Origin of the sequence: Micromonospora sp. NPDC005710 (assembly GCF_040630995.1) — a bacterium.
In the GTDB taxonomy this organism is placed as follows: domain Bacteria; phylum Actinomycetota; class Actinomycetes; order Mycobacteriales; family Micromonosporaceae; genus Micromonospora.
On record NZ_JBEXYP010000026.1, the window covers coordinates 1 to 57,671 of the forward strand.

The 57,671-nt window shown below is 69.1% G+C and carries 47 protein-coding genes and 3 tRNA genes (1 of these 50 running past the window's edge); 21 read left to right on the forward strand and 29 right to left on the reverse strand.

Features of this window, described 5'->3' with window-relative positions; translation table 11 throughout:
- Positions 1-651: 651 nt before the first annotated feature.
- Positions 652-906, reverse strand: coding sequence for a hypothetical protein (locus tag ABZ406_RS26815; protein ID WP_357767140.1), 255 nt, complete (start codon positions 904-906; stop codon positions 652-654).
- Positions 907-1,322: 416 nt separating this feature from the next.
- On the opposite strand from ABZ406_RS26815, the gene trpS reads away from it, so the two are divergent.
- The 4 genes from trpS to ABZ406_RS26835 all read left to right on the forward strand — a co-directional run bounded on the left by trpS (position 1,323) and on the right by ABZ406_RS26835 (position 4,711).
- Entirely contained in the window at positions 1,323-2,369 is a 1,047-nt protein-coding gene (trpS, locus tag ABZ406_RS26820) for a tryptophan--tRNA ligase (RefSeq protein ID WP_357767143.1), read from the forward strand.
- A 127-nt stretch (positions 2,370-2,496) separates the two neighbouring features.
- Complete coding sequence (locus tag ABZ406_RS26825) at positions 2,497-2,844, forward strand: YciI family protein (RefSeq protein WP_357767358.1); 348 nt, start codon at positions 2,497-2,499, stop codon at positions 2,842-2,844.
- Positions 2,845-2,846: 2 nt separating this feature from the next.
- Positions 2,847-4,103 carry a DUF6596 domain-containing protein gene (locus ABZ406_RS26830; RefSeq protein WP_357767146.1) on the forward strand — a complete coding sequence of 419 codons (1,257 nt, stop codon included), beginning with the start codon at positions 2,847-2,849 and terminating at the stop codon, positions 4,101-4,103.
- Between the two features lie 17 nt (positions 4,104-4,120).
- Complete coding sequence (locus ABZ406_RS26835) at positions 4,121-4,711, forward strand: HAD-IA family hydrolase (RefSeq protein ID WP_357767149.1); 591 nt, start codon at positions 4,121-4,123, stop codon at positions 4,709-4,711.
- Between the two features lie 4 nt (positions 4,712-4,715).
- On the opposite strand, the gene ABZ406_RS26840 is transcribed toward ABZ406_RS26835, so the two are convergent.
- The 4 genes from ABZ406_RS26840 to ABZ406_RS26855 form a co-directional block, all read right to left on the reverse strand.
- Positions 4,716-5,687, reverse strand: coding sequence for an NADP-dependent oxidoreductase (locus ABZ406_RS26840; protein WP_357767152.1), 972 nt, complete (start codon positions 5,685-5,687; stop codon positions 4,716-4,718).
- Positions 5,688-5,840: 153 nt separating this feature from the next.
- Positions 5,841-6,908 carry a DUF916 domain-containing protein gene (locus ABZ406_RS26845; protein WP_357767154.1) on the reverse strand — a complete coding sequence of 356 codons (1,068 nt, stop codon included), beginning with the start codon at positions 6,906-6,908 and terminating at the stop codon, positions 5,841-5,843.
- Positions 6,909-6,999: 91 nt separating this feature from the next.
- The gene (locus ABZ406_RS26850) at positions 7,000-8,979 is read right to left on the reverse strand and encodes a metallophosphoesterase family protein (RefSeq protein WP_357767157.1); all 1,980 of its coding nucleotides are present in this window, start codon (positions 8,977-8,979) and stop codon (positions 7,000-7,002) included.
- Between the two features lie 144 nt (positions 8,980-9,123).
- Positions 9,124-10,182 carry a HupE/UreJ family protein gene (locus tag ABZ406_RS26855; protein ID WP_357767159.1) on the reverse strand — a complete coding sequence of 353 codons (1,059 nt, stop codon included), beginning with the start codon at positions 10,180-10,182 and terminating at the stop codon, positions 9,124-9,126.
- A gap of 340 nt (positions 10,183-10,522) precedes the next feature.
- On the opposite strand from ABZ406_RS26855, the gene ABZ406_RS26860 reads away from it, so the two are divergent.
- The gene (locus ABZ406_RS26860; protein WP_357767162.1) at positions 10,523-11,185 is read left to right on the forward strand and encodes a hypothetical protein; all 663 of its coding nucleotides are present in this window, start codon (positions 10,523-10,525) and stop codon (positions 11,183-11,185) included.
- 147 nt (positions 11,186-11,332) lie between these two features.
- Positions 11,333-13,867: a hypothetical protein gene (locus ABZ406_RS26865; protein ID WP_357767165.1), complete on the forward strand. Its 2,535-nt coding sequence runs from the start codon at positions 11,333-11,335 to the stop codon at positions 13,865-13,867.
- A 33-nt stretch (positions 13,868-13,900) separates the two neighbouring features.
- Here the strand turns inward: ABZ406_RS26865 and ABZ406_RS26870 are convergent, their stop codons facing one another.
- Complete coding sequence (locus tag ABZ406_RS26870; protein WP_357767168.1) at positions 13,901-14,596, reverse strand: RICIN domain-containing protein; 696 nt, start codon at positions 14,594-14,596, stop codon at positions 13,901-13,903.
- Positions 14,589-15,089, reverse strand: coding sequence for a sigma-70 family RNA polymerase sigma factor (locus ABZ406_RS26875; RefSeq protein WP_357767171.1), 501 nt, complete (start codon positions 15,087-15,089; stop codon positions 14,589-14,591). The genes ABZ406_RS26870 and ABZ406_RS26875 overlap by 8 nt, the downstream gene beginning before the upstream one ends.
- A gap of 181 nt (positions 15,090-15,270) precedes the next feature.
- Here ABZ406_RS26875 and ABZ406_RS26880 point away from each other — a divergent pair, with 181 nt between their 5' ends.
- Both ABZ406_RS26880 and ABZ406_RS26885 read left to right on the forward strand, forming a co-directional pair.
- Positions 15,271-18,501, forward strand: a complete 3,231-nt coding sequence (locus ABZ406_RS26880; RefSeq protein WP_357767174.1) for a S8 family serine peptidase — start codon at positions 15,271-15,273, stop codon at positions 18,499-18,501.
- A 256-nt stretch (positions 18,502-18,757) separates the two neighbouring features.
- Positions 18,758-19,279, forward strand: a complete 522-nt coding sequence (locus tag ABZ406_RS26885) for a class I SAM-dependent methyltransferase (protein WP_357767177.1) — start codon at positions 18,758-18,760, stop codon at positions 19,277-19,279.
- A 94-nt stretch (positions 19,280-19,373) separates the two neighbouring features.
- Here ABZ406_RS26885 and ABZ406_RS26890 read toward each other — a convergent pair whose 3' ends face one another.
- The 3 genes from ABZ406_RS26890 to ABZ406_RS26900 form a co-directional block, all read right to left on the reverse strand.
- Positions 19,374-20,915 carry a non-reducing end alpha-L-arabinofuranosidase family hydrolase gene (locus ABZ406_RS26890; RefSeq protein ID WP_357767179.1) on the reverse strand — a complete coding sequence of 514 codons (1,542 nt, stop codon included), beginning with the start codon at positions 20,913-20,915 and terminating at the stop codon, positions 19,374-19,376.
- A 423-nt stretch (positions 20,916-21,338) separates the two neighbouring features.
- Positions 21,339-22,958, reverse strand: a complete 1,620-nt coding sequence (locus ABZ406_RS26895; RefSeq protein WP_357767182.1) for a serine/threonine-protein kinase — start codon at positions 22,956-22,958, stop codon at positions 21,339-21,341.
- Between the two features lie 247 nt (positions 22,959-23,205).
- The gene (locus tag ABZ406_RS26900; protein WP_357767184.1) at positions 23,206-24,318 is read right to left on the reverse strand and encodes a ricin-type beta-trefoil lectin domain protein; all 1,113 of its coding nucleotides are present in this window, start codon (positions 24,316-24,318) and stop codon (positions 23,206-23,208) included.
- 384 nt (positions 24,319-24,702) lie between these two features.
- Here ABZ406_RS26900 and ABZ406_RS26905 point away from each other — a divergent pair, with 384 nt between their 5' ends.
- The gene (locus ABZ406_RS26905; RefSeq protein WP_357767187.1) at positions 24,703-26,244 is read left to right on the forward strand and encodes a hypothetical protein; all 1,542 of its coding nucleotides are present in this window, start codon (positions 24,703-24,705) and stop codon (positions 26,242-26,244) included.
- Between the two features lie 116 nt (positions 26,245-26,360).
- Here ABZ406_RS26905 and ABZ406_RS26910 read toward each other — a convergent pair whose 3' ends face one another.
- Together ABZ406_RS26910 and ABZ406_RS26915 are read right to left on the reverse strand one after the other, a co-directional pair.
- The gene (locus ABZ406_RS26910) at positions 26,361-26,651 is read right to left on the reverse strand and encodes a hypothetical protein (protein ID WP_357767189.1); all 291 of its coding nucleotides are present in this window, start codon (positions 26,649-26,651) and stop codon (positions 26,361-26,363) included.
- Positions 26,652-26,913: 262 nt separating this feature from the next.
- Entirely contained in the window at positions 26,914-27,882 is a 969-nt protein-coding gene (locus tag ABZ406_RS26915) for an oxidoreductase (protein ID WP_357767192.1), read from the reverse strand.
- 72 nt (positions 27,883-27,954) lie between these two features.
- Here ABZ406_RS26915 and ABZ406_RS26920 point away from each other — a divergent pair, with 72 nt between their 5' ends.
- Positions 27,955-28,929: a helix-turn-helix domain-containing protein gene (locus ABZ406_RS26920; protein WP_357767196.1), complete on the forward strand. Its 975-nt coding sequence runs from the start codon at positions 27,955-27,957 to the stop codon at positions 28,927-28,929.
- 12 nt (positions 28,930-28,941) lie between these two features.
- Here the strand turns inward: ABZ406_RS26920 and ABZ406_RS26925 are convergent, their stop codons facing one another.
- From ABZ406_RS26925 to ABZ406_RS26955, 7 genes are all read right to left on the reverse strand, one after another.
- Complete coding sequence (locus ABZ406_RS26925; RefSeq protein WP_357767199.1) at positions 28,942-29,559, reverse strand: ATP/GTP-binding protein; 618 nt, start codon at positions 29,557-29,559, stop codon at positions 28,942-28,944.
- The gene (locus tag ABZ406_RS26930) at positions 29,540-29,848 is read right to left on the reverse strand and encodes a DUF742 domain-containing protein (protein WP_357767361.1); all 309 of its coding nucleotides are present in this window, start codon (positions 29,846-29,848) and stop codon (positions 29,540-29,542) included. Before ABZ406_RS26930 ends, ABZ406_RS26925 begins: the two co-directional genes overlap by 20 nt.
- A gap of 77 nt (positions 29,849-29,925) precedes the next feature.
- Complete coding sequence (locus ABZ406_RS26935) at positions 29,926-30,351, reverse strand: roadblock/LC7 domain-containing protein (RefSeq protein WP_357767202.1); 426 nt, start codon at positions 30,349-30,351, stop codon at positions 29,926-29,928.
- Between the two features lie 12 nt (positions 30,352-30,363).
- Entirely contained in the window at positions 30,364-32,784 is a 2,421-nt protein-coding gene (locus ABZ406_RS26940) for a nitrate- and nitrite sensing domain-containing protein (RefSeq protein ID WP_357767205.1), read from the reverse strand.
- A 157-nt stretch (positions 32,785-32,941) separates the two neighbouring features.
- Positions 32,942-34,564: a prenyltransferase/squalene oxidase repeat-containing protein gene (locus ABZ406_RS26945; protein ID WP_357767364.1), complete on the reverse strand. Its 1,623-nt coding sequence runs from the start codon at positions 34,562-34,564 to the stop codon at positions 32,942-32,944.
- The gene (locus ABZ406_RS26950; protein ID WP_357767207.1) at positions 34,530-35,435 is read right to left on the reverse strand and encodes a terpene synthase family protein; all 906 of its coding nucleotides are present in this window, start codon (positions 35,433-35,435) and stop codon (positions 34,530-34,532) included. The genes ABZ406_RS26945 and ABZ406_RS26950 overlap by 35 nt, the downstream gene beginning before the upstream one ends.
- Positions 35,436-35,442: 7 nt before the next feature.
- On the reverse strand, positions 35,443-36,783 hold the full coding sequence (locus ABZ406_RS26955; protein ID WP_357767367.1) for a cytochrome P450: 1,341 nt from the start codon (positions 36,781-36,783) through the stop codon (positions 35,443-35,445).
- 330 nt (positions 36,784-37,113) lie between these two features.
- Between ABZ406_RS26955 and ABZ406_RS26960 the strand changes: the two genes are divergently transcribed.
- Positions 37,114-37,989 carry an alpha/beta hydrolase gene (locus ABZ406_RS26960; RefSeq protein ID WP_357767209.1) on the forward strand — a complete coding sequence of 292 codons (876 nt, stop codon included), beginning with the start codon at positions 37,114-37,116 and terminating at the stop codon, positions 37,987-37,989.
- A gap of 73 nt (positions 37,990-38,062) precedes the next feature.
- Positions 38,063-38,449 (forward strand): tautomerase family protein, encoded by a 387-nt coding sequence (locus ABZ406_RS26965; protein ID WP_357767212.1) that lies wholly within the window; start codon positions 38,063-38,065, stop codon positions 38,447-38,449.
- Positions 38,450-38,517: 68 nt separating this feature from the next.
- Here the strand turns inward: ABZ406_RS26965 and ABZ406_RS26970 are convergent, their stop codons facing one another.
- The gene (locus ABZ406_RS26970) at positions 38,518-38,811 is read right to left on the reverse strand and encodes a hypothetical protein (protein ID WP_357767214.1); all 294 of its coding nucleotides are present in this window, start codon (positions 38,809-38,811) and stop codon (positions 38,518-38,520) included.
- Between the two features lie 468 nt (positions 38,812-39,279).
- On the opposite strand from ABZ406_RS26970, the gene ABZ406_RS26975 reads away from it, so the two are divergent.
- Positions 39,280-39,516 (forward strand): GntR family transcriptional regulator, encoded by a 237-nt coding sequence (locus ABZ406_RS26975; RefSeq protein WP_357767217.1) that lies wholly within the window; start codon positions 39,280-39,282, stop codon positions 39,514-39,516.
- Between the two features lie 388 nt (positions 39,517-39,904).
- Here the strand turns inward: ABZ406_RS26975 and ABZ406_RS26980 are convergent, their stop codons facing one another.
- Entirely contained in the window at positions 39,905-40,999 is a 1,095-nt protein-coding gene (locus ABZ406_RS26980) for a LacI family DNA-binding transcriptional regulator (protein ID WP_357767220.1), read from the reverse strand.
- Between the two features lie 601 nt (positions 41,000-41,600).
- Between ABZ406_RS26980 and ABZ406_RS26985 the strand changes: the two genes are divergently transcribed.
- Positions 41,601-44,309 (forward strand): RICIN domain-containing protein, encoded by a 2,709-nt coding sequence (locus tag ABZ406_RS26985; protein WP_357767224.1) that lies wholly within the window; start codon positions 41,601-41,603, stop codon positions 44,307-44,309.
- 293 nt (positions 44,310-44,602) lie between these two features.
- Here ABZ406_RS26985 and ABZ406_RS26990 read toward each other — a convergent pair.
- Together ABZ406_RS26990 and ABZ406_RS26995 are read right to left on the reverse strand one after the other, a co-directional pair.
- Positions 44,603-44,675: transfer RNA gene (locus ABZ406_RS26990), tRNA-Arg, on the reverse strand.
- 35 nt (positions 44,676-44,710) lie between these two features.
- Positions 44,711-44,801 (reverse strand) — tRNA-Ser (locus ABZ406_RS26995).
- Between the two features lie 240 nt (positions 44,802-45,041).
- On the opposite strand from ABZ406_RS26995, the gene ABZ406_RS27000 reads away from it, so the two are divergent.
- Positions 45,042-46,340, forward strand: coding sequence for a hypothetical protein (locus ABZ406_RS27000; RefSeq protein ID WP_357767227.1), 1,299 nt, complete (start codon positions 45,042-45,044; stop codon positions 46,338-46,340).
- Positions 46,341-46,377: 37 nt separating this feature from the next.
- On the opposite strand, the gene ABZ406_RS27005 is transcribed toward ABZ406_RS27000, so the two are convergent.
- Positions 46,378-47,148 (reverse strand): CPBP family intramembrane glutamic endopeptidase, encoded by a 771-nt coding sequence (locus tag ABZ406_RS27005; RefSeq protein WP_357767230.1) that lies wholly within the window; start codon positions 47,146-47,148, stop codon positions 46,378-46,380.
- Positions 47,149-47,292: 144 nt separating this feature from the next.
- Here ABZ406_RS27005 and ABZ406_RS27010 point away from each other — a divergent pair, with 144 nt between their 5' ends.
- A complete protein-coding gene (locus ABZ406_RS27010; RefSeq protein WP_357767232.1) occupies positions 47,293-48,408 on the forward strand; it encodes a globin domain-containing protein in 1,116 nt (371 codons plus the stop codon).
- Between the two features lie 75 nt (positions 48,409-48,483).
- Here the strand turns inward: ABZ406_RS27010 and ABZ406_RS27015 are convergent, their stop codons facing one another.
- Entirely contained in the window at positions 48,484-50,013 is a 1,530-nt protein-coding gene (locus ABZ406_RS27015) for a peptide deformylase (RefSeq protein ID WP_357767235.1), read from the reverse strand.
- A 324-nt stretch (positions 50,014-50,337) separates the two neighbouring features.
- Here ABZ406_RS27015 and ABZ406_RS27020 point away from each other — a divergent pair, with 324 nt between their 5' ends.
- The gene (locus tag ABZ406_RS27020) at positions 50,338-51,114 is read left to right on the forward strand and encodes a hypothetical protein (RefSeq protein WP_357767238.1); all 777 of its coding nucleotides are present in this window, start codon (positions 50,338-50,340) and stop codon (positions 51,112-51,114) included.
- Positions 51,115-51,136: 22 nt separating this feature from the next.
- On the opposite strand, the gene ABZ406_RS27025 is transcribed toward ABZ406_RS27020, so the two are convergent.
- Entirely contained in the window at positions 51,137-52,972 is a 1,836-nt protein-coding gene (locus ABZ406_RS27025; RefSeq protein ID WP_357767241.1) for a hypothetical protein, read from the reverse strand.
- Between the two features lie 212 nt (positions 52,973-53,184).
- Between ABZ406_RS27025 and ABZ406_RS27030 the strand changes: the two genes are divergently transcribed.
- A complete protein-coding gene (locus ABZ406_RS27030) occupies positions 53,185-53,895 on the forward strand; it encodes a class I SAM-dependent methyltransferase (protein ID WP_357767243.1) in 711 nt (236 codons plus the stop codon).
- Between the two features lie 162 nt (positions 53,896-54,057).
- Here ABZ406_RS27030 and ABZ406_RS27035 read toward each other — a convergent pair whose 3' ends face one another.
- The gene (locus ABZ406_RS27035; protein ID WP_357767246.1) at positions 54,058-54,600 is read right to left on the reverse strand and encodes a YbhB/YbcL family Raf kinase inhibitor-like protein; all 543 of its coding nucleotides are present in this window, start codon (positions 54,598-54,600) and stop codon (positions 54,058-54,060) included.
- Between the two features lie 143 nt (positions 54,601-54,743).
- On the opposite strand from ABZ406_RS27035, the gene ABZ406_RS27040 reads away from it, so the two are divergent.
- Together ABZ406_RS27040 and ABZ406_RS27045 are read left to right on the forward strand one after the other, a co-directional pair.
- Positions 54,744-54,899: a hypothetical protein gene (locus ABZ406_RS27040; protein WP_357767249.1), complete on the forward strand. Its 156-nt coding sequence runs from the start codon at positions 54,744-54,746 to the stop codon at positions 54,897-54,899.
- A 51-nt stretch (positions 54,900-54,950) separates the two neighbouring features.
- Positions 54,951-56,132 (forward strand): low temperature requirement protein A, encoded by a 1,182-nt coding sequence (locus tag ABZ406_RS27045; RefSeq protein WP_357767252.1) that lies wholly within the window; start codon positions 54,951-54,953, stop codon positions 56,130-56,132.
- Between the two features lie 63 nt (positions 56,133-56,195).
- On the opposite strand, the gene ABZ406_RS27050 is transcribed toward ABZ406_RS27045, so the two are convergent.
- Positions 56,196-56,282: transfer RNA gene (locus tag ABZ406_RS27050), tRNA-Ser, on the reverse strand.
- Between the two features lie 161 nt (positions 56,283-56,443).
- Between ABZ406_RS27050 and ABZ406_RS27055 the strand changes: the two genes are divergently transcribed.
- Positions 56,444-57,442: an NAD(P)H-quinone oxidoreductase gene (locus tag ABZ406_RS27055; RefSeq protein ID WP_357767254.1), complete on the forward strand. Its 999-nt coding sequence runs from the start codon at positions 56,444-56,446 to the stop codon at positions 57,440-57,442.
- Here ABZ406_RS27055 and soxR read toward each other — a convergent pair.
- Positions 57,435-57,671, reverse strand: the end of a protein-coding gene (gene soxR, locus ABZ406_RS27060; RefSeq protein ID WP_357767258.1) for a redox-sensitive transcriptional activator SoxR. Its footprint extends 237 nt past the window's final position; only the last 237 of its 474 coding nucleotides appear in the window; its start codon lies off the right edge, out of view; its stop codon occupies positions 57,435-57,437. The two genes, ABZ406_RS27055 and soxR, sit on opposite strands and share 8 nt — an antisense overlap.

Consider the following 57,671-nt stretch of genomic DNA (forward strand, 5'->3'; position numbering starts at 1 on the left):
TGACCAGTCCGGGGTATAAATCATAATTGGCACTGGCTTTACAAGCACCCTGTTGAGTTCTCAAAGAACAACCACACACCAACCAGAAACCCCACAACCGCAGGGCCCCGACCGGGGCTTTTCCGTACCGTGTCCCCGTCGCTCTCGCGCCGGGCACTTTTACTACGTTACCTCACCGTCTTGGCTGTGTCAAACCGTGTGTCCCGGTCTGTCATGCTTCGTACGGGTCAGCGCCGGCGCACTCACGCAGCAGCGAACCGCTGCGTCAGGTCGTCGGATTCGGCAGACCGGCCGCTGCGGTGTCCCGCAGTCTCGCCCGGCTCCCTGCCAGTCGTGAACCTTACCCGGTCGGCTTCGCCGCACCAAATCCGCCTCGCGGCCGATCCGGCAAGCCCCGCCCGGACCGCGTCTCCCAGGAGCGAACCCCTGCGTGACCCGGTGCCATCCCGTACCGGTGCTTCAGGACTTTCGTCCCGTTTGCCCCGTTCCGCGCTGGCAGAGAGAAAGTTACGCGTCTGCGGGTTTGATCGTCAAATCCACTGGCAGCGGCGCGCGTCACATTCGCGCGTCCGAACAGTTCCCGCAGGTCAAGCGCTTGAGGCCGGAACCGGTGAAACCAGCGCCGCCAGCAGGCCGGGCCACCACGTGCCTTCAGGACGCCTGACGGCGCCGAGCGGCGAGCCAGGCCCGGACCCCGAGGACGCCGGCGGTGGTGCCGATCGCCAACGACGCGGCGATCAGCAGCGCATGCACCCACAGGAAGCTGGTGGCCGGGCCGTCCGCCACGGTGCCGGAAGCCCAGGACCGCGGGTCCTGCCAGATGGCCACCGCGAACCTCGGCCAGATCACCCAGGTCCAGACGCCCACTCCGACCAGGAAGAGACTCCACCCTCGCGACAGCACCATGGCAGCCGAGTATGCCAGCGGACCGGCGACGCGACGTCGAACGCATTGCCACCTGGTCAGCGGGCTGAACATGTCGCCAGCGGATGGGCACTGCGAACGGAGGACAGGTGCGGACGCCCCGGAGATGACCGTCTCGCGGGTAATCTGAGGCCGTGGTCCGGACGGGCAACTGCGCATCCGAGGCGGTCGACCTGGTCGACGGCCGTCTCCTCGGTGCCGTGCCCGAGATCCCGATCTGCTCCGGCGACGGCCGTGAGCAACTTTCTGAACGTCCTCCGTGCCGGTGGTCTGCGGTTTCGCGCCGGCGCGCGATGGCGGGCGACTCGCTGAGTCGATCCCGCTGACCGAGCACTGCTGACAGCCCTGCTCGGCGCGCGTCCACGCGTCACCCACCTTCGGTCACGAGAGGCACCACCATGTCCATCGCACGCATGCTCACCGGGGACCGGCCCACCGGCCGCCTGCATCTCGGCCACTACGTCGGCAGCATCGCCAACCGGGTACGGCTGCACCGGCGTTACGAGAGCTTCTTCATCATCGCCGACCTGCACATGCTCACCACCCGCAACCGCCGGGAGGACATCGACCAGGTCTCCGGCAACGCCCGCGAGATGGTGACCGACATCCTCGCCGCCGGTGTCGACCCGGACCGGGCCGTCTTCTACCTCCAGTCGGCGATCCCCGAGGTCGGTGACCTCAACACTCTTCTCCAGAACCTGGTGACAGTGCCCCGGCTGGAACGGGTGCCCTCGCTCAAGGACATGGCCCGCGACGCCGGCAAGGAGGAGATGCCGTACGGGCTGCTGGGTTACCCGGTGCTCCAGGCCGCGGACATCCTCTGCGTCAAGGGGGAGGTGGTTCCGGTCGGCCGGGACAACGCCGCACACGTCGAGGTGACCAGGGAGATCGCCCGGCGGTTCAACCACCTGTACGGGGACGTCTTCCCGGTGCCCGAGCTGATTCCGGCGGACACCCCGAGCCTGGTGGGGACCGACGGGGCCGCCAAGATGAGCAAGAGCCGGGGCAACTCGATAGCGCTCTCCGACGACGCCGCAACCGTGCGTCGGAAGGTCCTCGGCATGTACACCGACCCGAACCGGGTGCGGGCCGACGTGCCGGGCACCGTGGAGGGCAACCCGGTGTTCGCGTACCACGAGGTTTTCAATCCGGACCGCGACGAGGTGGCCGACCTGGCCCGGAGGTACCGGGCCGGGCGGGTGGGTGACGTGGAGGTCAAGGAACGGCTGATCGTCGCGCTGGAAGGGTTCCTGGCGCCGATCCGGCAGCGGCGGACCGAGATCGAAGCCGACCGGGGCCTGGTCGACCGACTGATCGTCGAGGGTACGGAACGCACCCGCCAGGAGGTACGCCGGACAATGGTCGAGGTACGTCGGGCGATGGGGCTGACCGGCGCGTACCAGCAGGTGCGGCGGCGGGCTGAGCGCTCGGCGTCGAGAAAGTGACCGGCCGGCACCCGCCCGGCCTCTCAGGCGAAAAAAGCTGACCCGCCGTGTCGATGACCGCGACCCGCGTTCGTCGTCATGCTGTACGGCGACCTGCCGCACCGAGAGGAGCCGAAACGTGAAGTACATGCTGCTGTTCATGAGTCCCCTGGTCGACGGGGAAGCCGTCGGCAACGGGTGCACCTTCGAGGACTGGATCCGGTACGACAGGGAGATGAAGGACGCCGGGGTCTGGGTCTCCGGGCATCCCCTGCAGGACCTGACCACCTGCACCACGGTGCAGGTCGGTCCGGACGGCGAGCGCACCATCACCGACGGGCCGTTCGCCGAGACCCGGGAACTGCTCGGCGGGTACGACGTCATCGACGTGCCGGACCTCGACGCCGCGCTGGACTGGGCGGCCCGCAGCCCCGGGGCCATCGGCACCGGGTCGGTCCAGGTCCGTCCGATCGCCGAGATCGACGTGCCGGTCTGACCATGCCGGGTGAGGATGCGGCGGTCGGTTCGTCGGTGGAGGCGGTGTTCCGGGAGGAACGCGGCCGACTGCTCGCCTCGCTGGTGCGCCGCTTCGGTGACCTCGACCTGGCCGAGGAGGTCGCCTCGGAGGCCATCGAAGCGGCGCTGACGCACTGGCCGACCGACGGCGTCCCGAGTCGGCCGGGCGCCTGGCTGCTGACCACGGCCCGGCGACGGGCGGTGGACCGGCTGCGTCGCGACCGGGTGCTGGCGACGCGGCTCGCCGTACTCCGGGCGGAGGCCGAGCGGGCCGACCACGCGCCGCCCGCCGACGCGGACCGCGACCTGCCCGACGACCGGTTGGCGCTGTTCTTCACCTGTGCGCACCCGGCCCTGGCCGCGCCGGATCGCGGCGCGCTCACCCTGCGCTTCCTGGCCGGTCTCACCACCGCCGCTGTCGCGCGGGCCTTCCTGGTGCCGCCTGCCACCATGGCCCAGCGGCTCGTCCGGGCGAAGCGGAAGATCCGCGACGCTCGCATCCCGTTCCGGGTGCCCGGCCCCGACGAGCTGCCCGGTCGGCTGCCCACAGTGCTCCAGGCCGTCTACTCGGTCTTCACCGAGGGGTACGCGGCCAGCTCCGGCCCGGAGCTGCAACGGATCGACCTGGCCGAGGAGGCCATCCGGCTGGGCCGGATCCTGCGTCGGCTGCTGCCCGCCGAGCGGGAGGTCGCCGGACTGCTCGCCCTGATGCTGCTGGTTCACGCCCGACGGGACGCGCGTACCGGGCCGGACGGCGCGATGGTCCTCCTCGACGACCAGGACCGCGGACGCTGGGACCGTCAGATGATCGAGGAGGGGCGCGGCCTGGTGGTGGTCGCACTGACCGGCCCGGGACCCGGCCCGTACGGCGTGCAGGCCGCGATCGCCGCGCTGCACGACGAGGCCGCCGACGTGGCCAGCACCGACTGGCCACAGGTGGTGGCGCTCTACGACGTACTGCTCGGCCTGGTGCCCTCACCGATCGTCGCGCTGAACCGGGCCGCCGCGGTGGCCATGCGGGACGGGCCGGCGGCGGGGCTCGCGCTGCTCGACGAGTTGGCCGACGAGCCGCGGCTGCGCGGCCATCATCCCTATCCGGCGGCGCGGGCCGACCTGCTGCGCCGGCTCGGCCGGTGGAACGAGGCCGCCGCCGCGTACCGCATCGCGTTGACGCTCGTCGGCACCGACCCGGAGCGCGAGTACCTGCTCAGACAATTGCGATCCGTTCCCACCGAGTGAGCTGTACCCTTCCCCGGGTGAGTCTGCCTCTGCCTCCAGGGCCGTTCGCCGCGTACCTGTTCGACTGCGACGGCACCATCGTCGACTCGATGCCGCTGCACTACCTGGCCTGGCAGCGGGCCCTTGAGGAGTGGGGCTGCGAGTTCCCGGAGGACCTTTTCTACGCCTGGGGTGGTCGGCCCACCGCCGACATCATCGTCGCCCTGAACGAGCAGCAGGGTCTGGCCATGCCGGTGGCTGCCGTCGTCGAGCGCCGGGAGAGCTACTACCAGGAGTTGCTGCCGCAGCTCGCCGCCGTGCCCGAGGTGCTGGCGCACATCCACGATGCGCACCGGAGGGTTCCGTTCGCCGTCGTGTCCGGCAGCACCCGCGCGTCGGTCACCGCCTCCCTGGACGCGCTCGGCCTGCTGGACCGGTTCGACGTGCTGGTCTGCGCCGACGACTACACGCGGGCCAAGCCCGACCCGGAGGCGTTCCTGCTCGCGGCGCAGCAGCTCGGCGTACCCCCGGAGTCCTGCCTGGTCTTCGAGGACACCGACCTGGGCATCCAGGCCGCGACGGCGGCGGGCATGGCGTCGGTACGCGTGCCGCAGCAGCGCACGTCCTGACGTCTCAGGCGACGGTCAGCAGGAGCTTGCCGGCGTAGGACGTCTGTAGGCGCTGGTGCGCATCCCGCACCTTGCCCAGCGGGAACTTCTCCGCGACGTGCACCACGAACGGCCCGGCCTCGATGAGTTCGTTGAGACGCTGCAACTGTCGGGGGCTGGATTCGCCGTCGTACGCGCGGACCGTGACGCCCGGCCGTTCCTGCGGCTCCGGCCGCACCCCGTGGGCGAACGCGATCACCCCGCCGTCGGCAAGCGCCTCGGCGAGCTGGTCCAGGGTCGGGCCGCCGGCCATCGCCAGGATGGCGTCCACGCCGCCCGGTGCCGCGTCCCGGATTCGGGCCAGTACGTCGGTCATGTCGCCGTGGCCGTCGAGTGACACGTCGGCCCCGAGCCGGGTCACGAGTGTGACGCCGTCCGCCCCGGACGCGATGGCGACCACGTTCAGTCCCTGCCGCTTCGCCAACTGCACGGCCAGGTGACCCTGACCACCGCTCGCACCGAAGATCAACAGCCAGGCGCCGGCCGACAGGCTGAGCGCGTCGAGCCCGGCCAGCGCGGTCAGCGCGTCGGTGGGCATGGCACCGGCGTGCTCCGGCGTCAGACCGTCGGGCACCTTCGCCGCGTACTCCGCCTTGACGCAGGCGTACTCGGCGTAGAAGCCGCCCTTCGGCCGGGTGGTGGCGGCGACGTAGACCAGGTCACCCACGCCCACGTTCGTCACAGTGCTGCCGGCCGCGATCACGGTTCCGGCACCGTCGGAGCCGGGCACGATCGGGAGCGCGGAGCCCTCCGGCACCAGCATGCCCTGCCGCTCGTACGCGTCCCACACCCCGACGCCGGCGCTCCAGACCTTGATCAGCACCTCGTCGTCGGCGACCTGCGGGATCGGCAACTTCCGCAGGGTGATCACCTCCGGCCCGCCGAACTCGTCCAGGGCAGCGGCCTGCATCCGCTCTGGCACATCCCCGTCAACCATGTGGATTCCCTCTCCGTGCCGGCGTCACCGTCGCAGCATGCCGGCTCGTGGCCAGGCGTGACCCGGAGCCGGGCGCCGTTCACCCACAAGGACGAACGCCGGTACTCGGCACTGTGGTGCTGCGAAACCTGCCGAGTTGATCCGGAGCCGCGCTCAGGAGGTCTGTGGCTCGGGACCGCGGAGCGCCTGCGCGACGGCGTCGCGGACCCGGGCGTCCTCGCGGGCCTTGCGCTGCGCCCGGTCGCGGCGTCGGTACAGGTACGCCCCCACCAGGACGGCGACAAGCACGACGAGCAGCAGCACCAGCGTCCAGGGCAGGGCCCAGCCGTGTGCGGTGGCCTGGACCGGCTTGAGCGAGGTGGTGGAGCCCGAGGCGTCGGTGAGAAGCGGTGTCACCGTCGCGGTCGCGGCGAGCGCCACGGCGGGAGCCACCCCGTGCAGGGGAACACTCACGTTCCAGCTCTCACCGGGAAGCAGCTCCGGCGGGGCGGCGACGTCGGTTGCCCGTACCCGCAGCAGGCCGAACGGACCCGAGACGGTGACCGCCTGCTCACCGGACAGGGCGGCGTTGCCGACGTTGTGAACCTGGTAGGTGACAGTGGCGTCACCCTTGCTGAAGGGGTTCGTCGGTCCGTCGTACGTCACGTGCAGGTTCTCGATCGCGAGGTTCGGCTTCAGCTCGCCGCCCACCCGCAGCTTGATCCGGATACCGAGGCGCCTGTCGACGTTGATCCCCTCGGCCTGGTCGGCCTGGGTCAGCGTGGTGAGGATGCCACCGACGTAGTCACCGGGCGTGGCGTTCTCCGGGACGCGCACAGTGAAGGGAACCTGCGCGGTCTTGCCGGGCTGCACCACGACGCTGCTGGCGGTGGCTTTGACCCAGGCGCCGATCGCCACCGATCTCGTGTCCTTGGTGAGCAGGTCGAGCTGGCCGGCGTCGGTGGTGAAGCCGTCGGCCGCGTACACGGCGAGGGTCAGCGGCGCCGGGCCGCGGTTGGCGACGACCATGGCGTCCTCGACGGCACCGCCCGGGTTGACGTTGTAGCTGTAGCTGGACCGGGCCTCGCCGTAGCCGTTGGAGGCCGTCCGAACCGTCCAGGCGACGTTGCCGTCTGCGGCCAGGGCGGGACCGGCACCGACACCGACGGCCGCCACGACGGCGAGCAGGGACAGTGCGGTCGTACGGAGGCGTGTCTTCCAGCGCGTTACGGACGGGTACATGTCGGTTCCTTGAGGTGATCTTGGGAGGGACGCCAATGGGTGGCGGGGTAGGCCCCGAAGGTGCCTACCCCGCCCGGATGGAGCTGTCCGGTCAGCTGCTCAGCGCAGTGATCGTGAGGGTGGTGCGGTAGCTGCCCTTCGCGATGCTGTCCGGGATCTTCAGGTCCAGGTCAGCGCCGAGCTTGGCGCCGCCACGCGGGTGACCCTGCGCCGCCGCGGCGAGCGCACTGGACACCGAGAGGCCCTTGCCCTGGTCGTCGAGGGACGACAGGACCGGGGCACCGGCCTCGGCACCCGCGCCGGCGTCGAGCACGTACGGGTTCCAACCGAGGTAGGAGCCGGAGAACGTCTTGTCGGCGTCGGAGAAGTCGCCGACGTTCGCCGAGATCGACCACGGGGCCAGTGAGCGCCGGCTGTCCGACACCAGGATCGGGTTGATCTTGCCGTTGGCCTGGAAGTAGGTGCCGTTGCGCTCCTGCGCGGTACCCAGGTCGACCAGACCGTTGTAGCCGTCGATCGTCCAGCCGAACTCGCCCGGAGCCGGGTTCGGAACGTTCACCTGGATGGCCTGACCGTCACCGTGGAACGGGTGCACCGTCACGTTGTCGACGATCGAGCCGACCGGCTGGCCGTCCGGGGTGTTGACGCAGGAGAGGCCGGCCTCGACCGACGCGTTCGGCGCCGCGCAGGTGCCGCTGCGCACGTTCGCCAGGACCAGCTTGTCGCCGCGCACCTGCACCTTGACGTAGCTGCGGACGTGCTCCTGGTTCTGCACGGAGTTGTACCAGAACTTGCCCGGGTCGAGCGGGTCCGGACCGTTGCCCCGGATGCCGGTGCCGGTGGCGTCCGGCGCCTTGATGTCGTAGTACTTCGAGCCGGAGGCCGAGTTGGCGGTCACGTAGATGACGCCACCCGGGCCGGGGAACACGTCGGCAGCGCCCGGCTTCTCGGCCGGGTTCTCCTTCTGGCCGTTCTTGATCGAGTAGCTGCGCGAGTAGCTGTGGTCGTGACCCTGGAGCACCATGTCGATGCCGAGGTTCGAGAAGGCGGTGGTGAAGTCTTCCCGACGCTGCTTGTTGTCGGTGTCGGTCGAGTGGCTCGCCGGCGAGTAGATCGAGTGGTGGTAGACGAGCACCTTCCACTTGGCCTCGGAGCCGTGCTTGTTCACCACGTCGGTGATGTACGAGACGTGGGCGGCGTCGCCGGCGTTGCTGCCGTCGGTCGGCAGCTTGTAGCTGTTGCTGTTGATGTCGATGAACAGCACGTCCTTGTAGACGAACCAGTAGTCACCACCGGACTTGGTGCCCGCCGGGTTCCCGTTGTCGTAGTACGGGGCGGTGCGGTCGGTGTTCGGGGTGAAGTGGTGCTGCTCGTAGGACTTGCCGCCGACGTCGTGGTTACCGATGGTGGCGACGACGGGGTACTGCCGCAGCTGGTCGGGAGCCATGAACGAGGTCCACTGACCCTCGTCGTTGGCGGACTCGACGTGGTCGCCGCCGGAGACCAGCAGCTCCGCGTTCGGGTTCGCCGCGGTGGCGACCTTCAGCGTGTCCTCCCATCCGGCCTGGTCCTTCAGCCGGTCGCCGGAGGAGCCGATCTGCGGGTCGCCGAAGAACAGGAAGTCGTAGTCGCCCTCGAAATCCTGCGTCTTGAAGGCGTACGCCGGGGACCAGTTGCCCTCGGCGCCGACCCGGTACGAGTACGCCGTCTTCTCGCGCAGGTTGCTGATCGTGGCGTGCCGGTTGAACCCGGTGGTGGAGGTGTTCGGCGCACCGACGGCGTCGAAGCTGACCGCGCTGGCCGGGAACTCGCCGTTGACGATCTCGGCGGTCGGGGCGAGCTGGATCTTCTGGGCGGTGTCGGCCGAGGAGTACCAGGTCACGATCCGCTGGGTCTCGTTGGCGCCGACGCCGAGGATCACGCTGCTGATCGTGGTGGGCTCGGCCGCGCTCGCGGTGGCCGTCAGGCCACTGCCGAGGGCCGCGCCCAACCCCAGGAAGCCGGCGGCGACCCCGGCGACCAGGCGCCGCCGCACGAGCGCCGAGGCCCGTGTCGAGGTGCTCAATGTCATCGACATTGTTCCCTTTTCAAATAGAGAAATGGATGGTGTCTTCACCCGACACTGGGGAAGCAATTCCACGCTTTCGTCGCCCGATGAACCAACCATGAACGTGATCTTGCGAAAGACTGCACGTCACGAACTACTTAGCCATACTCATGATCCGGAAACGCGCTGCACAAACCAGATCAACCCCATAGTGGACACCGCTGCGGAAACGGCACCGGTCACCCAGAGGCCGGCTTTCGGCGCGCGACGGCGCAGCACGAACAGCAACGGGAAGACGATCGCGATAATCGTCAACTGAACGACCTCGATGCCGACGTTGAACACCAGCAGGGACCACAGGAGAGTCCACGACCACGCCTCGTCGATGCCCAGCGCGCCAGCGAAACCCAGACCGTGCACGAGGCCGAAGCAGAACACCACACCGAGGCGGATCCAGCCGGCCCGATCCAGGCTGAGGTGCCCACGCCCGACCGTTTCCAGCTCGGCCGCGCGCTCACCACGCCGCCAGATCCCCCACAGGTGCCAGCCGGCGACGACGGCGATCGACAACGCGATGATCGGCTCCACCACCACGCCCGGCACCTCGACCAGGCCGAGAGCGGCCAGCATGAACGTCACCGAGTGCGCGAGTGTGAAGCTGGTGGCCGCGAGCACGATCTCCCGGAGCCGCCGCGACCCGGCGATGAGCGCCAGCAGGAACAGAATGTGGTCGATCCCGGTCAACAGATGCTCGGCACCCAGGAGGAAGAACTCGCCGAACCGCTGGTACCAGGTCTGCGCTGTCGAGAAGGACGGGTTCGCGGCGTCCAGCGCCGCACTGCCGGAGCGACCGTCGATCTCGTACGTGACGATCGTCTTCGTGCCCTTGACGTAGCCCTCGTCGTCCGGGAACAGACCGCTGCGCACCACGTGCTCGTCGACCCGCTCCGGGCACGTCCAGTCGAGCAGCAGGTTCGCGTACGGCACACCCTCGCGCTCGCCGATCGTCGCGTCACCCACCTGGGCCGGCCGGCAGTCCGCACCCCGGGAACTCACCGAGAACCGGTCGGAGACGTACCCGAGGACCGCCGACGTGTGACTCTTCAGAGCGGCGGCCTGGGCGGCGCTGTCGCCCGCCTCGAAGGCGGCGGTTCCCGCCCGGAAGAGCGCGTCGTCGTCGCCGGCATCCGCTGCGGATACGACGAGTAGGTCGTATTCGAGTTCCACCCCGGTCCGAATGTGACCCTCATCTCCCGCCGCAATTTTCGTGTACACAGTCGACGAGAAGCCGTGTGCGGACGCCGGTTCGGCGGCCAGAAACGGAACAACCCCTGCGGCGAAACCGACAGCGGCGACGATAACGGTACGGCGGATGCGGCCTGACATTCGACTCCCTCGGTTGGCCAGTGCACGTTGCATGTCGCGGGTGAACACCAACCCGCGCAGCGACGAACCGCCGGAGAACAACGTCGGTGAACGGCGGCCCACTGATCACCGGTGACCAGAATTGAGATAGGAATACGCAGAAGTACGCGAACTTTCCGCCACCACCCGGAGGACGATCACCTTGCGCCCCCCGCTTCGGGCCGTTGCCATGCTGGCCGCGACCGCCGCGCTGGTCACCGCCTGCAACTCCAGCGACGACTGGTCCGAGCCGCGTCCGGCGCCCAGCGCCATCGGCACTCTCGGCCCGGGGTTCGTCGACCCCTCCACGACGCCGGCACCGGAGGCGACGATCACTCCGCGACCCGGTTCGTGGGCAGGTGTCCACCCGCCGAAGGACTACCGGGTCGTCCTGCTCACGAGCGGTACGGACAACCCGACCAAGGCGCTCGTGACGGCTGTCGACGAATGGGCCGACGACGAGCACGTCGACCTCAGGACGATCACGGTCGGCAGTGCGCACGACACCGTTCCCAGCATCGCCAAGGCCATGGAGATGGGCCCGGACCTCATCGTCAGCGCCGGCAACGATCTCGTCGACGGGCTCGCGTTGGTCACCCCGAACCACCTCGACGCGGCGTTCCTCGTGGTCGGCGCGGAGTTGGCCGAGCCCACCCACAACGTCACGGCTGTCGACTGGGATGGCGCGTCGTTCCGTGGTGAGGGGCTCGGGATGTCCTCGAACTACGACCCGAACTCGTTCACCGCCGACCGCTGCGCGGCGGCCATCCGGGCGGGCGTGGCAGCGGTCCTCAACGACCTGACCGGGATCGTGCTCTGGCTCTGACACCGGAGGGCTCCCCCCGCGCGGGTCCCCGGGTCGCCGCATCCGTTCGGCTCATCTTCGGGCCGGAAAGACGGGCTGCCGTGGATCGATCCGGCGTGCGATCCTCTACCGATTGATCATGATCGGGACCGGTAGTGGAGGCAGGGCTTGGGTACCGCTTCGCGCATTCACCGACGGATGGTGTCGCTGGGCGTCGCCGTGACGCTCGTCTGCGGCGCGGCGGTGGGGCTCACCTCCGCCACCGCCACCGCGGCGGCGAGCGCACCGACCGATCTCAAGACCGCCGGTAGTGAGTGCGCCGACGCCGCTCCGGGGCCGTACCTGAACCCGAAACACTTCGGCAGCGCCGAGGCCGTCTCGCTACAGGGCACCCACAGCGGTACGCCGCGGAGCGGACGGCAGGCCGACTTCCAGGTGTGGGACGTCACCGACCCGGCCCGACCGCAGCAGTGGCTCCGCGAGATGGGCGAGGAGGGCACGATCGTCTACGTCCAACTCGAGGACGAGTCGCGGCAGCTCGACGGCGTCACGTACGCCTGGCGGGTGCGTGTCCTTGACGGTGCTGACGCGTCGCCGTGGAGCGACACGTGCCACTTCACCGTCGACCGCACCGGAGGCCCGGCACCAACTGTGACCTCGACCGACTACCCAAGCGGTTCAGCCCGCAGTGGCGCGATCGGTGTCCCCGGCACGTTCACGGTGACCTCGGCCTCAACCGACACCGTCAGCTACCTCTACAGGTTCTACTCGAGCGAGCTGCCTGGCGAGTACAAGGAATCCACAGTCGACGCTGACGGTCTCGGAGGGCCGGGGGTCGTCACGTTCACGCCCAAGGCTGCCACTTCCCACTCACTGACTGTCTATGCCGTCGACCGGGCGGGAAACAGGTCCGAGCGGGCGGTTCACCCGTTCTACGTCAAGGAGACCCGACCGGAGGTCTTCTCCGCCGCCTACCCGGAGTTGACGCCGAACCAGGACTACAACGTCGGCGTACCCGGCGCGTTCGATTTTCGGGCCACTGTCGCGGGCACGGCGTCCTTCGCGTGGCGGATCGACGAGGGCGGGCCGTCCGGCACCGTGGCGGCGGATGGCAGCGGAAAGGCGACGGCGATGATCGCCCCGACCCGTGGCGGCCGGCAGACCCTGTACGTCCACAGCGTCACCCACGACGGCACCGCGCACGTCCCGCGCGCCTACGCGTTCGCGGTCGACGACGCCCCGGTTCTCACCGGTGACACGCGTGGAGAGGTGACGATCGGCTCCTCGCTCACCATCCACCTCGCCCCGCGCGCGCCGCAGGTCGTGGAGTACCTGTACTGGCCGGAGTACTCGGGCCTGGACCAGCGGCCGGTGGTGAAGACCACTGTGCCAGCCCGTCCGGACGGCAGCGCCGACCTCGTCTGGACCGCCACCGATGCCGACGTCGACGGCCTGCGGATCCAGAGCCGGAGCGCAGACGGCACCCTGTCCACCCCTCGTTGGCTGAACGTCTCGGTCGACGGTGCGGCACCAACAGTGACCCGCACCGGCAGCACCGCGGCTGGCACCTCGTCCACCTTCACCGCGCGCAGCTCGATGGCCGACATCGTCGACTACGTGGCGACGCTCAACGACGACGACAGCACGAAACAGGTTCTCCGTCCGTCCGCCAACGGCACTGTCACCTTCAGCTTCCGCACGATGGTGATCGGCCACAACTACGTGAGCGTCGTCGCCCGTAACGCCGCCGGCGTGCAGACGGAGAGGGGCAGCCAGGTCTGGACGACGACGGACGAGCCGCAGGTCAGTTCCGTCGAGTTCCCGGAGAACGGCAGCGGCCGACTGGCCACCGGCGCGTTCACCTTCAGCTCGTACCTGCCCGACACCGTGGGTTACCACTACTCGATGAACAGCGGGTCGTACGTGACCGTCCCGGCCCGCGCCGACGGCACCGCGCAGGTGACCTGGACGCCGACGGCCGAGGGCGCCCACCGTCTGCGGGTCTTCCGGGTCAAAGCCGACAGCCATTGGTCCCGGACGTTCATGGACTACCGGTTCGCGGTCGCCAACGCTGTTACCACTGTCGCATCCGTCGCTCCGGGCACCGTGCCCTCGGGTGACCTGAGGACGATCACCATCCACGGGACCTATCTGCACCAGGACGACAAGGTCGAGGTGAGCCCCTACCGCACGGTGCCGATCCGGGCCTGGGTGAAGACGGTCTCGGCGGACCGCAGGACGCTCACCGTCGAGGTGGATCTCAGCCAGGCAGTGCTCGGTCCGGCCACCCTGACCCTGCACCCGTACGGGACGCTCAAGCCGCTGGTCCTGGCCAACGCGTTCACGATCGGCCCACCGCCGGTACTGCAGTCGGTCAAGCCACCCACCATCAGCGGAACGGTGGCGGCCGGTGGCACTGTCACGGTGAACCCGGGCGAATGGACGCCCAGCGCGGAGCAATACTGGTACCAGTGGTTGGCGAACGGTGTCGAGATCTGGAGGGCGAACGACTCGACGTTCGCGATCCCGGAGGCCATGCTCGGGCAGCGTCTGACTGTCGCTGTCACGGCCAGCCGGGACCGCTACACCTCGACCACTGTCACCTCGGCCGCCGTCGCGGTCGACACCATGGTCTGGCGCCCGCGCCCGCCGAGACTCGACCCGGACGCGCTGCGGTCGAACCCGCGTCGTCCCCCGGCCTGACCGGAACGAATGCCGACCGGGCCGGCCCCGTGCTCAGCGCGGGGCCGGCCCTCGGTCTTCGAACTCGTACGTGGTGGTGAGGCCCTCGGGCAGGTCGGGAACCAGGGCGTTGGTGCCGTCGACCACCTGGACGTAGCGCTTGCCCTGAAAGATCGAGTAGCTGCCGTCCGGCACCCGGTCGATCCGGAAGAGCTGCGTCGAGGCGGCGGCGTCGCACGGCCGACCGCGGACGCTGCCCGGCGCGGTGTCGTGCACGACTGTCATGCAGATCGCGTCACCGCCGGCCGCCCGGAGGATCCGGTACCTGTCGCCCTCGGGGCGCAGCACCCACAGCGCCCGGTCGTCGATGCCCTGTTCGGTGCTGGCCCGCACCTGATCGCCGTCGCTGTCGATCGCCAACGTCGCTCCGGGCATGCCGGGCATCGTGATCTGGACCTGTCGCCGGCCGGCGAGGATCTCCTGTGGTCCCGCCGAGGCGGTCGCGGACGGGGGCACTGGTGATGCGACCTGGGTGGCCGGGTCGACACCAGGCGTCTCGACGTCGTTTCGCGCCTGGCGGAACGTGGTGCCGGCGACGATGGCCACCACTGCCAGCCCCGCCGCACCGACGGCCGTCCGTCGCCGCCGGCGCCTGTCGCTGCGGTGCCGCAACGTCTGTGCCCCCGGCAGTGTGGCGACTCGCCGGACCTCGTCCACGATCGCGGTGAGGTCCTCGCGCGGATCAGCCATGGGAGGTCTCCTCCTGGTGCGCATCGGTCAGCAACCCGGCCATCGCTCGCCGACCTCGGGCGAGGTACGTCTTCACGGTTCCGACGGGGGCCTGCATCTCGGCTGCCACCTCGGCGACGCTGAGATCGTTGAGGTGGTGCAGCACGACGGCCCGCCGCTCGTTGGCACTCAACCGTTGCAGCGCCTGCAACAGTGCGACGTGGTCCTCGTTCAGTCCGGGCACACCCTGATTGACGGCGGCCCGGCGGTGGGCGCGTACCCGGTTGAACGCCTTGCGCCAGCTGCTCACCGCGATCCGGGACGCCACCCGGCGAACCCACGCCTCCGGGCTGTCGGTCTCCCGCACCGTCCGCCACCGCTGCCAGGCCCGCATGAACGCCTCGGCGACGGCGTCCTCCGCCTCGGCGCGGTTGCCGGTGAGCGCGTAGACGTGACCCACGACCCGCCCCGCGCAGGCCGCGTAGAGGGCGTCGAACTCTTCGGCGTCACGCATCCGACCGGTGCCCTCCCGCTCCTCGTCCCCTGGTCACCGCCGCATGGAACTCGCCCCGGTGCAACGGTCAGGTCGGCGCGGGGCGAGATTGTGGCCTCTGTCACACCACTGTGATCAACCTGACGACCCGGCCAGGCGTCATCGTGCCGACCCGGGAGACGCCCGTGGCGGAGAGGACGATGTGCGACGACGGCAACGACGCGCGCTGACAGCCGGAGTACTCGCGACCGCGCTGGTGGCGGCGGGCCTGACCGCCCAACCGGCGAACGCGCAGGAGAGGCCGGCGGCCACCGCTCCCGGCACCCACGGAACCTTCACCCTGATCACCGGGGACCGCGTGTCGCTGGACGCGGCGGGCCGCCCACAGATCCAACGCGGGCCGGGCCGGGCCGCCATGCGGTTCGTGAGCAGCCGCGAGGACGGTCATCAGTACGTCATCCCGGTGGACGCGATGCCGCTGGTGCGGGACGGTCGACTCGACCGACGCCTGTTCGATCTCACCACGCTCGACGACTTCGGCTACGACGACCGGGCCGCCGAGTTGCCGCTGCTTGTCGCGTACCCCGAGAACATGGCGGCGCGGGCGCGGACCGCGACCACCGGTGGCGCCGGGCGGGTGCGGGCCGATCTCCCGGCCGCGCACGCGCTCGCGGTCCGGGCGGACCGGGACGACCGGGTGACGCTCTGGGCGTCGCTCACCCGCGGTACGACGTCCGCGCGCACCCTGACCGCCGGGGTCACCCACATCTGGTTGGACGGCAAGCGGACAGTCTCCCTCGATCGCAGCGTGCCGCAGATCGGTGCACCGGCTGCGTGGCAGGCTGGGTTCGACGGCACCGGCATCACGGTCGGCGTTCTGGACACCGGAATCGACGCCGGTCACCCCGACTTCGCCGGGCACCTCACCGAGGTCCGGGACTTCACCGGCGGCAACGACCCGAGCGACTCGGTCGGTCACGGCACCCACGTGGCGTCGACGATCGTCGGCAGCGGCGCCGCCTCCGGCGGCAGGTATCGCGGGGTGGCACCGGGTGCGAAGCTGCTCGTCGGCAAGGTCTGTGCCACCACCGAGTGCCAGGACTCGGACATCATCACCGGCATGCAGTGGCTCGCGCCGCAGACCCGGGTGGTCAACCTGAGCGTGGGCGGCGACGACGCGCCCGGCCTCGACCCACTGGAGACAGCGGTCCAGGAGCTGAGCCACCGGTACGGCACCCTCTTCGTGGTCGCGGCCGGCAACGAGGGGAAGCCGAAGTCGGTGTCCTCGCCGGCCTCCGCCGACGACGCCCTCGCCGTCGCCGCGGTCGACGCCGACGACCAGCGGGCCTACTTCTCCAGCCGCGGCCCGCGCATCGGCGACAACCACATCAAGCCCGAGATCAGCGCGCCGGGCGTCGACATCGTGGCCGCCGCCCCCGGCGGTGACTACGCCACCATGTCGGGTACGTCGATGGCGACCCCGCACGTCGCCGGCACCGCCGCGATCCTCGCCGGACAGCACCCGAACTGGACCGGCCCGCAACTCAAGGCCGCCTTGATGGACTCGGCCAAGCCGACCGGCGAGGACACCATCTACGAGCAGGGCGCCGGCCGGGTGGACATCGCCCGCGCGGTCGCCCAGCCGGTCGCCAGCGACATCGCCGCCATCGACTTTCCGGTGCAACGCTGGCCGCACGCCGACGACACCCCGGTCACCCAGGTCGTCGGCTACCGCAACACGGGCACCGCGCCGGTCACACTGACGCTGGCCATCGCGCCGGCCCCCGCCGGCATGCTCACCGTCAGCCCGGCCACGCTCGTGGTGCCGGCCGGTGGGCGCGCCGAGGCGACGATCACCGTCGACACCCGGGTTGACGCCCCGGACGGCGTCTACCAGGGGGCGCTGACCGCGACCGGCGCCGGCGACCTGCGGGTACGGACGCCCTTCGTGCTGAACCGGGAGATCGAGAGCTACGACGTACGGCTCAACCACACCGGACGCGACGGCAAGCCGGCCACCGCGTACACGACAGTGGCGGCGAACCTGACCACCGGCGAGTTCAGCACCCTCGCTGCGACACCGGGCGGCGGCGTCCTGCGGCTGCCCAAGGGGCGGTACGCGCTGTACAGCACCATCCACGAGGGTGCCGCGTCGACCCTGCTCGCCCAGCCGGTCCTCGACGTACGCGGCCCGATCACCGAGGCGGTCGACGCCCGTCGCGCCAAGCCGGTCGCGTTGACGGTGCCGCAGCGCGACGCCGCACCGATCTCGATCAACGTGAGCGCCAACTGGGACGACGGCATGCGTTACCCGGGCGTCCAACTCAGCGGAGTGTCATTCGCGGACGTCTTCTTCGGCCGACTCGGACCCGCCGTCGCCGCACCCGAGTTCACTGCCACGCTCGGCGTCGGGCTCGCCCGGCCGGGCACTGACGGCACCTTCCGGAACAGCCCCTACACCTACGACCTGGCGTACGTCGACAAGGGCGACATGTTCACCGGCCTGACCAGGAAACTGTCCCCGAAGAACCTCGCCACGGTCAGGACTACCTACCGCAGCCAGTCCACGACGACGACGGCCACCCGGTTCCACCGCGCGTCGGCGCGCGGAGGCTCCGGCCCGATCGGGTCGAACACGCCTGTCGACCTGCCGTTCACCGGCACCGAGTACTACAACACCGACGGCGGCATCGTCTGGTCGTCCACGTTCGTCGAGGGGGACAACCTCACCACCCAGGATTCCACCTTCAGGTCGGGGCGGACGTACTCCCAGACCTGGAACACGGCACCGTTCGGGCCCACGGTGAGCCAGGCGCCGACGCTGTCGCCACTGGGGTACGCGGGCCGCGACGGCGACACCATCTCGATCGCCGCGGTGCCCCTGTTCGGCGACGCGACAGGTCGCCCCTCGACCCGCGACGACCAGCCGGTGCGGTTCCGGCTGCTGCGCGACGGTAGGGAGGTCGGCACCTCGGACAGCTCGTGGGCCGAGTTCGCGGTGCCTGCCGGGAAGGCCACCTACCGGCTGGAGGCGACAGCCACCCGAGGCGCACCTGACACCCTGTCGACGTCGGTCTCGGTGGCGTGGACCTTCACCTCGGCGCACACCGCGTCGCCGGAGCGGCTGCCCCTGACCACAGCCCGGCCGACGCCGGTGCTCGACGACACCAACACCGCACGAACCGGCCGGATCATGACGATCCCGGTGGCGCTGGACCGGCAGACCGGCTCGACTGCCGCCCCCAACCGCACGCTCGGCGTGTCCGCGTCGTTCGACGACGGCCGCACGTGGGTGACGTTGCCGGTGATCCGGAACGTCGCCCTGATCAGTCATCCACGACAGGCCGGATTCGTCTCGCTGCGACTGACCGCCACCGACACCGCCGGCAACACCGTCACGCAGACGATCAAGCGGGCGTACCGGATCGCCTGACGCACTGCCCGGTCCGGGGCGGCGGCGCAAGCGGCCGTCCCGGACCGGACCTCAGTCGCCCCGGCGGCCGGCGCGTCGGTGACTCAACGGGTGAGGGCGCCCTCGGTGACCGAGGACACGGTGCATCGACTCCGCCGACACTGTGAAATCAGGGGTGTGAGCAGAGAAGGCACTGGCGGGTGACGTCGTGAGGTCTGCTCTTTCGACACGCGATCCGGGTGCGTCACATGCCGAACCGACGAACGAACCGATTCGAGTGACAGCCTCCCATCGGCAGCGCTGGGCGGTGCAGACCATGGCTGTCGCACCCGACGACCAGCTACTGGAGGTCGGTTGCGGTCGGGGAGCCGCCGTCTCCCTGGTCGCCGACCGACTCACCACCGGCCGGATCGTCGCCATCGACCGCGCCGCAACAATGGTGAGGCTCGCTACCCAGCGCAACCTGAGCCACATCGACGCCGGCAGAGTCGAGATCCAGCGGGCCGGGTTCGAGTCGGCGGACCTTCCGATCGGCCACTTCACCAAGATCTTCGCGGTGAACGTCAGCCTCTTCTGGTTGGGCGACGCCGCGCAGCAGATCACCCGGATGCGCAGCCTGCTCGCGCCGGGAGGACGGCTCTACGTCTTCGGCGAGCGACCCACCGAGGCGCACGCCACCGCCAACGTCACGGCGACCGAGCTGCTGCTCCAAACCCACTGCTTCACCACGACCACCTCGAGCGCCACTCGTGGTCGGGGCCGTGTGCTGACCTGTGTCACCGGCACTCCGATCCGGTGAGCTGGGCTGATCGCCCGGGTCGACCTGAGCCGGGCGGGCTCGGCGTGACGCCGAGCCCGCCCGTTCCGGGTCGGTCGAGCTTGATCGGATCGGGTCAGCGTTGCAGGGTGAGCAGACCCGGCCGGTACGGCAGGAGCCCGTAGTCGACGCCGTCGGAGCTGGGGGAACGCCCCTGGTAGAGCAGTTGCAGGTTGCAGGCGTCAACGGTCATCGTCTGGTCGGCGTTGGTGCGCAGCAGCTCACCGTGGCTGATGTCGTTGGTCCAGGTCGCGCCGCTGTTGACCTTGCCGGCGAACGGGTTGCTCTGGGACGCGGCCTGCGGCGTCCACGTACCGTTCAGGCTGGTCGCCGTGAACGAACGGAAGTAGCGGCCCGTCGAGCCGATCGCCTCGACGATCATGAGGTACTTGTTCAGGCCCTGGAGCTTGTAGACCTGAACGGCCTCGAACAGGTTGTTCGTGGTGTCGCTCATGATGGTCGTGTAGCTGCTGCCGAAGTTGCCCGGGAAGTTCCCGATCGGCATGCTGGCCCGGTAGATCTTGCCGTTGTCGCCGGCGAAGAAGAGGTACATGTTCGTACCGTCACCGATGATCGTCTGATCGATCGGACCGGTACCCGAACCCGTGATGCTTCCGGTGAACAGCGGCTGTGCCGCGGACCAGCCGTTCGCGTTGGTGGGGTTGGTCGAGGTCCGGTAGGAGAACGCCGTGCCACCCCACTGGTAGGTGAGCACCCAGATGTTCTTCGGCGCGAAATAGAAGAGCGACGGCGCGACAGTCCCGGAGTTCATACCGGTCTGGGTGGCCGAGGCCATCTGCGAGTAGTTCGAGAAGAGGCTGAAGTTCATCGAGCCCCAACTGCTACCGAAGTCGTGCGTGGTGGCGTAGACCAGTTGCTGGCCGTTGTACGGAGCGACGGTGAAGTCCTTCAGCGACACCCAGCCCGACTTCGGGTTCGCCAACACCCCGGTCGAGGACCAGCGGTACGTCGACGGAAGGTCGCACGTCCCACCCGGCGGCGGGGTCGTCGGCGGCGGAGTGGTGGGGTCGGTCCCACCGCCGACGCGGACGAACTGCCACTGCTGGTTGGTGCCGTTCCAGTCGTCGTACTGCACGATGTTGCCGCCGTCGGCGGTCGAGGCGCCCTGCACCTCCATCACCTTGTTGCTGTTGCGGTTGATGAGCCGGACGTAACCGCTGTCCGAGTCGGCCAACCGGAACTGCTGGTTGGTGCCGTTGGTGTCGCTCCACTGCACGATGCTGCCGCCGTTGGCGGTCGAGAAGCCCGAGACGTCCAGCACCTTGTTGGACAGCCGCGACTTGACCCGGTAGTAACCACCACCGGAGTCGACGAACTGCCACTGCTGCTGGTTGCCGTTGTTGCGGGTCCACTGGGTGATCCGCGCACCGTCGTTCGTCGCCAGGTTGTAGACGTCCAGGGCCTTGCCGCTGTTGCGGTTGACCAACACGTACCACGCGTTGGTGTCGACAGACGCCGCGGCGGCGGGTGACGACACCACAGCTACGGCGGCGCCACCGACCATCAGCGCCGCCGCGCCGGCGGCGACGAGACGGGGCAACCACCAACGCCGCCGCGACGGCGTTGCGATCGATGGAGACCTATCTAGGGCAGACATGATCCTCCTCCAGTGACCAAGAGCCGAACGGCCTGCCCGAGGGTGGGCGCACCGCGACGCGTGGCCGAGCGCACAGGCGTCAGAGAGTTAGCGTTAACACGACGCCGGCGAGCACTAGCGCACGCCAGATTCGAGATCGACGAGGCGGGGCTTGCCCGGAAAGCCACTGCGTCGTCGTCCTTAGGCATCGACTGTGAGCGATAACATGGCGTTCGTCAAGACGTAACGTGCTGGGAACATCAGCCCTTGAGGAGGCACCGCGAGCGCGTTAACATCGACGTTTGCCCATCGCCTACGGTGCCGAGGATCAGCCCTGAACCTCCGCCGACGCCAGCGCCGGTGCGCTGACGGGCCGGCGGAGCGGGCGCGTCGGCGGCCCTCGACCGAACCGGGCCGCCAGGGGCGCCCGACCCTGTCACCGAGTCAGACCGCGCCTCGGTCGACCAGGCTGAACGTGGTGTCGAGGGGCGCGTCACCGAGGAACTCCACGTAGATTTCCTTTTTCGTCGGGCTCCACTGCACCACGCCGTGCTCGTCATTGACGAGGGCATAGGAGGGGCGACCCTTGTCGTCCTCAGCCTCACGGGATATCCCGAACAGGGTTGCCGCGATCGGCCGGCAGTCGGTCCCCACGAGCGACTTGTAGCCCTTCGCATCGATCTTGACCCCGAGGCACGGTCGGTGGGCGATCTCCGGGTTCACCGACTTGATCAGGTAGTCGACCCCGACCGGTTCGAGCACGAAGAGCGCATCCTTGCCGGTGCCGTTGCCGACCCCGAGCTCACCGTGGAACGGCAGCGACAGATCACGGTCGATCTCCACCACGTGCAGCAGCAGTCGCCGCTGACCGGCCAGCATGGCTCGGGTCGGGTCCACGCTCGCCGACGGTGACGCGGTCGGCGTCCCCGATGCGGACGCTGACGCGCTGGCAGCCGGCCCACTCGATGTCGGGCTGCCACTCGTCGGCGAGCCGGACGGGCCCGGTGTGGACTGCCCTCGCAGCAGTTGCGGGCCGAACAGGAACGCGGGCACCAGCACCGCCACCACCGCTGCGGTCGCACCCAACGCGGTGAGCCAGCCACGACGGCCGGAAGCCGCGCGACCGGCAGTGGCCAGACCCGGTGGCATCGACCCGGCACCCTGAGCGCCACCGCCGAAAACGGGCGACACACCCGCCGCCGGCATCGCGCTCAGGAACTGGGCCGGCCCGCCGGCACCGCCCGGATGCGCAGCGGTCAACAACCCGTCGAGCAACTCCCGAGCGGTGGGCCGGTCAGCGGGATCCTTCTGCAACGCCCGGGAGACCAACTCCCGCAACGGCCCGTTGAGCCCGCTGAGATCTGGCGGTTGCGTGAGGATCCGCATCGCGGTCGCGGTGGCCGAGTCGCCCCCGAACGGGCTGCGGCCGGTCGCGGCCTGGGCCACCAGGGCACCCCAGGCGAAGATGTCCGCGGCCGGGCCCACCGGACGGCCGGCCGTCGTGTCGAACCGCTCGGGGGCCATGAAGGAGACAGTCCCGACCATCTGGTTGGTACGGGTGTGCTGGCTCGTCGCCTCGAACGCGCGGGCGATGCCGAAGTCGATGACCTTGATCCCGCCCGGCGCCACCAGGACGTTCGCCGGCTTCAGGTCGCGGTGGATCACCCCGGCACCGTGGATGGCGGTGAGCGCGGTGGCCACCCCGACCGCGATGCTGTGCAACTGCGCCGCCCCGAGCGGCCCCTGTTTCCGGACCACCTCGGCAAGAGTGGGGCCCTCGACGTACTCCACCACCAGGTACGGCGGGTCATGGTCCGGGTCGGCGTCCAGCACTTCGGCGGTGCAGAACGGCGGAACCTGGCGCGCGCGGTTCACCTCACTACGGAACCGACCGCGGAACTCCTCGTCGTGCGAGAGCTCGGAACGGACGACCTTGACCGCCACCCGTCGTCCCTGCGGCGAGCGGGCCAGGAAGACGCTGCCCATGCCCCCGTCGCCGAGGCGATCGAGCACCTCGTACCCGCCGAGGCTGGCCGGGTCACCGAGACGCAATCCCTTGCTCACGCCGGATGCCCGCAGACCGCGACCACCGCGTGAACCGTTCCGCCTGTCACCCGTTCCCCTTCGGTCAGTCCGACGCCGGCCGCAGCCTATCGTCCGCCCACCGAATCCCGTCGATGCCGTCCACCAGTCGGCTCCGCCCGGGCATGTCGCATCGTCCCGGCCCGCGCTACCGAAGCCGCCCGGCCGTCTGACAGGGGCGGCGGCGGTCGGACCACGAGGGATCCGACCGCCGCCGCGACCGTACGAGCTATCGGCGGCTCCACTGCTGGTTGGTCTGGCCGGTGCAGGTCCAGAGGACGAGCTTCGTGCCGTTGCCAGTGCCCACGTTGTAGGGGTCGAGGCAGAGGCCGGACTGGACCCCGGTGATGGTGCCGTTGGCGTTGACGTTCCACTGCTGGTTCGTTCCGCCGTGGCAGTCGTAGATGGTGACCAGGGTGCCCGGGGAGGTGCCGTAGCCGGCGGCGTCCAGGCACTTGTTGCCGTACACGGTCAGCGTCTTGGTGCTCGTGTAGGTCCACTGCTGGTTGGTGCGGCCGTGACAGTCCCACAACTGCACCTGGGTGCCGTTCGTGGTGGAGGAGCCGGGGACGTCGACGCACCGACCGGACAGGGTGCCGACGATGGCGGTGGTCGACCCGCTGCCGCTGCCGGGGTCGCCGATGCTTCCGGGCACCGCCTGCAACGCGCTGTACCAGCGGGCAGCCATCTTGTCGTAGCCGCCGGACGTGGGGTGGACACCGTCGATCAGGTCGGCGGTGGTGAGGGCGCTGTGCATGTCGACGAGGCGTACCCGCTTGCCGGCGTTCACCTTGCTCTGCACGATGCCGGGGATCGCCGCGTTGAAGGTACGCGCGGCCGCGTCCTGGTTGCTGTTGGCGATCGGGATGATCTGCGCGACGAACACTTCCGCGGTGGGAGCCGTGGTGGTGATCCGGTCGATCAGGGTGGAGAGGCGGTTCGGCGCGGTGCTCACGTTGTAGTTCTGCAGGATGTCGTTGGTGCCGATGTGCAGCAGAACGGTCTGCGGCCGTTGCGTGTTCAGCCAGCCGACGATGTTCGCGTCGATCTGGTCGATGCGCCAGCCAGGGTGTCCCTGGTGGTCGTGGTCACCGAGGCTGGCTGGCCCGTTGAACTGCGACCCGACGAAGTCCACAGTGTACCGACCGCTGGCGAGGCGCTGCCAGAGGCCGATGCGGTACCCGCCCGGCACCTGGGTGCCCTCGGTGATGGAGTCACCGAGGGGCATCACCCGCACCCCGCCGTTGGATTCCGCGTTGGCCGGACCGGTCGAGGTCAGCACCCCGGCGAGGACGACGCCGAGTGCGGCGGTCGCCGCGAGCCATCTTGCCCTCGTTCGCATAGATTTCTCCCCTGCGGTGGTAGTGCTGACGGAGGAGTCAGGCCGTCGCGACCGCTGCCACATCGGCATGACGATGCCGTCGCAGCACTGGGACGGATTGTTAACGTTAACAGCGATCCTTGTAAATTCTTGTCGCTGATCTGGCCCCACGTCAAGCCTCGATCGGGGCGAGCGTCGCAGGGTGCCGCCGATACCGAAGGGGCTGACGATGCCACCGGGTCAGCAGTGACGCGTACACCGAATGTAGGCCTTTTTCGCATAAGCCCGTTTGATGCGAGGATCGCTCGACTACCTTCGCTGTGGTGGCGACAACCGATTTGTCGCCTTCTGCACCGACTGTGATGTGCGGAGACATGGTCGTACGGCGAAGGGCTAGGTAGCTCGATGTCCAACTATCTATACCCGAACATGCGTGAAGTAGCGGCAGGTCAGGACCGTTCGTCGAAGAGGCGACAGGCGCGCTGGCTGGTCGCCGGGGTGGCCGGGTTGACCGGAATGCTCAGCCTGGCCGCCTTCACACCGTCAGGGGTGAGCGGCGCGGCCGGCGGAAGTGGCAACCCCTCGAACGCCGGAACGCAGGTCCTCGCCGACGGCAGCCGGGGCAACGGCGACGATCACGGAGGCCAGGACCCGGGCGGCCGCGACGGCAAGGACCACAAGAAGGACAACGACCGTCGGGACGACAGGGGCGACGACTTCCGGTCCGTGCCCTGCAACGCCGACGAGCTGATCGCCGCGATCGTTCGCGCGAACGCCAACTCCGGGGCGAAACTCCGGCTCGCCGAGAGGTGCACCTACACGCTCACCAGGTCAGCACCTCAGCCGCCGGTGCCCTCCGGCGCGGTCGGCCTGCCGATCATCACCCAGCGGGTCGTTATCGACGGAAACGGTTCCACAATCGTCCGCTCAGCCACCGCCACCTCTTTCCGGATCCTCGAAGTCGGCGCCGGCGGTGACCTGACGCTCCGCGACGCCACCATCAAGGGCGGCCTGGCCGACGGTGGGATCGGCGCCGGCGGCGGCGGCATCCGGATCGACGTCGGCGGCAGGGCCAGCATCGAGAACACCAACGTGGTCTACAACCACACGAACGGCCCCGGCGGCGGTATCGCCAACTTCGGCGTCACGAAGATCCTCGGCGGAGGCGACCAGGGCAAGGACAAGGACAGCAGGAAAGACGGCGGCAGCACCATCAGCAACAACAGCGCCGTGTTCGACGGCGGAGGCATCTTCAACAACGGCAACCTCACCGTGCAGAACACCCGGCTGAGCTACAACAACACGATCGGGGTCGTCAACATCCTGCCCATCGGTGGCGCTGGCGGCGGGTTGTCGAACAGCAGCACCGCCGTGCTCGAGAACGTCCACCTGGACAACAACACAGCGGGCTTCCGCGGCGGTGGCATCCGCGGCGGCATCAACTCCACCACCGAGGCCACCAACGTCGAGGTCGACAACAACCGGGCCGGCAGCGAGGGCGGCGGAATCTTCTCCGACGGCGTCTTCCACCTCAGGCACGCGAAGGTCCACCACAACGAAGCCGGCCAACGCGGCGGTGGCGTCTACAACCAGATCGGCCAGTTCGTGGCAGAAGAAAGCTCGATCAGCGAGAACGTCGCGAGCACGAACAGCACCATCGAGCACGGCGGCGGAATCTACAACGGCAGCGGCACCGTCGTCCTGCGCCGTACGCACGTCGAGCGGAACCGGGCCATCGGCTCCAGCTCGCGGGGCGGCGGAATCTACAACGACGCCAGGCTCACCCTCACCGAGAGCACTGTCACCGACAACATCTCCATCCTGGCACCCGGCGGCATCTTCAACGACGGCGGCCAGGTCACCGTGGACCAGAAGACCGTGATCAGCGGCAACCGGCCCACCAACTGCACACCCAGCTCACCGCCGGTGCCCAACTGCTTCGGCTGAACATCCGATTGCCCCGGCACCCCGGTGGCACGAGGTAGGCATCCGGTCCCGCACCGGTTCGATCACGAGGATCGGATCTGCTGCGGGACCGGGTGCCGTCCAGCCGGAGTACGCCGTCAGACGGTTGAAGTTTCGATGATGGTGTTGTTCTCGTCGATGCCGTGACTGCGCCAGTAGACGTCCCACTCGTCGTCGACGTGCTGAGGGACCTTGCCCTCCGGATAGCGGACGTACGGCGGGGTCGGCTCCTGCCCGTCCGGGAAGCAGGCGCTGCCACCCTGGCCGCCGACCGCGATGGCCGGGTACTCACCACCGGCGCAGATGCTCTCCCGGTACGAGCAGGCAGTGGTGGCCATCAGCCCACCCAGGCCCACAGCGGCCAGGGCGATCACGATTCGCGTTCGCATGGGGGCATCCTGCTCGCCCCGGCGGCGCATGGCCACCGATCAGTTGGCTGCCGGGGTCGTGGCCGGTGGCTACGAACACTCCAGTGACGCCACGACCCGTTCGGTGCCGGCGTAAGTGTCTCGGACGCGGACGCCGGTGACGACGCCGTCGCGGCCCATGGGGACGTGAGGACGGCGCTGCTCGCACGGGGGAACGAGCAGCGCCGTCCCATTGACGATACTTCACATCCCCGGTCACCGCTGCCCTCCGACGAGGCCCACTTCACCGCCTGTTCTCGTTCAGGTGCGTGAAGTCGACGCCGGTGCGCGTCGACGAGTGCTCCCACAGTTGCTGTTGGAGAGTCGTGTCGCGTGCCCGACCGCCCGCCTCGACGCGTACTGGCGCGCCGGTGAGTTGGGCGATCCCGCCGGGGCCGTAGAAGTCACCGCCTGACGCGTGGGGGTCCACCGCAGCGCGCAGCGTCGGCAGTGCCGCATCAGTCCCATCCTGCAGCAGCCAGGACGTCGCTCGTCGTAGGCGAGGATGCGCTACGGCCCGCAGCGCTGCGGTGCTGCCTCGACCCATCGTCATCGCGGTGCGCACGAAACCAGGATGGGCGGCGACAGCGATCGTCCTGTGACCGGCGGCGGTGAGTCGGCGTTGCAACTCGTACACGGTCATGAGGTTGAATGCCTTACTCACCGCGTACGCCTGGGTCGGCTGGTATCGCCTACGCCGCCAGTCGAGGTCGTCGAGGCGCACGGCGGCCCAGCGATGTGCGGTGCTGCTGGTGTGGACAATCCGCGAGCCGGGGGTCGCGAGCAGGGCATCGAGCAGCAGGCCGGTGAGCGCAAATGGTCCCAGGTGGTTGATGCCCAGATGAAGTTCGAACCCGTCAGCGCTTTCCTGACGACCGCCGTCGAGCTTCATGACGCCGGCGTTGTTGATGAGCAGGTCGAGGCGATCGAAGCGGGACGTGAACTCCTCGGCTGCCCGCTTGACGGCAGCAAGACTCGCCAGGTCGACCTGCAGAGTTTCCACCGGCCGTCGAGCGATGGCCCTGATTCGCACGGCCGCGGCACTGGCTTTGCTGTCGTCGCGGCACCCGAGGACGACGTGGGCACCCCGGGTGGCCAACGCCTGAGCAACGGCATAGCCGATGCCTGTGTTCGCGCCTGTCACCAACACGGTTCGATCATCCTGACGGGGAATGTCGGCGAATCCCCACCCCGCGTCACCGCCCACCGACACGTTCGCAGCCTAACGGCAGGCACTCCCGATCGTGGCCCGGTAGGTCCTGGAACTCTTCGGTAAGATCGGCCGATGCTCGCCGTCGATGTTGTGGACACTGCGGCGCTGCCGGAGAGCGACAGGTTCGGGTTCTGGCACGACCTGGTTGCGCGGGAATCGGTGCCCGCACGGATCCACAGTGCTCATTCGCGTGACTTTCGGGCTGGCGCCACAGTCGTCAGCCTGGGTGACGTCGTCGTGTCCCGCTGGCGGTACCCGTCGTTGGAGATGCATCGGACGGCACGGCAGATCCGCCGGGGCGACCCCGAGATGTATCAGCTGGCCCTGCCGCTGAGCGGGCGCGGGTGGATGGAGCAGGAGCGCCGAGAGACGATTCTCGCGCCCGGGCATCTCAACTTCGTCGACACGTCGAGGCCGCACGCCTCGATGCACGAGGGAGCAGAGTCGGAGCCGGATCGCCTGCTGACGACACTGACCGTCCTGGTGCCGCACTCCATGATCCCGGTTCACCCGAACAAGATTGCGAAACTGCTCGGTGCCTCGATCCCCACGACGGAGGGAATGGGGGTGCTCCTGACCGACTTCGTGCAACAGGTGGTGGGTCATCCCGAGCAGTACGAGGTGGAGGATGCACCACGCCTCGGCTTCATTGCCCGTGACCTCATCGCGGCAACCGTCGCGCACCGGCTCGACGTCGCCAGCTCGCTCCCCCAGGACTTCAGGGGCCACGCCCAACGTCTGCGGATCGTTGCCTTCATCCAGAGCAACCTGCACGACAGGAACCTCACCCCTGCCGCCGTGGCAGCAGCACATCATCTGTCGCTGCGCACGATGTACCGCCTCTTCGAAGCCGAGCCCGCCTCGGTCGCCGAGCTGATCCGACGAGGGCGACTCGACCGGTGCGCGACGGACCTGCGCGACCCCCGCCTGCGCGACAGGCCGATCTACGCGATCGCCGCTCGCTGGGGCTTCACCGACAAGGCGTACTTCAGCCGAGCTTTCCGTACGGTGTACGGACAATCACCGCGCGGCTACCGCGGCAACTGACCAGATCGGCCGTCAGTGCTCTCCTTCCTGCCCGTCACCTCGCGTGCCCCGCCGTTTCATGGCGTGTTCGACCAGCGCGATCAAAACCTCCTTGCTGGACTCCCGGTCCCGTGCGTCGCACAGCATGACGGGCACACCAGGATCGAGGTTGAGCGCCTGCTGCACCTCGCCGAGGCTGTACTTCCGGGCGTCGGCGAAGCAGTTCACGGCAACGACGAACGGGAGGTGGTGTTCTTCGAAGTAGTCGACGGAGGGAAAGCAATCGGCGAGCCGGCGGGTGTCCGCCAGCACGACCGCGCCAAGAGCACCGAGAGCCAACTCATCCCAGATGAACCAGAACCGGCCCTGCCCGGGAGTGCCGAACAGGTAGAGCACCAGATCCTGGTCGAAGGTGATCCGACCGAAGTCCATGGCCACCGTCGTCGTCGACTTCGACTCGACGCCATCGAGGTCGTCAACTCCGATTCCCCGCTCCGAGAGCAACTCCTCGGTTTGGAGCGGCCGGGTCTCGGAGACCGCGGCGACGAGGGTGGTCTTACCCACCCCGAAGCCGCCCGCGACCAGAATCTTGATCGCGGTGGGAAGGGTGACGGCCCCGTCGCGCCCGTCGTCAGAGTGCGCGTAGTCCATTGATCACTGCCTCGAATACGTCGTCGTCGGGAAGTTGGGTATTCGCCGGCTCCGTCACCTGCACCAACTTCTGCGAAAGCAAGTCGTCGAGGAGCACGCGGATCGTGCCGAGCGGAAGGCCGAGGTGCGCGGCTACCTCCGCCAGCGCGAGAGGCCGTTCCCGGCAGAGTTCAACGATGCGGATGTGTTCCGGCACGATACCGGGCCGTAACGGTGGGGCCGTTCCGGTGGCCCGAATCAGGGATATCACGTTGATGAGGGCCTTCGTCGCCGTGCGGCCTCGCGTCATCGCGTACGGCCGCACGATGGGCCCAGCGGCCTCGTCCACCCATAGGGACTCGGGATGATCGGATGTCACGGCGGCCCCTACTTGTCGGTCGGCTGGTCGGACGTTCGCGACGGAGACGCAAGGTGCTTGCCGGCGCGATCGACGAGGATGGCCATCTCGTAGGCGACAAGCCCGACGTCGGCGTCCTGTGCGGCGAGGACGGCCAGACACGCTCCGGCGCCAGCGGCAGTGACGAACAGGAAGGACGAGTCCATCTCCACGATGATCTGCTGAACGGCCCCTCCGCCGAACCTCTTACCAGCACCTCGCCCGAGGCTCTGAAAGCCAGCGGCGAGCGCCGACAGGTGTTCGGCATCGTCACCACTCAGCCCGGCGGAGGACGCCACCAGCAGCCCGTCAACGGAGAGGACGATGGCATGTTCAGCCCGCTGAACCCGAGACACAAGATCATCGAGCAGCCAGGTTAGTTCGCCAGTGGTTCTGGGCTGTACCCGCTGTGCCACACGTTCCTCTTTCTACAGGTCGGTCTCTGCCGGGTTGGGCGCCTCGACAGGGCCGACGCTGCCCCCGTCATCCTGGCCGCGCGCGGCTGCCTCACGACCGCGGAGGCTCCCTTGCTGGTAGTCGCTCATCCGGCTGCGGATGAGTTCGGGGGTCCGGTTCACATTGCCCTCACTGGGCTCGTCGACGGCGACGTCGCGCAGTGGCGGGACGACTCTCCGCTGGCGCTGACGGACGGGTAGGCCCCCACGGGTGAGAGCGTCTGATGAAGAAGGCTCCTGATTCACGCCGGTTCGCTCCCCGCTGGGAGTGGGTGGTTGGCTTGTGGCTTCCGTCTGGTCGTCCACGCGTGCGCTCCCCTCGGGAGCTGCGGGATCCACCGCAGCGGTGGTCGCCGACTCGATGGCGGTCCGATCCAGGGGATCCGCGAGGGCAACAGCGGCGCCGGCTGGCGTGGCTGCCTGAAGACGGCCACCCTGCGTGTCGCCGACACCGGCGACGGCGAGCGGACCAGCTCTACCCGGGCCGGTTCCGACAGTCGGGGGATCGGCGACGGTGATCAGTGCCATGGGGATGAGCACCACGGCAGTCGTACCGCCGTAGCCCGAATCCTTCAATCGCACTGTGATTCCGTGCTTCTGGGACAGTTGGCGGACGACGTACAGGCCGAGCTTCTTGGCCGTCGGAAGACCGAGTTCCTCGGTACTGGCGATCTGCTCGTTGGCGGCGACGAGTTCCTCGTCGCCCATGCCCAGCCCACGGTCGACGACCTCGACGACGAAGCCCTTCGCCACGAGTTGGCCGCTGACATCGACAGTGGTGTGCGGGGGCGAGAAGGACAGAGCGTTCTCGATCAGCTCCGCCAGAAGGTGGATGACGTCGCCGACGGCCCTGCCGGCCAGGCCGACCGACCCGAAGGGCAGGACGTTCACTCGCGTGTAGTCCTCCACCTCCTGCGACGCCGCCCGCGCGACGTCGAGCAGCGGAACCTCCTGGCGCCAGGCACGGCCGGGGGTAGCGCCGGAGAGCACGATGAGGTTTTCCGCGTTGCGCCGCTGCCGGGTGGTCAGGTGGTCGACGCGGAACAGGTCCTCCAGCTTCTTGGGGTCCTCCTCGTTGCGTTGCATGCGTTCGAGGAGGGTCAACTGGCGGTGGACGAGCCCCTGCGTCCGTCGGGCCAGACTGAGGAAGACGTCGCGGACGTCACGTCGCAGCTCGGCCTGCCGGACCGCGGTGAGGATCGCCATCTCCTGGACGCGGTTGAACGCCTGGCCGAGCTGGCCGATCTCGTCATCGCCGAAGTCCAGCGGCGGTGCCTCCGCGGCGACGTCGACCTTCTCGCCGCGGCCGAGCCGCCGGACGACGCTCGGCAGACGTTCGTCGGCCAACTGGTGGGCGGCTACCCGGAGGAGTTGAAGCTGGGCCACCAACGCTCGTGCGGTCGTCACCGACATCACGATCGACGCGATGACGGCCAGCGCTCCCAGGCCGGCGGCGAGGACGAGCCGGACGACCACCCACACGGCCACCGGAGTGGCACGGTCCACCAGCGCGTCCCCGCTGCTGAGCACCATCGTCTGCAGCTCGCTGAGGGCGGCGCCCGCCGTACTGTCCCATTCCTTCGAGGTCAGCGGGAGGGCAGTGGCAGCGCGCTCGCGGGCAAGGAGTCGGTCCTCGGTCCGGCGCAGTTCGTTGAAGGCGGGGCCACCGATCACCTGGTCGAACTTGGCGCGCTCCGACTCGCGGAGGGTCCCGAGTGCTCGTTGCGCGAGATAGCGCTGGGCCGCAACGAGTTCCGTGAGCTGGCTGTTGACACTCGTCGTCGATCGACCGGCGGCCAGGGCCCCGGACAGCAGGGCGTCCTCCTGCGAGATCAGCTCTCGGATCCGGTACAGCTCGATCAGGGAGCGGGTGTCGGCCTCGATCTCCGGATCATCGAGGCCACCAACGACGTCGTAGAGTTCGAACAGGGCGTCGACGAGGCCCGTGTACGCCTGCCGGGCGGCGGTCTGGTCGATCGTGCGCCCGTCGATCGCCTGTCTCGTGGCGGGCAGCGTGTCAAGCGCGGCGAAGGCGGCTTCGACGGTCCGCTCGGCCTCGGCACTGCCGGCGAACCGCGCGAGTCGGCTCTGTGCTGTCGCTCGGAACTTCACGGCGGCGTCATCGACCTGCCGACGACCGACCGCGAGGGCGTTCGCACGATCGGGGCTGGGTCCACCCAGTTGGGCGGCCGAGAGTCGGCGCTCGACCTGTAGTTCCAACAACAGCGGCTCGCTGGGACCGACGATCTGACTGTCGATCGCCTGAACGAACAAGAGATTGACGCCCTCGCGAAGCGTCACCCACGCCGCAAACGACCAGAGCGCCACCAGGGACAGAAGGAGAGCGACAACCTTGGCGCGCAGATTCGTACTGCGAGCACTGCCAGACCGCATTGGACCTACCGTCCCACTGGACATCAGTAACTTCACGGCCATCCGTGCCCTACAAGACATCGGATGGTGCAGACCGGGGCACGCTAGCAGTTGTCTGACTCGCTGCTCAAGGTCGTCTAGGCGAGGGCTGCCGTCGCGGAGGCATCGACAGTGTCCATCACGCCGGGCACGCGGCCAGGCCTCCTGCCGCGCTGGGATCCCGTTGACGCACGCTGGCAATGTGTTGTGCTGCAAGGACAGCAGCATTGACGATCATTTCCGGGAAGTAGAGGTCCTTGTCGTGCCAGAGCGCGGGGGCGACCCGTCGGCCTTCCACGTTCGCTTCCAAATACTCGCGTCCCCGGTCGAGTGCCACGGTGGCGGTTGCCGCCCCCGGGCCTGCTGTCGCCAGAACCTGCATCGCGTACGCCGTCTCCTCGGCGGTGCCGCTCCAGCGCCCCCAGGATCCGTTGGGCCGCTGCGTCGCCGTCACCCACCGCACCGCTCGCGTCAGCGACCTCGCAGCAACTGATGGGGCGGCCTCAGCCAGGGCCAGGCAGCAGCACATGGTCGCGTAGTAGGGGGAGGCGTGCCAGCGGTCCTCCCAACTGCCGTCAGGGAGTTGACGCGCCTGGATGGCGCGCACCAGACGACGGACCGCGTCGCGGTAGTGCGGCCCCACGTTCGGACGTGTGATCACGTGCTGATGCATGGCGTCCAGGACGTGGGCGTTCGTGGTGACGGAAAAGCCGTCCTCACCAGGCCAGGTGCAGAATCCCGTCTCGGTCTCGTACCTCCACAGACAACTCGGATCCATCGGAGTTCCCAGTTGCGCCAGGGCGTAGAGAGTGACCGAGGTGGTGTCGGCGTCCGGCGGCAAGCCTGGTCCGGCGGGTGTCCCGGCCGGCGACAGGTCAGCCGTCAGACTCGCCACGAGGTCTGCGGATGCGGGCACCGCGATGCCGGCACGGGTCAGGGATCCGATGACCCAGGCGCGCTCGAACAGCCCAACCGGTGTCGCGCAGGGGGCCAGACCGTCGTGCCGGTCGACGACAGCCTCCAGGTACGACAGTGCGCGGCCCTGATCTCCGGCACCGGGCGTACCCAACCACGCGGCGGTGGCGGCTGGCGAAGCGCCGATGACGCCTGACGGCGGCGGCAGGACGCCGCGGGCGTTTCGGGCCAGGTCTCCGGTGACCTCCAGGGCGTGTAGCAGTTTCTCGGGCACTGGCGCGCCTGCCTCGATGAGGTCCTGGACGGCGTCGAGTCTGGTGTGGTTCATGCCCGTCGGTAGCGGCAGGCGAGGGTTCGCCCGCCAGTGCCTGAGGCCGCTGGGGAGATCGCGGCGTCTCAGGTGCTCGTTGATGGTGTCGGTCAGCGCCGGCACGATGAGGTCGATCGCTGGTGTGTCCGGGACCGGCCGCGCGGCTGCCATCCAACGGTTGAGCCATTGCAGGCCACGATCGGCGGCGCTGATCAGCTCGTCCGTCGGATGCCGCAACAGCAGGGTGAGAATCGCCTCAGTGGCGCTCAGGGAGGGGACCATGGCGTACCCCTCCGGCGGTCCCCAGCCACCGTCGGTGCGCTGGGTACGCAGGAGGTACTCCACCCGCTCGTCATGCCGGGTGAGCCAGGGAGCCAGGCTCACGAGCCGGGCGGTTTCATAGATCGAGGGGGACATCCGTCCGGCCGGTTCTCGCAGCATCGCCTCGATCAGGGAAGCGGCGGTGGTCGGCGCGTCAGGTTTTCGTACCGCCGTTGTTTGTTCAGCGCTCAACGGTGCCCCAGAAATCCGCGCCATGGTAGAACCCGCCGGTGAACCCGAGTTCTCTGGCGAGGTACGCGGCCTCTCGGGGGCAGGTGCCTTCCAGCGCCTCCAGAAGTGAGCGGCATCGTTCGCTGCCTTCGGCGACGAGTCGGTCAATGTCGTCGCGGTCGGCGCCGAGCAGGAGAGCGTTGAGGTCGCCGGAAGCGAGGTCGCGATCGTAGCTGGCGAGGTCGTTGACCAGGCGTATCACCTGCTGCACCTCACGGCTGGCCGCGATCAGCGCGGGGAGGTGAGTCAGAGTGTCCTCGGCGCCGGTCGCGATCCAGTGGGACACGTTGACGAAGGTGGCGCCGTAGTTGTCCGCGTTGGCGATGTATTCGGCCAGGGTCGGTACCTGCGTCTCGCCCGCCGCCCGGGCGGCTCGCCACTCCCACTCTCGTGCGTCGGCGGTGAGCATGTTGCTGACCTCGTCCCGCCAGAGCACCCTGAGGTCCGCGAACGCGGGAACGGTGGCCAGCTCGGTGCGGATCTCGGCGAGGAATCGACCGAGCGGATCGTCGGCGGCCGGAGCGGCTCCGTCGGCGACCGCGACGCAGCTCGACACCGTCGCGTTCACGGATTCCATCGACATTGCCACGGAGTCGATCTGCCAGTCCTCCGCGGTGACCCAGAGGGAGGCCCGGGTGGCGACGCGGAGCTGGTGCGCGGTGCACCAGGGCGCCAGAAATGCCGTCGACGCCGCCAGGGAACCGAGCATCGCACCGTCGACCGGTGGGGCGGGGAACAGACTGGGATAGGCCGCCACGCATCTCTGCAGGTCCCGGTGACCCTTCGCCGCGAGAGCGCAGATGCGTCCCTGCTCCGAGGCTGTCGTGATCCCGAAGGTGATGGTGTTGGAGGGCACGGGGCTCCTATCGCAGGACGGGGTGCTTGGTGCGGCGCGTCAGGGTCATCTCCACCGGCCGGGACGGGCGCAGCGAGGCGGCAACCCTCGTTCCGGGGATGGCGGTGTCAGTCAGGTGGAACCTGAACCTGCTGAGGAAGGTGGCCACGATGAGGACGGCTTCCAGCATGAACAGGTGCTCGCCGAGGCACCGGTGCTTGCCGCCACCGAACGGATAGTGGGCGTAGCGGTGCCTCGGTTCGTGGCCCGGCGCGAAGCGCTCAGGATCGAACGTCTCAGCCGTCGGGCCCCACAGAGCGGACATGCGATGTGTCGCGTACGGGGAAAGGATGACGTTGGTTCCCGCTGCGATCTTCACCCCGCCGAGCACATCCTCGGTGGCCGCCCGACGGGGCAGGATCCAACCGGCGGGATACAGCCGCAGGAGTTCGTCGAGCACCATCCGGGTGTAGGTCAGGTCTGGGAAGTGCTCGGCACGGACCGGGCCCGCGCCGATGACGTGGTCGATCTCCGCGTACAGGCGCTCGGCGACGCGTGGCGCGTTGGCGAGTGCCGGCCACAGCCAGGTGAGCACGACGTAGGAGGTCTCGGTGGTGACGGCAACCATGGAGACGAGGTCGTCGCGCATCTGCTGTTCGGAAAGACGGTGCCCCTCGGGTGTACGCGCCCGAGCCAGGGTGGACAGGACGTCGTCACCATCGCCGGGCCGCTCGATCGCCGCACGCAGGACAGGCAGCAGGATGTCGTCGATCGTCCGCACAGCCTTGTGGAATCGCCGGTCGCCGGGCATCGGGATCCACCATGGCACCGCGGGCGCGAGCAGGCGTGGTGCCATCGAGGTGACGATCACCTCCTGGGCGGCCATGATCCGCAGGGCGGTGTCGATGGAGATCCTGTCAGCGAAGAAGACGCGCATGATGGCGCTGGAGACGATGCGTGAAAGCTCTGCGCCGATGTCGATCGGTGTTCCTCGTGCGGCCAGCACCTCAAGTCCGTCGACTGAGGTGGCGATGGCATGGGCCATGGTGTCGACCAGGGTGCTGACGCGGGTTGTCCTGAACAGGGGGCCGAGCGTCCGGCGGCTGGCCTCCCAACTGTCGCCTTCGGCGAGGATGCCGTCGCCGACCAGTCGTCGCACCGAGCGCCAGAGCGCTGTGTCGTCCCCGCGCGGGTAGATGGCCGCCTTCTCCTGCAGCACCTGCTGCACGTCTTCGGGCCGGAAGACGAGGTACGGGCTGGAGACACCGAGCCCGACGCGGACCACGTCCCCGCCGGACCAGTTCGCGATGTCGACGAGCGTCCGGTGCGCGTCGCGGATCAGACGCGGCAGCGCCTGTCGAGCAGGAATGTGCTTGACCCTGGTGCCTGATGTCGTCGTCGCCAACGCATGTTCCTCCCACCACGACCCCGTTGAAAACCATGGCGTCCCGACTCCGGACGATGTGTCGCCAGTGTCCCGGTGTAACACGCGCGGGGCAATGGGTGATCAGGTTCGTCACACGACGTATGTCGATGTATGGCTTTCTGCCGATGGTCGGACTAGGGTCGCTCGACCGGATCGCAGGCAGCCGACTTGCCCTGTTAGTTCGATCGAGATTCGGGGAAGTGAAGCGGACCTTCGATCAACGGTTGCAGGCCGCCGAACGCCGGTCTTAATCACTCACCGCGAGGTTCGGGCATGTTTGACGGCTTTGAAGAGTTCGACATCGAGACTCTCGGGGCGACGATCCATGGCCGTCGCGGCGGCAGCGGGCCGCCCGTTCTGCTCCTGCACGGCATTCCCGAGACGCACCTCATGTGGCACCGCGTAGCGCCGAAGCTCGCCGAGAACTACACCGTGGTCGCCACGGACCTGCGCGGCTGGGGCGACAGCGGTAAACCGGCGAGTAGCGCCGGTCACGAGCCCTACGGCATGCGCGCCGTCGCCCGCGACCAGATCGAGGTCATGCGGAGCCTGGGCTACGAGAAGTTCCACCTCGTCGGGCATGACCGCGGTGCTCGGTGCGCCTACCGCCTGGCGCTCGACGAACCCGACGTCGTTACCCGGCTGGCCGTCATGGACGTCGTTCCCATCGGCGACGTCTACGACCGAGCCGACCGGACCTTCAGCCTCTCCTACTGGGTCTGGTCCTTCCTGGCCGCACCGGAGCCGGTGCCCGAGCAGTTCATCGCGGCGGCGCCGGCGGTGCTCGTCGACTTCATGCTCGACACCTGGCCGAAGGTGGAGGACGCCTTCCCAGCGGAGGTACGGGCGGCGTACGTCAAGCAGTTCAGCGACCCTGCCACGGCCCATGCGATCTGCGAGGAGTTCCGCGCGGCCGCGTCAGTGGACTACCAGCAGGACAAGGCGGACCGGGGCAAGCGGAAGATCGACTGCCCCGTGCTGTTCCTCTGGAGCCAACAGGGGCAGGTCGCGAAGCTCTACGACGACCCGCTCGCGATTTGGCGGGAGTGGGCCGACGACGTACGCGGCGAGCCGATCCCGGTCGGGCACTTCATCCCCGAGGAGGCACCCGACGAGACCGCCCGCCAGTTGCTGGACTTCCTGAGGTAGCCCATCGCGGCGCGTCACCGCGGTGGTCACGCTTCTCACTTCACGCTCGGCGACGAACAAGAAGGGGAAACTGATGCCCATCACTCGTATTGCGATTCGCGAGGGCAAGTCCGATACGTACAAGCAGGCACTTCTCAGCCAGATCTACGAAGCCATGCGCGAGACTGTCAAGATCAAGGACGGCGACCGCTTCATGGCTATCACGGAGCACGGGGAGAGCGAATTCGCCTACGGTGACTTCCTCGGTGTCCAGCGGTCGGCCGACCTGGTGCAGATCCAGGTGTTCTGGACCTCGGGCAAGTCCGCCGACGCCAAGCTGGCGATGTATCGCGCGATCGTCGAGCGGCTCGGACGTGACCCGGGGGTGCGGCCCGAGGACGTGCTGATCTCAGTGGTCGAGACCGGCACTGAAAACTGGTCCTTCGGTAACGGGGAAGCCCAACTCTTCAAGGCGCAGTGAGCGCGTCTCGGCAGCAGCGCCGCCCGACTGAGGGGAACCAGGGGCACTACGAAGGGGTGGCCGCCGGGTCACACCTGGCGGCCCCCTCCGGACGGCCCTGTAGCGATTTGGACTAGAGATCCCTTGCGCTGTGGACCTGCAGCTCTGCGTAGCGGCCGGAGACCGGCGGGTTGGACGAAGAGTTCCCGGCGGGCTACCGCCTCGCCCCGGGCGTCCAACTCGTACCCCTCGATCCAGAGCCACCCGTCGTACGTGATCCGGTCGTCCAGTACGCGGATGAGGCGGAAGAGGAATGGCCGCGAGAACTGGATGCTGGCAGCCTGGGTGATGTGGATGAGGTCACCACTTCTGAATGGGGGCACGACCCACCGCCCGTCGCCAAGCCAGGATCCGCGCTCGGGCCATGGCTACGTCTGCGCACCAGCCGTCCCGAGGGCAGGCGAGGCACTTGCCTTGACGGTGGTCGTCGAGCGTGCCCCAGGCCAGCTCGATGAGGAACGGGATCTTCACCGCCTCCCCTCCTTACCCGGAAGATCCGCATGGGGCCGACGGCCGGAGTTCCGGCGCGAGCGAACCTCTCGAGTGGCTGCCGGGCTGAGGGCTCCGGAACGGTGCTCGTAGGCGGTCGCAGGCCCGGTTCGGTCGAGCGCTTCTTGACGACGGCGGAACGGCCAGAGGGGGAGCTTCACGGACGCCTCCTACAGACGGTGAACAGTTACTGACCCAAGGTAGTCCAACCTGTTCATCCTGTATAGCCTGTCCAGCCCGCCTTAAGCAGGTTACCCGTACCCGCCGCCCAGGCCGTGTAGCGCGTCCATATCGTGTCGATCATGGTTGACGAGATGAGCCCGGTTCCCTTCTACATCCAGCTCGCCGATCTCCTCGCCAAGCAGATCGAGAGCGGAAAGCTGAAGCCCAGGCAGTCGCTCCCCTCCGAGGCGACGCTTCAACAGGAGTACGGCGTGGCGAGGGGAACGGTCCGCGCTGCGGTACGCCTCCTCCGGGATCGGGGCCTCGTCGTCACCTTCACTGGACGCGGGACGTTCGTCGCGGAGAAGGCTCCCTAACGCCTACCCCTCCTGCGGAGCACCCACGAGACGGGGCAGCCCCCGAAGGCGCACGCCCAGCGGGACGCTGCCGAACGGGTTTCCAGGACATGAGGATGCATCCCTCGACTTCCGTCCGAGACAGCTCCAGGAGGTCTGCCTCGTCCACCCAGGCCGAGAGCAGAAGCAGGGTCTCGGTGAAGTTCTGGGCGGCGCGAGGGGGCGGCTGCGTCGGTGGCGAGATAGTCGGCGAGTTTGCCCAGGCTCCAGCGGGTAGACGGTCGTCGCCGCACCCTAGGTGCCCGGGACGGGAGCACCACGAGCAATCCGCGTCCCGACGTGGCATCTGGCCTGTACGCTCGCGCCTTCTCGGCAGATGGATCGTGGAGGGTGGACGGATCGACGTCGATCAGGGCTGGGTGAATGGGACTTCGCTGCCGGCGGGCTGACCGTGCGGGCCACCGTGGGCCTGGGGGGTCGTTCGGCGGCCACGTTCCGGGATCGGCCGGGGCGGTGGTGGCGCCGTCGAGGCGCGGACGACGAGCTCGACCGGTTGGTCGGCCGCTGGCGCAAGCTCGACGTCCGGCTTCTCGATGACCTGAACCAGCAGCGCGAGGCCCTGCCGCGCGACCTCGTCGAACGGCTGCCGCACGGTGGTGAGCGGGGGAGTGACGTAGGCGGCGACCGGGATGTCGTCGAACCCGACGACGCTGATGTCCTCGGGCACGCGGCGCCCGGCCTCGAGCTGCGCGCGGATGAGACCGATCGCCATGTCGTCGTTCGCGGCGAACACCGCGGTCACGGTGCTGTCGCCGGCCAGTTCCCGGCCCGCCGCGTAGCCGGACGCGGCCGACCAGTCGCCCTCGACGACCGGTGGCTCGTCCGCGCCGTGGGCTCGCAGCGCCTCGCGCCAGCCGGCGAGACGGTCCCGTGCCGAATACCACCGCTGCGGGCCGGCCAGGTGATGGACGGTCGCGTGCCCCAGCTCCAGCAGGTGCTCGGTCGCGGCCCGCGCGAGCCGGCCCGCGCCGACCCTGGCGGTCACCACCTGCGGCGCGGTGAAGGTGGGCGGCGCGCCGAGGACCAGGACCGGCACGTCGACGCTGATGAGGCCGACGCCCTCGTCGATCGGCTCGGAGATGACGACGCCGTCCACGCCCTGGCCCAGCAGCGACGCCAGGGCGCTCGCGATGCCGCCGGGGTCGCCCTCGATCGTGGCGGCCACCCGCAGCGTGTAGCCCATCTCCCGGACCGCCCGCTCGATGCCCATGAGCCACGACGCTGGCCCGTACAGGGCGCTGCCGAGCGTCACCACGCCGATCGACCGGGTCCGCCCGGAGGCCAGCGCCCGGGCCGCCTGGTTGCGCCGGTAGCCGAGCTCCTCGGCGGCGTCCAGGACCCGCCGGCGCACGCTGGCCGAGACATACGGCTCGTCGTTGAGGACCCTGGACACCGTCTTCTGGGAGACGCCGGCCAGCCGCGCGACGTCCACGCTGCGCGGCATCGGAGGGCTTCCACCCGGCCTCGCCAGTCGCGTCACGGCACCTCCCATCGCCGGCCATCGTCCTGTATGATTGCGTAGTCATGTCTACGCAGTCAGGCACTCACCGTTAAGAGCCCGCAACCCGCCCGTGACACTGGCGAAGCAGGTTTCTTACCAGCACCCTAACTCCAGTTTCGAACCGTACAGATCAGGCCGGGCCGCCCGCCGACTTCACCGCAGACCACAGTGCTGCTGTCCACGCCTTCAGCGTGTCACGCGGCCGGGCGCCCCAGAGGCGAATCGGTTCGCTACTCGATCGGCGCCGAGTCGGTGGGCCGGCGACACGGAATGCCTGAGCGCGATGCCCTAGCACTTCGAAAGGGTCGTACTGTCGGCGGCCACTCGAAGCCTGCGAGGCATCAGGAGCAGGAAGTAACCGTCCTGAAACCTTGACTTCACGCGCGATGCACCCATTAATACGTACCTATGTGTTAGGTCGCAACCACCCCTTCCCGGTGGTTGGCGACGCCGGCAGGTTCGTCGAATCGATTCGAGTATCGGCCATGAGGCTGTGCCCTGAACCGGTGTTGCGGAGTTGGCGGATGAGTCACAGGAGGTAACCGTGCATCGTACGAACGTCCGCTGGGGTGGCCGATTGTCGGCGTGGGCCAGAGGGTTGGCCGCGACCGTGGCACTCGCCCTGCCCCTGACGTTGGGTGGCCTGACCCTGGCACCCCCCAGGTCGACCCTGGCCGCGCCGGTCGCGACGCAGAGTGCCGCGGCCGCCGGACTTGACGGTGTGGCGGCCGGTAACGCCGCGATCACCTCGGTCGACCTGGCTGGAACGTGGAACTTCACGCCTGCGGGTCGGGGGGCGACCACTATCGCGGTACCCGGTGGCGGCTGGTACAAGCAGGGCTTCACCGACGTGAACGAGGCGGTGTACTCGCGCAGCATCACCGTGCCGGACTCGGGGCAGCCGCAGTCGACCTGGATCGAGTTCGGCGCCGTCAACCACCAGGCCACACTGTCGGTCGACGGCCGCGTGGCCGCCACCCAGACGACGGCGTTCACTCCGTCGAACTTCGACATCAGCGCATACGCGGCGCCCGGCACCACCCACACGATCACCGTGAACGTGAAGGGCCGCGGCGCGTTGAAGGCATCCAATGGCCGGTACCTGGTGCCCGACGCCGCCACGTGGTCCGAGGCGATACCGCAGGGGATCTTCGGGTCCGCGTTCCTGCGGGTGTACCCGGCGTTGTACGTCAGCGACACATTCGTGCGTACGTCGGTGGCGAACAAGACGCTGACCTACGACGTCACCGTGCGGAACACGTCGGGCAGTTCCCGGTCGGTAACGCTGACCGGGTCGCTGTCGTCCAACAACGGAACGGCTTTCAGCTACCCGGCGCTGCCCAGCCGTACGGTCACCGTGGCGGCCCGCTCGACAGTGACCGTGACCGTCGGGCCGGTCGCGTGGAACCTCGACAGCACCTCGTACTGGTGGCCCAACGTGCCGTACCGGTCGGGCTACCGGGCGCAACTGCATAGGCTGACGGTGCATGCCGTCACCGACGACAGCCGGACGAGCGACGCCGAGTACCGGTTCGGGTTCCGGGAGGCCACCCAGAACGGTGACTACTACTACCTCAACGGCGTGCGCGTGAACTTCCGCGGCGACAACCTCCAGGGTGCCGACTATGACCGGATCAACAACGGCGGCAAGGGCGACGCGTACCACACCCTGCCCGGCTTCCTGCCCCCGTCGTCCGGCAACGGTGGCTGGCCGCAAGCAGTGGACAACTACCAGCGGCTGAACTACAACGTGGTGCGCATCCACCAGGAGCCCGGGAGCCCGTACATGTTGGATGTCGCCGACGAGATGGGCCTGATGATCATCGACGAGGTCGCGATTCGCGGCTCCCAATCCTCGCAGGAGTGGCAGAACTCCGTCGGGCGCGACAACATGATCAACCACGCCCGTGCGCTGGTCCTGCGCGACCGCAACCACCCCGCGATCATCCGCTGGAGTCAGAACAACGAGCCGAACCAGAGCGGCCAGGATTCCGAACAGTTCGAGAAAGACCTGTACGCGGCGATGAACGGCGCCGACGGCACCCGGCCGATCATTGTCGAGGTGGGCGTGGGCGGGAATGTCAGCCTGTATCCCGGGATGACGTACGCCAACTTCGCGGTGATCCCGCACTACGTCGACGGCTTCGGCAGGTACGGGGAGGGCCTGATCACCGTGAATGGGCGGCCCGACGGCGAGGGCGAGTACATCTGGCCGGCATGCAACAACAAGCAGGGCTTCGAGTGGTTCGCCACGGCAACCCTGGCCAAGCGCGGCAAGGGCGCCACCGACCTGCGTCCGTACACGCTGCTGTCCGCGTGGGCCAGCGTCGTGCCCGGCGTGCGGAGCACCGACTTCACCCCGGAGGAGGGTGGTCACCCCATCTACGGCGTCGACAACCTGCCCGACCCGTGGAGTAACCCGCAGATCCAGCGCGTGCAGGCGGCGTTCAACCCGGTGGCTGCGGTCGACCTCCCGTACTGGTCCGCCTCCGGCAATTCGGACTCGAACGGCAGCTTCCCGCTGGCGCAGGCGGTACCCACCTACGCCCGCAACGCCACGGTGACCCGCAACATCACCGTGTTCAACGACGACTTCACCAACACCTCGGTGGGCTTCACCTGGACCGCCCGGCTCGACAGCCCGACCGGCGCGGTCGTTGCGTCCGGCAGCACCACCCTGACCATCCCACTCGGCTCACGGGTCACCCAACCGGTGTCCTTCACCGCTCCCGCCACCGGAAGCCGCGTATACCTGCAGCTGTCGACCACGAAGTCCGGCAGCACCGTTTTCACCGACGCGGTCGAGTACCTGAACCTCGGTGGAAGCGGCGGGACCGGGCCCGCAGCAGGCACCTACCGCATCGTCAACCGCAACAGCGGCAAGCCCCTCGCCATCGCCGGCAACTCCACCGCCGACGGCGCCAAGGCGGTCCAGCAGAGCGGCACCCCCACGTGGACGATCAGCACCACGCAGGACGCCTACACCCTGCGCTACACCGCCTCCGGAAAGGTGCTCGACGTCAACGCTGGCAGCACCACGGCGGGCCTGCAACTACAGCAGTGGTCGGCCAATGGCGGCACTAACCAGATGTGGTACCTGCGGCCCACCGGTGACGGCTACTACACCATCGTCGCCCGCAGCAGCGGACTGGCAGCCGACGTCTCCGCCGCCTCGACCAGCGACGGGGCGCAGGTCGTTCAGTGGACCGTCAACGGCGGGACCAACCAGCAGTGGCAGTTCGTACCCGCCTGACCAGTGGCAGAGGTGGTTGACAAGTCCGACCGCCGGTGACCGCCTGACGATCGTTGTGAGGTCTACTCGGGCGCGGGGGTTCCCGCGCCCGAGTAGATCACGACCCGATCTCATGCCGCCCATCTTCTTGCCGAATTATTCGACGATGCAGAACCGAGAGCAGGTCAACATACAAGCGACCCAAGCATGATTACGGAAAGTGACGACACCCACGCAACACCTACTGCCCAACCGGGACGATCAACAAAAAACGCCTGACCGCGTTTCCGCAGGTCAGACGTTTCTTGATCTTGTGCGCCCGAAGGGACTCGAACCCCTAACCTTCTGATCCGTAGTCAGATGCTCTATCCATTGAGCTACGGGCGCCCGTGCTCAGCCAGCATACACACCCGGCTTTCGCGCGGAGACTCCGGGATTCGAACCCGGGAGGGGCTTTAAGACCCCAACCGCATTAGCAGTGCGGCGCCATAGACCAGACTAGGCGAAGTCTCCCCGGTGATCCTCAGACCACCGCGCCCGAGAATACAGGTCGCCACCCACCGGGAGCAAAACGACTTCCGGGGTACGCCCACCGGGGGTCCGCCCGCCGCCGTGTTTCACCGCTGTGCGTCGGCGTGATCGGGACTACGCTCCATCGATATGCAGGAGCAGCCGCCCAGCGAGTCGACCCGTCGAGAGCCTGCTGACCGAGCGCGCCCGCGCTCCCCACGGGCAACCTTCCGGCCGCCGATCGTGGCCGAGCAGCCCACCGAGGTGGTGGAGCCCGAGGCGGCGGCACCGCCGGCAGCCGCTCCGGCACGACGGGCCAAGCCTGCCCCGGCGGTGCTCTTCCAGCCACCGGAGCCGGACCGCCCCCTGCCTCGACAGTCCCGGCCCGCACCGGCCGAGCTGACCACCGACGTGAGCGCGGAGCAGCCCGAACAGCCGACCGGCGACCAGCCGGCCCCGACGACAGGCGTCGCGTCGACGCCGCCCAAGGCCCGGACCGCCCCCGTTCGCAAGGCTGCCCCTCGGAAGGCAGCCGACGCGCCCGCCGAGGTGACCCCGACCACCCCAGCACCCCGCAAGCGCGCCGCGAAAGCCACCGAAGCCCCGAGCACCACCCCAGCCTCGAGCACCACCCCAGCCGTGCGCATCGCCGAAGCGCAGAGCCCCACCACCCCAGCGGCCCCGTCCAAGGCAGCGAAGACCACCAAGCGCGCGGCCACCCCACGCAAGAGCACGCCGGCCACAAGCACCGAGGCGACAAGGTCCGCCCCGAAACCCGCGGTCGAACCGCAGCCGACACCCGCCGCACACCGCACGACACCCGTCCAGCAGCAAACGACACCCGTCGAGCAGCAGCTCGCCCCGGCACAACCCGCCGGGCGGCAGGCTGGGCCGGCTCTGGGGCGTACCCCGGAATCGGAGCTGCGCGCGGTCGCCGCGCGCGTGCTCGACCACCCGGGCTTCGCGCCGGAGCTTCTTGCCCTGGCCGCGGTGCGGTCGCTCGGGCCCGGCGCGGCCGAATGGGCAGTGGGGTTGCGCACCAGGTATCCGGATGCCTCGGCGGACGGCCTGGCCCGGTTGGCGACGCGGCGGTTCGTCCGCTCGGCGGGGGCGGGCGGGGCGACTGCCGCGCTGGCTGGCTTCTTCGCGCCGGTGGCCGAGTTGGCGGCGGTGCTGTGGACGCACTCGGAGCTGGTGCTGCACCTGGCCGCCGCGTACGGCGAGGATCCGACGCATCCCGATCGTGCCGTCGACCTGCTGGTGCTGACCCAGGTGCACCCGGATCGGGCGAGCGCGGCGGCGGCCCTGACTGCCGCCGAGTCGCCGGGTGATCCGGTCGAGGGGGCGTGGCCGCGGGCGGCGGAGGCGGCCTGGCGGTTGGCAGCGCCGCTCACGGCGCAGGCCGGCGGCTGGGTGGTGTTGCGGCTGGCGGCCCGGTTGTTGCCGGGTGCGGCGGTGCTCGCGGCGACGCTGGGTGACTCGGCGGCGGCCGACCGGCTCGCGGCCCGGGCGGTGGCCGTCTACCGACCGGGCCGGCGCTGACGGTGGCCGTCCACCGACCCGATCCGGCGCTGACCGGTCAGAGCCAGTCGAACCATTCCCGGGGCAGCAGCGCGTAGCCGACGAAGGCGAACACGTCGAGCACCGTGTGCGCGATGACCAGCGGCATCACCCGCCGGGTGCGCAGGTAGAAGAGGCTGAACACGACGCCCATGATGGCGTTGCCGACGAAGGCGCCGAAGCCCTGGTAGAGGTGGTACGAGCCGCGCAGCAGCGCACTGGCCGCGATGATCGCGGCCAGCCGCCAGTGGAGCTGACGCAGCCTGGTGACCAGGTAACCGACCACGATCACCTCCTCCAACACGGCGTTCTGGGCGGCGGCGAGGATCAGCACCGGGACCGCCCACCAGACGCCCGGCAGCGAGGCCGGCACCAGCGTGGCGTTGAGGCCGAGGTGGGCCGCCACCCAGAACAGCGCCAGCCCGGGTAGGCCGATCAGCGCCGCCAGGCCGGCCCCGCGGGCCAGATCCTGACCGGGCCGCCCGGCGTCCAGGCCGAGGGTCCGTGCCGGGTCGCCGGGGTCACGGCTGAGCAGGTGTACGGCGAGCAGCACCGGCAGCAACGCGAACACGATGCCGAGCAACTGGTACGTGAGGTCCAGCCAGGGTCGGGCTGATGCCGAGGTGTTCAGCGAGGCGGTCTGCTTGGAGAGCGGACCGTCGGCGGTCAACTTGGCGATGATCGAGACCACCGCGTAGATCGCTGACTGGCCCAGGGACAGGCCGAGGACCAGCAACGTCTCGGTGCCCAGGATGCGGCGGGACACCGGGCGGGTCAGCTCAACTGTCACCGCACCACTCTGCCCGACGCACGGCACCAGTGGCACGGCCGACCGACCACCATGAGCCGATCGCACATTCTGTGCGACCAGTCGACACTCTCCGTGGAGATTCTATGGGCGCCCGATCCGATGCCGTCTGGAGGAGGAGCGTCCGTGGACAACCTCGCGCGGTTGCTGAAGGAGAGTTGGACCCTGGTCGAGGACGACCGGGTCCGGCTGACCGAGCATTTCTACGCCCGAGTGTTCCTGCTCGACCCCGCCCTGCGGCAACTCTTCCCGGTGCAGATGACCGGCCAGGGCGACCGCCTGCTCGAAGCGATCATCACGGCGATCCACACTGTCGACGACCCGGAAAGCTTCGACGAGTTCCTCCGGGCGTTGGGCCGCGACCACCGCAAGTACCACGTCGACGAGCGGCACTACGCGACGATGGGTGTCGCCCTGCTGGACGCGCTGCGCAGCACCGCCGGCGACGGCTGGAACCTGGAGTACGACCAGGCGTGGCGGGAGGCGTACGCGGCGATCGCCGCCCTGATGGTGGCCGGCGCCGCCTCGGACGACGACCCGCCGTTCTGGCACGCCGAGGTGTTGACCCACGAGCGGCACGGCCCGGACACCGCAGTGCTGACCTGCCGGGCGTTGCAGCATCCGCTGCGGTGGCAGGCGGGGCAGTACGTGAGCCTGGAGGTGCCGCGCCACCACCCCCGGGTTTGGCGCAACTATTCGGTGGCGAACGCCCCGAACGACGACAACGTGCTGGAGTTCCACGTCCGCTCCCCGGGGGCCGGCTGGGTTTCCGGCGCGCTGGTGCGTCGGGTACGGCCCGGTGAACTGCTGCGCCTGGCGGCACCGATGGGGTCGATGACCCTGGACCGCGCCTCGGAACGGGACATCCTCTGTGTGGCCGGCGGCGTCGGGCTGGCGCCGATCAAGGCGCTGGTGGAGGAGTTGGCCACCTTCAACCGGACCCGGTGGGTGCACGTCTTCTACGGCGCCCGGCAGGCGGCCGACCTGTACGGCCTGGCCGGGTTGCAGGAGTTGGTGACCGTACACCCGTGGTTGTCGGTCACAGCGGCGTGCAGTGAGGACCCGGACTTCGACGGCGAGCAGGGCGAGATCCCTGAGGTGATGGCCCGGTACGGCCCGTGGACCACGCACGACTGCTACGTCTCCGGTGTCGCCCGGATGGTCCGGTCCACCTTGCGGGTGCTCGCCGCGGACGGCGTGCCGTCACCGCACATCCGCTACGACACCTTCGGTGACCTTTAGACGTTCCTCCCCCCACGCCGGGGCGCGTGCCCCCGCCCCCTGGGGCACGCGCCCCGGCCCCTTCCTGTTCCCGGTCTAGTAGCGCCAGGGGTTGCCGGTCTCGCGGTACTCCTCCACCGGCACCAACGGCACGCCGGGTGCCATCCGGTCGACGTAGAGCCGGCCTTCCAGGTGGTCGATCTCGTGGGCTACCAGCCGGGCCATGCCGAACGCGAACGACGTGATGATCCGGCTGCCGTCCCACTGGGCGTGCTCCACGTCCAGTCGCAGCGGTCGGGGCACCAGACCTCGGTGGTCGAAGAAGGAGAGGCAGCCCTCGTACTGTTCGTCGGTTTCCGGGTCGGCGTCGACCACCCGGGGGTTGAGCAGTACGACAGGTTCCGCCGAGCGGTCGGGCGGTCGCACCACGGCCGCCGCGCGGCCGATGCCGAACTGCGGCGCGGCGACGCCCACTCCCTTGCTGAACGGGTGCAGTTCGTCGAGTCGGGCGAGGGCCATGGTGAGCCGGTCGACCACGTCCCGGGCGACGTGTTCCTCGGTGGGCAGGTCGAACGGGCGGGCGCGCTGACGGAGCACGTCGTCCCCCCGTTGCACGATGCCGAGGCCGCGCATCCGGTCGCTGGGTCGGACGCGGGTGCTGCCGGGGCCGAGGTCCGGTTCGGTGTCCGGGCGGGCGCGGAACCGCCACTGCATCCGGTACCTGGCGTTCAACGGTGGGTCGTCGGTCTGCCAGTCGTAGATCGCCCGGTCGCTCTCGTCGTGACGCTGCGGCGCGGTCCGCAGCGGGCCCTCCTCCGCGCTGAGCGAGGTTTCCACGCCCCAGACCTGTGGGTCGAGCGCCGCCGGCAGGTCCAGGCGTACGGCGAGCTGCCGGGTGGGTAGTCGGACGGCTCGCTGGAACCAGGGGCCCCACTTCTCGTGCCCGACGCTGTACGCGTACTCGATGGTGGCCCGGTCGCCGGGGTAGAGGGGGAAGCGTCGCTCCCCGTTCTCGAAGAGCAGCCAGATCTCCTTGAACGCGTCGCGGTCGTGCTTGGCGCGCCAGTGCATCGGCTCCGGGTCGCCCCCGCCGTCGTCCCGGTGGGCCTGTATCTGCAGCTCGGCGAAGGTGAGGGGGTGCTCCCGGTGGTGCCGGTTGGAGCGGCCGGGGTCGTTCGGGTAACGGTCGACGGCGACCCGGGCCAGGTAGCGGGTCACCGGCTCGGTGCCGGCGTTGTACAGCTCACGGTGGATGACGCACCGGTAGCCGTCGTCGGTGTGGACGAGGGTGGCCAGTTCCCGTTCCACGACCAGGCCGGTGCCGGGTGGCAGCCACTGCCCCGGCAGGTACGGCTCGCGCTGCGGTTGACCCGTCCGGGCGTGCCGTAGGTCGTCGTACTCCCGGAAGCGCTGCCAGATGGCACCGCTGGCCTCCAGGACAGCTTCCGCGCGGCGGGCGAAGTCCTCGGTCGGACGGTGCCGGCGCCCCTCGACGTGGCTCACGTAGGACGGGTCGAACCCCATCAGGACGGCCAGTTGCTTCTTGGACAACCCGCGCCCGGTCCGTTGCCTGGCGAGCTCGGCCGCGAAGGAGTCGGCAGCCCGTTCGAGGGGTGAGGTCGTCATCAGCTTCCTCGGGGCCGGGGATATAAGTTTCACGTTCCGTGGCCGAGCACACACGTATGTGGCATGTTTTCGACACACGGCTTGACAATTCACCGATGACCATCGATTGTGCGACCGCGTTTCCCAGCACTGACTCCGGGTAGTACGCGAAGCGCTACTTCTCGCGGGATGGCGGGCCCGGGCGTCCGGGATGTGACCAAGGTGAGGCTTCCCTTACGGCCCGGGGTCTGGTTAGGCTAGCCTTAGCTCAGGACGGCACTGGTTCGTCCGCCGGGGCGCACTCCTCGGTCACGCAGACGGGGGACGGCTCAGGTGACAGCGGTGATGCCGAGGCAGCAGGCCACCACCACGCCGCTCGCCCCCGTCACCGCAGCGCTCCGCGCCATGTTCGGCACCGACGACCTCCCCGGGCTCGCCCGGGGCCTGCTTGTCGACGACGAGCTCGGCTGGGCACCCGCCACCACCCTCATCGACGGCACCCGGCTGCCGGAGCTGCTGAACGGCGCCGCCGTCCGCTGGGGTGGCACCCCGCACGCCTGCGCGGCGCTGGCCTGGAAGTCGTACAGCTACTGGGCCGCGTTGCCGGTAGTGCTCGGCTGGGCCTCCGCCCGGCGGGTGCCGCTGCTTGGTCCGGCCGACCTGCTGATCCACTTCGAGGACCACCGGCAGTTGCTCACCATGGGCCTGCGCCGGGGCACCACAGTGGCGGTGCTGCCGAACGACCCGCTGGCGCTCGCCGGCCTGCCTGAGGTACGCGTCGTCGCCGACGAGGCGGAGTTGTTGGCCGCGCTGCGCGCGTCACTGCTCGACGCCCACCTGGCGCCGCTCATCACCGCGATCCAGTCCGAGGTGCGGGTGGGCACCCGGACACTGCTCGGCTCGGTCGCCTCCGGCATCGCACACGGCATCCTGCGGGCCGCCGACGCACTGCCTGGCTCCACGGTGCAGAGCATCGACACCCTGCTCGGCGCACTCGACCTCACCGACCTGATCGAGTTGGTGCCCGGGCCGACGGGTGAGCCGACGGTGCAGCGCCGCACCTGCTGTCTCGCCTTCACCCTGCCCCGGCCGAAGGTCTGCCAGGGCTGCTGCGTCCGCTAGGGCCTCTGCCGAGACGCACGCCTCAGTCGGTCAACGACCTGACGTCCCACACCCACACCCCGCCGGTGAAGGCCGGTTGGATCCCGGTCAGCTCGGTCATCCCCCGCCGGAGCGCGGCCTCCTGCTCGTGTGGCCCGAGGATGACCACCCCCGCCCGCCAGTAGCGCAGGTCGTCGACCGCGCGGACCCGACTCTGCGGTGTGATCGGCGGCACCGCCCCCGTACGCCTGATGGTGGCGAAGAAGCTGCTGGTGGGGCGGGGAGTGGCACCGAACAGCGCGACCTTCGGCGGGTCGGCGGTCGGGCGGGTGTCCGGGCCGAGGAAGTAACCACGGGCCAGCGGCATGTCCAGGCGGGTCGCCGCCGACCAACGCAGTGGCTCCGCGTACGTGGTGTCCGGCAACGGCAGTGTCACCACACTGCGCCCACCAGCCACGTACGGCCGCCACGCCCCACTCGTCACGAATGTGGGGATCGGTTCGAGGTGGGCCACCGGCAGCGGGGTGGGGACGATCGGCAGCAGGGCCATCGTGAGCACTGTCGCGGTGACGAAGCGGACCTGCCCCCGGGCTGCCGGATGCGCGCCGGCCACCTCGCGGGCACGTTCGGCGCCGTAGGCGAGCAGCAGCCCGATGATCGGGGTGATCGCCAGCGCCCAGCGCGTCGGCACCACCGAGTGCAGGATGGGCAGGTTCTCCAGCGCCGCCCAGGGGCCCGGCACACCAGTACCCCGGTTGTCGAAGCGGACCTCCCGCCCCAGCGACAGCACCGCGAAGAGCAACCCGAGCGCGGCCAGCGCGAGCACCACTATCGAGCGGCGCAGCCACCAGACCAGGGCGATCACCAGCACCAGCAACCCCCAGCCGAAGAAGCTGTTCTCCTCGGTCGGGTTCTTGGCCAGGCCCGCGGCGGTGCGCGCGCTGCCGGCGAGTGATTCCCGGGAGTATGCGGCGAACGACGCCAGGTCGCTGGAGTAGCCGCGGATCAGGCGGGACAGCCCGGAGTACGCGTCCGGTCCGAAGAACTGGACGTACAGGGGGTACGCCAGCAGGAGCCCGGCGACCACGGCGGTGACGGCCAGGCCGGCGAGGAAGGATCGGGTCCGCGAGCGCAGATCCGCGCGGCCGAGGGCGAGCACCGCGATGACCACGCCGAGGCCGATCGCTGTCATCAGCAGGATCTCCAGGTTGAGGAACGCCTGCCAGACGATGACGAGGGCGAGGAGGACCCCGTTGCGCAGCCAGCGGCCCGGTTCGCCGAGTCGCAGCGTGCGCCAGATGATCAACGGGACGACGAACTGGGACACGATGTTCGGGTGCCCGTTGGCGTGCGACACCATGGCCGGCGCGAACGCGCAGAAGCCCGCGCCCAGCCACGCCGGCCCTCGGCTGCCGATCAGGACCCGGGAGAGCAGGAAATACCAGGCCGTGGCCGTGGCAATCAGGCCGGCGGTCAGGAAGACCAGGAATGACGCCCGAGGCCCGAACAACAGGGTGACAGGCGTCATTGGCAATGAAATGGATAATACGGACGTATTGGCCATCAGATTCACGCCGTCAGGGACGTTCATCTGATTGGAATGGTACGGATACGCAAAGTGCGTGACTACTCGCGCACCGTGAGCCATCATCCATTCAAACTGCGACTGATCAGACTGGTTGTCCCGGACATCGCTGCCGGGGTCCAGCCACAGCCGACAGGTGACCCAGAAGCCAAGCACCACGAAACTCAGCACGGCGGCCAGATCGGCCCACCTCCCCGCACGGGAAGGCCGGGCAGCACCGGAGGCCCCCTCCGCCGACGCCGCGGCGGCCGGGCCGCCGCTGTCGCTGGGCACGTCCGGTTCAGGAGTAGTCATGACAATTCACAGGGTAGTCAGCGCCTGGCACCACAGTGACATGTTTCGGGGTACTGCCGTACTATGTGCCGGGTTCGCCGACCGCCGATCACGAACCCACCCCCCGACCACAATTCGGCCACCCCGATGCCCCGATTCTTTCGCCGTCCCAGCGAATGATTCACTCTGTCGGTCCAGGCACGGGTCGAGTTCATATCGTGAGGAATCGACGCATGGCAGAAATCACTGGGGATCAGCGTGTGCAGTCCGAGGTGCTGGAAGGCCTGGCAACCGCTGTCAACCACCGTCGCTGGTTCATCGAACTGGCCGTGCCGTACCTCGGCGACGACCCGATCGAGATCGGCAGCGGCCTCGGTGACTACGCGCTGGAATGGTCCGAGCGGCTGCCCCGGTTCACCGCCACCGAGGCCGACCCGGACCGGCTGGTGCAGCTCAAGGAACGCCTCGCCGACCGTCCGAACATCAACGTCCGGCAGATGCTGCTGCCGCACAACGACCGCGGCGACTACAGCGCCGCCGTCTCGTACAACGTCCTGGAGCACATCGAGGACCACGTGGGCGCGCTCAGCAGCATGCGTGATCTGGTCCGACCCGGCGGGGCCGTGATCATCATCGTGCCGGCGTTCCAGTTCGCGATGGGCCCTGCCGACATCGCCACCGGGCACGTCCGCCGCTACACGAAGAAGACGCTCGGAGCGGCGATGACCGAGGCCGGGCTGACCATCGAGAAGATCCACTACGCCAACGCGCTCGGGCTGATCGGCTACTTCATGGCCACCAAGGTCTTCCGGCTGATGCCAAAGGAGGGCCCGATGGTCAAGGTGTACGACACCCTCGTCCTCCCCGCCACCAAGGCCGCCGAACAGCTCGTCCTCCCGCCGTTCGGCCAGTCCGTCTTCGCCGTAGCCCGAGTCCCAGCCTGACTGTCCTGGCTCCAACCCTGCCCCGCCCCGCCCCGCCCCGCCCCGCCCCGCCCCGCCGATCTTGCACTTTCGGTTGTCCTTATGCCTGTCAGGTCAGGAATGTCGGGATAGAAAGTGCAAGATCGCGGGAGCTTGAGGGCGGGAGCGCGGGGCGCCGGGGGGTTACTCCTTGATCTGGTACGTGGGGCGGATCACTGCCCTTGCCAGGGTGTGGAACGTCAGGTTGAAGCCGACGTAGGCGGGAGTGGCGTCCGGGGTCAGGTCCAGGCGATCGACGTCGAGAGCGTGCACGGCGAACACGTACCGGTGCGGGCGGTCACCGGGCGGCGGAGCCGCGCCGCCGTACCCCTGATCGCCGTAGTCGTTGCGGACCGAGAACGCCCCGCCGAGGTCGGTGCCCGCCGCACCGCCGGCGCCGGTGGGCAACTGGGTGACGCTGACCGGCACGTTCACCAGCACCCAGTGCCAGAAACCACTGCCGGTCGGCGCATCCGGGTCGTAGCAGGTCACCGTGAAGCTCTTCGTCTCGGCGGGGAAATCCGACCAGGTCAGCTGCGGCGAGACGTTGTCGCCCCCGGTGCTGCCGTGGGCGTGCCGGGCGTCCATCGGCTCGCCGTTCTGCACGTCGTCGCTCGTCAGCGTGAACGAGGGCAGCGTCGGCAGCAGCTCGTACGGGTCCGGGGCGATCGGTCGTTCCAGGGTCATGGGGACGAGTCCTTCCGAGTTGCGGAGATACCAGCCCCTTCTTACCCCGCCACGGCGTTCCCGACGACCGGAAGCGCGCGCTGACCGTCTGTGGTTTCGCAGAGCTACGTTTGAGGTCGGGCAGCGTTCCGCAGGGGGACATCGTGGCCGGCATCTGGCGGGACTTCGCGGTAGCTGTCATCACCGCGTTCCGCCGCCGGAACGAACGAGCAATCGCTGACGAACGCCGACGCGCTGTCGAGCGACTGGCCGAGGAGACGATCCGCAGGCAGCGGAGGCCCGCAGACCCGCCGGAGTGACCGGGACGCGGGGCACCGGACCGCCCCGCCGCGAACCGTCAAGATGACCTGATGGGGCGGTTCTTCCGGTCGCGGCCAGTCGTCACCGCGGAGACGCACCGACCGACGCTGTTCGAGGTCTTCTTCGACCTGGTGCTCGTCTTCGGCCTCATCCGGGTCACCACGTTCATGAGCGAGCACCCCACGGCCGTGACCCTCGTGCAGGGGCTGCTCGTCCTCATGCTGCTCTGGAACTCGTGGCTGGTCTACGCCTGGCTGGGCAACTACGTCCGGATCGACGTCGGGCTGATCCGGGTCGGCATAGCCGTGGCGATGGGAGCCGTCTTCCTCATCGCGCTCGTCCTCCCCGAGGCCTGGGAAACCGGTCCGGGGACGAGGACAGCCAGGCTGATCCTGGTGCTGGCGTACGCAGTGGTGCGGTCCACCCAGTTCATCCTCTTCTACTGGGTGTCGGTGGACGACCCCCGGCGACTCAGGACCGTTCGGCTCTACGCCCTCACCACAGCGCTGTCCTGGATTCCGCTCGTTGTCGGAGCGATGGTCGGCGGCACCGCGCAGATCCTGCTCTGGGCGCTGGCGCTCGTCATCGACATGGGCGGCGGCGTGCTCGCCCTGCTGGTAGGCGGGTGGCCGATACGCAGTCCCGGCCACTTCGCGGAGCGGCACGGCCTAGTGGTGATCATCGCTCTCGGCGAGTCCCTGATCTCGGTCGGCGCCGGAATCGGAACACAGGCTATCCACTGGCCGACCCTGGCGGCGGCGCTGCTCACCCTCACCGTCACAGGTTGCCTGTACTGGCTGTACTTCCCGAGCGCGGCGAGCGCCGGGAACGCGCTGACGACGGATTCCGGGCTGCATCGGGGCTTCGTGGCCGGCAATGCGTACAGCGTCGCCCACCTCCCGCTGCTCGCCGGGACCATCTACGTGGCGCTGGGAGTCGAAGAGGTGCTCGCCGCCATGACACAGGGACAGTCCCACGAAGCCCTGCACTGGATCCCGGCCATCGCGCTGTTCGGCGGGACCGCCCTGTACCTCGCGGGCCGGGCGACGTTCCTGGTGCTCAGCGTCCGGTGCGTACGACCGGGGCAGCTCGTCGCTCCCGTCGTGGCGCTGTTGTTACTGCCCGTCGGCCGTTACCTGCCCGGCCTGGCCGCCCTCAGCCTGCTCACCGTGTTTCTCGTGGTGCTGCTCAGCTACGAGGCCTGGACCCGGAGATCACCTCGGGCTCAGTGAAGTCGGGGTGTCCGAGGAGCCCGGACGCCCCGACTTCCGGAAAGTCCAGTGGATCAAGGTGGGCGGAGGGTGTGGGATTCGAACCCACGAAGACATCGCTGCCTTACCGGTTTTCAAGACCAGCGCCATCGGCCACTAGGCGAACCCTCCTGGACCGCCACCCGTGGGCGTACGGCCACGCATAGTCTGCCACGGCTCGCTCCGGACGGCCCGGCGTCCCTCCCCGGTTCTCCGGCCAGGCGGTCTGCGGTGTCCACAGTGGGCTGGACGGTGCGCCTGCGGCACCCGGTGAGATCGGGAAGACTGGCCCCATGCGAGCCGTCACGATTCCTGAGCCCGGTGGACCCGACGCGCTGGTCTGGGCCGAGGTGCCCGACCCGGAGCCGGGGCCGGACGAGGTGATCGTGGACGTGCGGGCCAGCGGGGTGAACCGCGCTGACCTGCTACAACGGCAGGGGGCCTATCCGCCACCGCCGGGCGCGCCCGCGTACCCCGGGTTGGAATGCTCCGGGGTGATCACTGAGGTTGGCGCGGACGTCGCCGGGTGGGCGGTCGGGCAGCAGGTCTGTGCGTTGCTGGCCGGCGGCGGGTACGCGGAGCGGGTCGCCGTCCCGGCCGGGCAACTGCTGCCGGTCCCGGCCTGCGACCCGGTCGACGCGGCGGCGCTGCCCGAGGTGGCCTGCACGGTCTGGTCGAACCTGGTCCAGGTGGCGCGGCTCGGCGCGGGCGAGACGCTGCTGGTGCACGGCGGTGGCAGTGGGATCGGCACCTTCGCCGTGCAGCTCGGCGCGGCGCTCGGTGTGACAGTGCTGACCACCGCACGGGAGCCCAAGCACGCCCGGCTGCGTGAGCTGGGTGCGGCACACGTGATCGACTACCAGGAGCAGGACTTCGTCGAGGAGGCCCAGCGGGTCACCGACGGGCGCGGCGTGGACGTCATCCTGGACATCATGGGCGCGTCCTACCTGGGGCGGAACGTGTCGGCGCTGGCCACCGGCGGTCGGCTCGTGGTGATCGGGATGCAGGGTGGGCGCAAGGGCGAGGTGAATCTCTCCGCCTTGATGACCAAGCGGGCGAGCATCACCGCGACGTCGCTACGGTCCCGTCCGCTCGCCGAGAAGGCGGAGATCGTCCAGGGCGTACGGGACGAGGTGTGGCCGCTGGTCGAGGCGGGCCGGATCCGGCCGATCGTCGACCGGCGGCTTCCGATGACCGAGGCGGCGCAGGCGCACCGGCTCGTCGAGTCGCACGATCACTTCGGCAAGGTGCTGCTGACCCGCCCGGCCGGCGGCGGGGCGGCGGTCAGTTGAGGGCGCTTGCCAGCGTCGGGTCGTCGGTCGGTCGGGGCAGCACGAGCCGGGCGCCCGGGCCCTCCCCGGCCAGGGTGTCCTGGGGGTTGTTGAGGGTGCAGCGCTGCAGGGAGAGGCAGCCGCAGCCGATGCAGCCGTCCAGGTCGTCGCGGAGCTTGGTGAGCAGCCGGATCCGCTCGTTCAGCCGGCTGCGCCAGCTCGCGGAGAGGCGCGCCCAGTCCTGCGGGCT

Coding starts and splice junctions, on each gene's coding strand:
- ABZ406_RS26815 (WP_357767140.1), bottom strand. CDS start 906: ATGGTGCTGTCGCGAGGGTGGAGTCTCTTCCTGGTCGGAGTGGGCGTC.
- trpS (WP_357767143.1), top strand. CDS start 1,323: ATGTCCATCGCACGCATGCTCACCGGGGACCGGCCCACCGGCCGCCTG.
- ABZ406_RS26825 (WP_357767358.1), top strand. CDS start 2,497: ATGCTGCTGTTCATGAGTCCCCTGGTCGACGGGGAAGCCGTCGGCAAC.
- ABZ406_RS26830 (WP_357767146.1), top strand. CDS start 2,847: ATGCCGGGTGAGGATGCGGCGGTCGGTTCGTCGGTGGAGGCGGTGTTC.
- ABZ406_RS26840 (WP_357767152.1), bottom strand. CDS start 5,687: ATGGTTGACGGGGATGTGCCAGAGCGGATGCAGGCCGCTGCCCTGGAC.
- ABZ406_RS26845 (WP_357767154.1), bottom strand. CDS start 6,908: ATGTACCCGTCCGTAACGCGCTGGAAGACACGCCTCCGTACGACCGCA.
- ABZ406_RS26850 (WP_357767157.1), bottom strand. CDS start 8,979: ATGACATTGAGCACCTCGACACGGGCCTCGGCGCTCGTGCGGCGGCGC.
- ABZ406_RS26870 (WP_357767168.1), bottom strand. CDS start 14,596: ATGGCTGATCCGCGCGAGGACCTCACCGCGATCGTGGACGAGGTCCGG.
- ABZ406_RS26875 (WP_357767171.1), bottom strand. CDS start 15,089: ATGCGTGACGCCGAAGAGTTCGACGCCCTCTACGCGGCCTGCGCGGGG.
- ABZ406_RS26890 (WP_357767179.1), bottom strand. CDS start 20,915: ATGTCTGCCCTAGATAGGTCTCCATCGATCGCAACGCCGTCGCGGCGG.
- ABZ406_RS26900 (WP_357767184.1), bottom strand. CDS start 24,318: ATGCGAACGAGGGCAAGATGGCTCGCGGCGACCGCCGCACTCGGCGTC.
- ABZ406_RS26905 (WP_357767187.1), top strand. CDS start 24,703: ATGTCCAACTATCTATACCCGAACATGCGTGAAGTAGCGGCAGGTCAG.
- ABZ406_RS26910 (WP_357767189.1), bottom strand. CDS start 26,651: ATGCGAACGCGAATCGTGATCGCCCTGGCCGCTGTGGGCCTGGGTGGG.
- ABZ406_RS26920 (WP_357767196.1), top strand. CDS start 27,955: ATGCTCGCCGTCGATGTTGTGGACACTGCGGCGCTGCCGGAGAGCGAC.
- ABZ406_RS26925 (WP_357767199.1), bottom strand. CDS start 29,559: ATGGACTACGCGCACTCTGACGACGGGCGCGACGGGGCCGTCACCCTT.
- ABZ406_RS26930 (WP_357767361.1), bottom strand. CDS start 29,848: ATGACGCGAGGCCGCACGGCGACGAAGGCCCTCATCAACGTGATATCC.
- ABZ406_RS26940 (WP_357767205.1), bottom strand. CDS start 32,784: ATGCGGTCTGGCAGTGCTCGCAGTACGAATCTGCGCGCCAAGGTTGTC.
- ABZ406_RS26945 (WP_357767364.1), bottom strand. CDS start 34,564: ATGGCGCGGATTTCTGGGGCACCGTTGAGCGCTGAACAAACAACGGCG.
- ABZ406_RS26960 (WP_357767209.1), top strand. CDS start 37,114: ATGTTTGACGGCTTTGAAGAGTTCGACATCGAGACTCTCGGGGCGACG.
- ABZ406_RS26965 (WP_357767212.1), top strand. CDS start 38,063: ATGCCCATCACTCGTATTGCGATTCGCGAGGGCAAGTCCGATACGTAC.
- ABZ406_RS26975 (WP_357767217.1), top strand. CDS start 39,280: ATGGTTGACGAGATGAGCCCGGTTCCCTTCTACATCCAGCTCGCCGAT.
- ABZ406_RS26980 (WP_357767220.1), bottom strand. CDS start 40,999: ATGCCGCGCAGCGTGGACGTCGCGCGGCTGGCCGGCGTCTCCCAGAAG.
- ABZ406_RS27015 (WP_357767235.1), bottom strand. CDS start 50,013: ATGACGACCTCACCCCTCGAACGGGCTGCCGACTCCTTCGCGGCCGAG.
- ABZ406_RS27020 (WP_357767238.1), top strand. CDS start 50,338: ATGCCGAGGCAGCAGGCCACCACCACGCCGCTCGCCCCCGTCACCGCA.
- ABZ406_RS27025 (WP_357767241.1), bottom strand. CDS start 52,972: ATGACTACTCCTGAACCGGACGTGCCCAGCGACAGCGGCGGCCCGGCC.
- ABZ406_RS27030 (WP_357767243.1), top strand. CDS start 53,185: ATGGCAGAAATCACTGGGGATCAGCGTGTGCAGTCCGAGGTGCTGGAA.
- ABZ406_RS27035 (WP_357767246.1), bottom strand. CDS start 54,600: ATGACCCTGGAACGACCGATCGCCCCGGACCCGTACGAGCTGCTGCCG.
- ABZ406_RS27045 (WP_357767252.1), top strand. CDS start 54,951: ATGGGGCGGTTCTTCCGGTCGCGGCCAGTCGTCACCGCGGAGACGCAC.
- ABZ406_RS27055 (WP_357767254.1), top strand. CDS start 56,444: ATGCGAGCCGTCACGATTCCTGAGCCCGGTGGACCCGACGCGCTGGTC.